At 49.3% G+C, this 57,671-nt stretch carries 41 protein-coding genes and 1 pseudogene (2 of these 42 running past the window's edge); 24 read left to right on the top strand and 18 right to left on the bottom strand.

Features of this window, described 5'->3' with window-relative positions; all coding sequences use genetic code 11:
* From E0E47_RS10500 to E0E47_RS10475, 5 genes are all read left to right on the top strand, one after another.
* Positions 1-2,806: the 3' portion of a SusC/RagA family TonB-linked outer membrane protein gene (locus E0E47_RS10500; RefSeq protein WP_130893621.1), read on the top strand. Its footprint begins 377 nt before the window's first position; 2,806 of the gene's 3,183 nt are visible here — the last part of the coding sequence; the start codon falls outside the window, past its left edge; it ends in the stop codon at positions 2,804-2,806.
* 16 nt (positions 2,807-2,822) lie between these two features.
* Entirely contained in the window at positions 2,823-4,547 is a 1,725-nt protein-coding gene (locus E0E47_RS10490) for a RagB/SusD family nutrient uptake outer membrane protein (RefSeq protein WP_232038406.1), read from the top strand.
* Between the two features lie 41 nt (positions 4,548-4,588).
* Positions 4,589-6,946, top strand: coding sequence for an FG-GAP repeat domain-containing protein (locus tag E0E47_RS10485; protein ID WP_130893619.1), 2,358 nt, complete (start codon positions 4,589-4,591; stop codon positions 6,944-6,946).
* 30 nt (positions 6,947-6,976) lie between these two features.
* A complete protein-coding gene (locus tag E0E47_RS10480) occupies positions 6,977-9,334 on the top strand; it encodes an FG-GAP repeat domain-containing protein (RefSeq protein WP_130893618.1) in 2,358 nt (785 codons plus the stop codon).
* A 143-nt stretch (positions 9,335-9,477) separates the two neighbouring features.
* Entirely contained in the window at positions 9,478-11,895 is a 2,418-nt protein-coding gene (locus tag E0E47_RS10475; protein WP_232038405.1) for an alpha-galactosidase, read from the top strand.
* A gap of 331 nt (positions 11,896-12,226) precedes the next feature.
* On the opposite strand, the gene E0E47_RS10470 is transcribed toward E0E47_RS10475, so the two are convergent.
* The 10 genes from E0E47_RS10470 to E0E47_RS10425 form a co-directional block, all read right to left on the bottom strand.
* Positions 12,227-13,321, bottom strand: coding sequence for an acyltransferase (locus E0E47_RS10470; protein WP_130893617.1), 1,095 nt, complete (start codon positions 13,319-13,321; stop codon positions 12,227-12,229).
* Positions 13,322-13,333: 12 nt separating this feature from the next.
* Complete coding sequence (locus E0E47_RS10465) at positions 13,334-15,046, bottom strand: FG-GAP repeat domain-containing protein (protein WP_130893616.1); 1,713 nt, start codon at positions 15,044-15,046, stop codon at positions 13,334-13,336.
* Positions 15,047-15,052: 6 nt separating this feature from the next.
* On the bottom strand, positions 15,053-16,816 hold the full coding sequence (locus E0E47_RS10460) for a glycoside hydrolase family 43 protein (protein WP_477623095.1): 1,764 nt from the start codon (positions 16,814-16,816) through the stop codon (positions 15,053-15,055).
* A gap of 99 nt (positions 16,817-16,915) precedes the next feature.
* Entirely contained in the window at positions 16,916-17,707 is a 792-nt protein-coding gene (locus E0E47_RS10455; protein WP_130893615.1) for a glycosyltransferase family 2 protein, read from the bottom strand.
* A 22-nt stretch (positions 17,708-17,729) separates the two neighbouring features.
* Positions 17,730-18,992: a glycosyltransferase family 4 protein gene (locus tag E0E47_RS10450; RefSeq protein WP_130893614.1), complete on the bottom strand. Its 1,263-nt coding sequence runs from the start codon at positions 18,990-18,992 to the stop codon at positions 17,730-17,732.
* A 34-nt stretch (positions 18,993-19,026) separates the two neighbouring features.
* Complete coding sequence (locus E0E47_RS10445; RefSeq protein ID WP_130893613.1) at positions 19,027-19,938, bottom strand: glycosyltransferase; 912 nt, start codon at positions 19,936-19,938, stop codon at positions 19,027-19,029.
* 3 nt (positions 19,939-19,941) lie between these two features.
* Positions 19,942-21,516 carry an ATP-binding protein gene (locus E0E47_RS10440; protein ID WP_130893612.1) on the bottom strand — a complete coding sequence of 525 codons (1,575 nt, stop codon included), beginning with the start codon at positions 21,514-21,516 and terminating at the stop codon, positions 19,942-19,944.
* A 78-nt stretch (positions 21,517-21,594) separates the two neighbouring features.
* Positions 21,595-22,671, bottom strand: a complete 1,077-nt coding sequence (locus E0E47_RS10435) for a glycosyltransferase family 4 protein (protein WP_130893611.1) — start codon at positions 22,669-22,671, stop codon at positions 21,595-21,597.
* A 231-nt stretch (positions 22,672-22,902) separates the two neighbouring features.
* Positions 22,903-23,136, bottom strand: coding sequence for a DUF2442 domain-containing protein (locus E0E47_RS10430; protein ID WP_008626457.1), 234 nt, complete (start codon positions 23,134-23,136; stop codon positions 22,903-22,905).
* A gap of 9 nt (positions 23,137-23,145) precedes the next feature.
* Positions 23,146-23,268 (bottom strand): DUF4160 domain-containing protein, encoded by a 123-nt coding sequence (locus E0E47_RS10425; protein ID WP_008626456.1) that lies wholly within the window; start codon positions 23,266-23,268, stop codon positions 23,146-23,148.
* A 296-nt stretch (positions 23,269-23,564) separates the two neighbouring features.
* Between E0E47_RS10425 and E0E47_RS10420 the strand changes: the two are divergent.
* Positions 23,565-23,828: pseudogene (locus tag E0E47_RS10420) on the top strand (Rpn family recombination-promoting nuclease/putative transposase); the annotation flags it as partial.
* A gap of 475 nt (positions 23,829-24,303) precedes the next feature.
* Here the strand turns inward: E0E47_RS10420 and E0E47_RS10415 are convergent.
* From E0E47_RS10415 to E0E47_RS17625, 4 genes are all read right to left on the bottom strand, one after another.
* Positions 24,304-25,407: a glycosyltransferase WbsX family protein gene (locus E0E47_RS10415; RefSeq protein ID WP_130893609.1), complete on the bottom strand. Its 1,104-nt coding sequence runs from the start codon at positions 25,405-25,407 to the stop codon at positions 24,304-24,306.
* A complete protein-coding gene (locus E0E47_RS10410) occupies positions 25,391-26,059 on the bottom strand; it encodes a CatB-related O-acetyltransferase (RefSeq protein ID WP_008626447.1) in 669 nt (222 codons plus the stop codon). The genes E0E47_RS10415 and E0E47_RS10410 overlap by 17 nt, the downstream gene beginning before the upstream one ends.
* Positions 26,056-27,045 carry a glycosyltransferase family 8 protein gene (locus tag E0E47_RS10405; RefSeq protein ID WP_130893608.1) on the bottom strand — a complete coding sequence of 330 codons (990 nt, stop codon included), beginning with the start codon at positions 27,043-27,045 and terminating at the stop codon, positions 26,056-26,058. Before E0E47_RS10405 ends, E0E47_RS10410 begins: the two co-directional genes overlap by 4 nt.
* A 188-nt stretch (positions 27,046-27,233) precedes the next feature.
* Complete coding sequence (locus E0E47_RS17625) at positions 27,234-28,235, bottom strand: glycosyltransferase (protein WP_232038404.1); 1,002 nt, start codon at positions 28,233-28,235, stop codon at positions 27,234-27,236.
* A 178-nt stretch (positions 28,236-28,413) separates the two neighbouring features.
* Between E0E47_RS17625 and E0E47_RS10390 the strand changes: the two genes are divergently transcribed.
* The 11 genes from E0E47_RS10390 to E0E47_RS10340 all read left to right on the top strand — a co-directional run bounded on the left by E0E47_RS10390 (position 28,414) and on the right by E0E47_RS10340 (position 44,931).
* A complete protein-coding gene (locus E0E47_RS10390) occupies positions 28,414-29,655 on the top strand; it encodes a T9SS type A sorting domain-containing protein (RefSeq protein ID WP_232038403.1) in 1,242 nt (413 codons plus the stop codon).
* Between the two features lie 14 nt (positions 29,656-29,669).
* Positions 29,670-30,080, top strand: a complete 411-nt coding sequence (locus E0E47_RS10385; protein WP_130893606.1) for a hypothetical protein — start codon at positions 29,670-29,672, stop codon at positions 30,078-30,080.
* 148 nt (positions 30,081-30,228) lie between these two features.
* Complete coding sequence (locus E0E47_RS10380; protein WP_008626438.1) at positions 30,229-30,843, top strand: RNA polymerase sigma-70 factor; 615 nt, start codon at positions 30,229-30,231, stop codon at positions 30,841-30,843.
* Between the two features lie 173 nt (positions 30,844-31,016).
* On the top strand, positions 31,017-32,114 hold the full coding sequence (locus E0E47_RS10375) for a FecR family protein (RefSeq protein WP_130893605.1): 1,098 nt from the start codon (positions 31,017-31,019) through the stop codon (positions 32,112-32,114).
* 28 nt (positions 32,115-32,142) lie between these two features.
* Positions 32,143-35,703: a SusC/RagA family TonB-linked outer membrane protein gene (locus tag E0E47_RS10370; protein WP_130893604.1), complete on the top strand. Its 3,561-nt coding sequence runs from the start codon at positions 32,143-32,145 to the stop codon at positions 35,701-35,703.
* Positions 35,704-35,724: 21 nt separating this feature from the next.
* A complete protein-coding gene (locus E0E47_RS10365) occupies positions 35,725-37,245 on the top strand; it encodes a RagB/SusD family nutrient uptake outer membrane protein (protein WP_008626431.1) in 1,521 nt (506 codons plus the stop codon).
* A 40-nt stretch (positions 37,246-37,285) separates the two neighbouring features.
* Positions 37,286-38,140: a putative zinc-binding metallopeptidase gene (locus E0E47_RS10360; protein WP_130893603.1), complete on the top strand. Its 855-nt coding sequence runs from the start codon at positions 37,286-37,288 to the stop codon at positions 38,138-38,140.
* 15 nt (positions 38,141-38,155) lie between these two features.
* The gene (locus E0E47_RS10355) at positions 38,156-39,520 is read left to right on the top strand and encodes a DUF4302 domain-containing protein (protein WP_130893602.1); all 1,365 of its coding nucleotides are present in this window, start codon (positions 38,156-38,158) and stop codon (positions 39,518-39,520) included.
* Between the two features lie 24 nt (positions 39,521-39,544).
* Positions 39,545-40,942: a T9SS type A sorting domain-containing protein gene (locus E0E47_RS10350; RefSeq protein WP_008626426.1), complete on the top strand. Its 1,398-nt coding sequence runs from the start codon at positions 39,545-39,547 to the stop codon at positions 40,940-40,942.
* Positions 40,943-40,973: 31 nt separating this feature from the next.
* Entirely contained in the window at positions 40,974-42,479 is a 1,506-nt protein-coding gene (locus tag E0E47_RS10345) for a T9SS type A sorting domain-containing protein (RefSeq protein WP_008626424.1), read from the top strand.
* Positions 42,480-42,516: 37 nt separating this feature from the next.
* On the top strand, positions 42,517-44,931 hold the full coding sequence (locus E0E47_RS10340; RefSeq protein ID WP_130893601.1) for a leucine-rich repeat protein: 2,415 nt from the start codon (positions 42,517-42,519) through the stop codon (positions 44,929-44,931).
* A 31-nt stretch (positions 44,932-44,962) separates the two neighbouring features.
* Here E0E47_RS10340 and E0E47_RS10335 read toward each other — a convergent pair whose 3' ends face one another.
* Positions 44,963-46,438 carry a lipopolysaccharide biosynthesis protein gene (locus E0E47_RS10335; RefSeq protein ID WP_130893600.1) on the bottom strand — a complete coding sequence of 492 codons (1,476 nt, stop codon included), beginning with the start codon at positions 46,436-46,438 and terminating at the stop codon, positions 44,963-44,965.
* A gap of 263 nt (positions 46,439-46,701) precedes the next feature.
* On the opposite strand from E0E47_RS10335, the gene E0E47_RS10330 reads away from it, so the two are divergent.
* Genes E0E47_RS10330 through E0E47_RS10300 form a run of 7 tightly spaced genes read left to right on the top strand, consistent with a single transcriptional unit; the run spans position 46,702 to position 54,158 of the window.
* A complete protein-coding gene (locus tag E0E47_RS10330; RefSeq protein WP_130893599.1) occupies positions 46,702-47,289 on the top strand; it encodes a V-type ATP synthase subunit E family protein in 588 nt (195 codons plus the stop codon).
* 10 nt (positions 47,290-47,299) lie between these two features.
* The gene (locus tag E0E47_RS10325) at positions 47,300-48,142 is read left to right on the top strand and encodes a DUF2764 family protein (protein ID WP_008626415.1); all 843 of its coding nucleotides are present in this window, start codon (positions 47,300-47,302) and stop codon (positions 48,140-48,142) included.
* A 17-nt stretch (positions 48,143-48,159) separates the two neighbouring features.
* Complete coding sequence (locus tag E0E47_RS10320) at positions 48,160-49,911, top strand: V-type ATP synthase subunit A (protein WP_008626414.1); 1,752 nt, start codon at positions 48,160-48,162, stop codon at positions 49,909-49,911.
* 15 nt (positions 49,912-49,926) lie between these two features.
* Positions 49,927-51,246 carry a V-type ATP synthase subunit B gene (locus E0E47_RS10315; protein WP_008618330.1) on the top strand — a complete coding sequence of 440 codons (1,320 nt, stop codon included), beginning with the start codon at positions 49,927-49,929 and terminating at the stop codon, positions 51,244-51,246.
* Between the two features lie 11 nt (positions 51,247-51,257).
* Positions 51,258-51,863 carry a V-type ATP synthase subunit D gene (locus tag E0E47_RS10310; protein WP_008626413.1) on the top strand — a complete coding sequence of 202 codons (606 nt, stop codon included), beginning with the start codon at positions 51,258-51,260 and terminating at the stop codon, positions 51,861-51,863.
* Positions 51,860-53,707 carry a V-type ATP synthase subunit I gene (locus tag E0E47_RS10305; RefSeq protein ID WP_130893598.1) on the top strand — a complete coding sequence of 616 codons (1,848 nt, stop codon included), beginning with the start codon at positions 51,860-51,862 and terminating at the stop codon, positions 53,705-53,707. Before E0E47_RS10310 ends, E0E47_RS10305 begins: the two co-directional genes overlap by 4 nt.
* 31 nt (positions 53,708-53,738) lie before the next feature.
* The gene (locus tag E0E47_RS10300; protein ID WP_008618333.1) at positions 53,739-54,158 is read left to right on the top strand and encodes an ATPase; all 420 of its coding nucleotides are present in this window, start codon (positions 53,739-53,741) and stop codon (positions 54,156-54,158) included.
* Between the two features lie 330 nt (positions 54,159-54,488).
* Here the strand turns inward: E0E47_RS10300 and E0E47_RS10295 are convergent, their stop codons facing one another.
* The 3 genes in view from E0E47_RS10295 to E0E47_RS10285 are tightly spaced (at most 17 nt apart) and all read right to left on the bottom strand, a layout consistent with a single transcriptional unit that may run on beyond the window.
* Positions 54,489-54,857 carry an HmuY family protein gene (locus E0E47_RS10295; protein ID WP_130893597.1) on the bottom strand — a complete coding sequence of 123 codons (369 nt, stop codon included), beginning with the start codon at positions 54,855-54,857 and terminating at the stop codon, positions 54,489-54,491.
* 17 nt (positions 54,858-54,874) lie between these two features.
* Positions 54,875-56,347, bottom strand: coding sequence for a C1 family peptidase (locus E0E47_RS10290; RefSeq protein ID WP_130893596.1), 1,473 nt, complete (start codon positions 56,345-56,347; stop codon positions 54,875-54,877).
* On the bottom strand, positions 56,337-57,671 hold the 3' portion of the coding sequence (locus tag E0E47_RS10285) for a HEAT repeat domain-containing protein (RefSeq protein WP_130893595.1). Its footprint extends 840 nt past the window's final position; only the last 1,335 of its 2,175 coding nucleotides appear in the window; its start codon lies beyond the right edge, outside the window — the gene reads right to left on this strand; it ends in the stop codon at positions 56,337-56,339. The genes E0E47_RS10290 and E0E47_RS10285 overlap by 11 nt, the downstream gene beginning before the upstream one ends.

Genomic DNA, 57,671 nt, shown 5'->3' with positions numbered 1-57,671 from the left:
ACATGCGTACTATGACGACGGAATGTCGGTGTCGGACGGTGAAGCCGTGGTGGATGGGTTTACATCCGGAACTTTGAGCATGACCGATGACATGACATCGTTGTTAAACGGCCAGTTGCGTGCTATTTCCCACTCGGGGGATCCCGGTAGCAGCTCCTCATTCTTTATCAGGGGATATAATTCCGTGAACCTTTCTGCCCAACCCCTATTCGTGGTGGATGGCGTGATATGGCAGATGCAGGATCAAGTAGCCAGTGCTGTGGACAATTATTATAATAACCCTTTGACCTTGCTTGACCCTTCGGATATTGAGAAAGTCACGATTTTAAAGAACGGTTCTGCGGTCTGGGGAGCCAAGGGGGCAAACGGCGTAGTACTGATAGACACGAAACGTGCACGTGAAATGGCCACCCAGATAGAAGCAAATATTTCAATGGGATTTCAGACACCTTTTGAAAGTCTGCCTCTGATGGGGGCGGCAGCCTATCGGCGTTATGCGACAGATATCATGTCCGGCATGAAACGTGATGAGGTTGAGGGATTCCAGTTTACCAATGACGACCCGACCCGTTCGTTTTACCGTGCGGTACACAACGATACGAAATGGACGAATGAAATCAACAAGACATCTTTTATCCAAAACTATGGCGTTTCGGTGGCCGGTGGAGATGATATAGCATTGTATCGTTTTTCCTTGGGATATGCCAAGAACGACGGGAACATAGACGGAACGAGTTTCAACCGTTTGAACGTACGTTTTAATTCAGATATCAAATTGACGGAGGATTTTAAAATCCAGACCGACATTTCTTATGCGCAAACAGGGCATAAGGTTGTCTTTGAAGGATTGGACGGCATGCGTTCGCCTTATTTCCTGTCATTGGTGAAATCCCCGTTGTATGCTCCGTGGCAGTACAACGACAATGGGACGTTCAGCGGGCGTTTGACGGATGTCGACGAACTGAATGTCGGCAACCCCTTGGCGTTGACAGGCGAAGATGTTCCCGAGTTGGATAAATATCGTTTTAATTTGAACTTAAGACCGAGCTATCAGATAACGGACCGTTTGGAAGTTGCCGCTTTGTTCGGGATTTCTTATGATAAAGAAAATGAAAACCTCTTTATCCCGGATGCCGGTGTTTCCAATGAGCCGTTGTATAATGATAGGGGAGAGATTTACGCCACGGCATTGAATGAAGTGCGTAACCTTATGGCCCGGCAGACTTCTATGTCGGTGGACGGTTATTTGGCATGGCAGATTCTGAAAGACTGGCGGCATGATTTGAATGCGCGTATAGGAGGCCGTTTCTACAATACTTATTATCGTTATACCATGGGGCAAGGGTATAATACGGGAAACGACTATATGACCGCACTTTCCAATACAAACAGCGACCTTCGCACGTTGACCGGTCATGAATATACGGACCGGAACACGGCTTGGTATTTTAATGCGGATTATGCTTACCGGCACCGTTACTTTTTCAATGTAGGCATGTCTTTGGAAACGTCTTCGCGTTTTGGCCGCGAAGCCGGAGGATTGGATTTATTTGGTGTTTCCTGGGGCTATTTCCCGTCTGTCTCTGGGGCTTGGTTGGTTTCATCGGAAAAGTTCATGCGGAATGTGGATTTCGTCAATAATCTTAAAGTTCGTGTGGCTTATACCATGTCGGGCAACGACAACCTTCCGCTTTTCGCCAATAGGAGTTATTTTACGTCTACGTCTTTTGTTAAAGATGCCACGGGGTTGGTTTTGGCTAATATCGGCAATGAGAAATTGAAATGGGAAACAACGGCAAGAACCAATATCGGTCTGGATTTTAGTATGTTTTCGAATCGTTTGGCTGTGAATGCCGATGTCTTTTTCTCTCGCACTAAAGACTTGGTGACACGCAGGCCGTTGAACGATGAAGCGGGGTTGGAATACTTTTGGGACAATAACGGGGAATTGAAGAATAATGGTTTGGAAGTAGCCGTGAAAGTCCGGGCGTTGGATATGCGTGACTTTAAATTAAACATCGGGGCGACAGTCGGACATTATAAAAACGAGGTGACATCCTTGGAAAATGGAAGTTTCATTACCGAAGTATGTGACGGACAAGTGCTGACAGAAGTCGGTCGTCCGGTTGGTGTATTTTATGGTTATCTTACGGACGGGGTCTACTCTACTTCGCAGGAAGCGGCAGAAGCCGGTCTGGCCATTCTTTCTTCTTCTGGACAGCGCGTGCCCTTCCAAGCCGGCGATATACGTTTTATAGATGTGAAAAAGGATGGAATCATCAATGAGGAGGACCGGGTGGTAATAGGTGATCCGAATCCGGACATTTACGGAAACTTCGACCTGAATTTCCAATGGAAGAACCTGGAGTTGGGAGCATTGTTTACTTATTCGTTGGGGAATGACGCTTATAATGCCTTGCGTGCCAGTTTGGAGTCGGGAAAGAGTTTGTATAACCAGTCTGTCTCCATGGAAAACAGATGGATGGCCAATGGGCAGCAAACGGATATTCCTCGTGCTACTTATGATGACCCTATGGGGAACTCACGCTTTTCGGATCGTTGGATAGAAGATGCGTCGTATTTGAAGTTCAAACGTTTGATGCTTACTTACCATGTCCCGATGCGGCAGAATTTTATTCAAAGCCTTTCCGTGTGGGCAGCCGTGAACAACGTTTGTACGTTGACGAAGTATTTGGGTGTAGATCCGGAGTTTTCTTATAGTACATCTGTATTGGGACAGGGCATTGACGGAGGATTGACCCCTCAGTCCAGGTCTTTCCAATTAGGTGTGAATATCAATTTATAATGTAAAAATGTCGGTTATGAAGATGAATATAAAGAACATGAAGACAGTTTGGGGAGCATGGATTTGCTTGGGGTTATTTGTACCTACGGCTTGTTCCGACATGTTTGAGACAGATTCGACTTCGGTCGTTTTTGAGTCGGGGAACCGGTTGGATTCTCCCAATGATTCGCTGTATTCCATCATGGGGATATTGGCCCAAATTCAGAGGTTAGGAGATAGGTATGTACTGATGGGGGAATTACGTGGCGATTTAATGGAGGCCACGGCCAATGCGGATGTGGACCTTCAGGAAATATCCCGGTTTGAGGTTTCTGCTTCCAACCCATATAAGATGATGAATGATTATTATCAGGTCATCAATAATTGCAATTATGCCATAGCCCACATGGATACGACTTTGGTCGATTACGAGGACAAGGTCATGATACCTGAATTCGCGCAAATCAAGGTGATACGGGCATGGACCTATTGGCAGTTGGCGTTGCTTTGCGGTGAGGTCAGTTGGATTGAAACTCCGGTTTTGGATTTGGAAGCCAGTTTGAAAGATTATCCACAGAAGAACCAAGAGCAGTTGGCAGAGCTTCTGATAGAAGACTTGAAACCCTATATCGGGGTCAGGGATTTGAACTACGGTTCTGTGGACGGTTTGAATCTTGACAAGGTATTTATTCCGGTGGATATGCTCTTAGGTGATTTATACCTGTTCTTGAACCAATATGCGGATGCGGCCACTGCGTATTACAGGCTGATAAAGGAACGGGAACTGACGGTGACGGCGATGTATCGTAATGCATGGCTTGACATATCCCGTAAGGGCTTTTCGTATTTTATGCATACATCTGGATTGAGTTATGCAACCAATGAAGTTGTATCTTCATTGGTTTACAGTTCAAATCCGAAAGACTATCATCCGTTGTTGTTGCGTTGGTCTTACAATGACAAGGCTTTTATAGCTCCGGCGCAATCTTTTGTGGAAGACATGGCGGAAGCTTTATATGTAGTAGGAGTGGAAGGAAAGCCTACCGTGTCAGGATACTGTGACGGAGACCTGCGTGGACAGGCGGTCCTTTCCGGTGGTTCGGTAATTGCTTCAGCCTATGGTTCAATGACATTAAACAATGTCGCTGCTACATATATATGCAAATTTAGCAATATGGACAAAACTATTGTGACAGGTGGAAGCGACCCCGAAAATGAGGCTTTGGGGGGATTATACCTGCAGCGGACTTTGCCTTTATACCGTGTTTCCCATGTTTACCTCCGTTTGGCTGAAGCCTTGAACCGTTTGGGGAAACCGACAATGGCTTTTGCGGTTTTGAAATATGGATTGAATGCCACGACGATTGAGAATCCCAGTCGGGTGAAACAGAGTGAACGCAAGGGGGAAATATACACGAATTTTACGGAAGACATCTTTGCAGACAATGTAGGTACGGCCACTCGTGGACGGGGAAACGGTATTCCATACGATAATGAATTTTATATCATTCCGGATTTCAATACGGAAACTTCGGCCGGAACGTTGGAAGATTCCATCTTGTTTGTGGAAGACCGTATCGTGGACGAGATGGCGGCAGAGACATGCTTTGAAGGCAATAGGTTCTTTGATCTGTTGAGGGTGGCCCGCCATCGTAACCAATATCCGGCTTATATGGCTAAAAAGGTTTCCGAACGTTTCGGAGAAAATGCGGAAAGAATGGAGCAAGCCTTGATGGAAGAGGAGCGTTGGTACTTGAAATGAAGCATATAGGTACAAGCAGTGTTTAACCCAAAGATATAATTATGAAAAAGAGGACTTTTAAAGGAATGTTGTTTAGCGCGGCATTGTTGACTTCAGTTGGTGAAGTGCAGGCTCAGGACAACCCGATCACGTTCACGCGTGATATGACGTTTAGGGAAGAATATGGGTGGGCAAATAGTAATGCTACTCCCAAGGTTGGTGATTTCGACAATGATGGAATCAACGACTTGTGGTTGGATGGCCGTCGGCAATCGCAAGGATGGCAGACCAGGCCCGTTTTTGCGAAAGGATTGGGCGGAAGAGAATTTCTTGCTGATTATGAACCGATAATGGAGATTACTTACGACTCTACGATCGTACAGAAAATAGATACGATATGGATGAAAGACAATCAGGGGGATTTTGTATTGGACGGTGAAGGGAATAAAATCATAGAAGAACTGGCACCGGTGTTGGACGATGAAGGAAATCCCGTGAATGATACCATAGTGACAGAACATGAAAATTATATGGGGACGAAAAACGGATTGCCCGAGACAGCTTGGAGTGCCGGTTCGCAACCCATTGATTTCAATGCAGACGGCTTGGTGGATTATTTGGTCCTTCATCCGGGAGAGGTCGGGGATGTCCAAGGGTATAAGTTGGTAAAGAACTTAGGGAACGGACGGTTTGAAGAAGTAGAGGACGAAACCCTCGGTTCCATGAAGTTCTCGGAGAATCCAAAAAGAGGAGATTTCAATAAGTTTAATGAAGAGAATGCCTTTACTTCCGTGGTGACCGGTGATTATGACAAGGATGGTTTTGTAGACCTTTTGATAACGGGCATGGATGTGAATGGCCGTTTCATGAGATTGCTTCGGAATGTGGAAGGTAAACGTTTTGAAGTGCAAAATGTATTTGAGGCCTTGCCTTTTGACAAAGAAGTGAACCGGCGTGGCTTATGGGAAGAAACTGGTGTGAGTGACAATCCGGAAACCGGTGAATCCATCAAGAGCGTGTACTTGCAAGACCAACCTACCATGAAGGCTAAGCCTTTAAGCCACGGGTCTGTGGCTTTTCTTGACATGGACAATGACGGTTGGTTGGATATTGTAGTTACCGGATATGCTGACGGTACAGACATGGGAGATGTCGGTGCCGAACCCGGAGGGGACGAAATCCGCTTTTACCATAACCAAAAGGACGGCACGTTCAAAGATGTGACAGACCAGTTGATTCCAGCTGCTCAGGAGATATTGGCAGGATTGGGACTCGAAACCAAAGGTACGTTGGAAGATGTTTTCACAGCTTGGGCTACGGAGAATTTAGTAATGATGGCTACGGACTATAACCAAGATGGTTTGATGGATCTTATGATTTGCGGTAAATCACGGACGGGTGTACCTGAAACCCTCTGTCTGATTAACACGCCGGTTGAAGGCTCTGTGTTCAGCTTTTATGAGGAGAAGGTGAATATTGTGGGTATGACCGGTTGTGGGAACAGTGGTTTCTTCTATGGGGACTTCAATGGTGATGATGTGCCGGATGTATACCATCGCGGACGTTCGGATGCGTTGAAGCCTGATGGAAACCGATGGGACTATTGCAGGGTTTTTGATGTAAGCGAAGGAGGTAGTGTCGGGCTTTATACTTCTTATGGTTTTGATTATTGGAGCAACGACATATTTGGAGGATTTATGTGGCAATGGGATGACGACCATCCGGTCGCAGGTAACTTCGGGGATGTGGACAATGATGGCAAGTTGGATCTCATTTCAAGCGGTTACGAAGCCGGTACGGACAACTTTATCATCAGCTACAATGAAACCGATTATGAGCCGGTTTATCCTGATGCGCCTGCTGAAGTGACGGCCGAGGCTGCCGAAAAAGGTCAGGTAATGGTGAAATGGCCTGCTGCTTATTTGAGCAATGGCAATGTGGCAGTCCACAATGTGTATATCCGCAACAATGAGACTGGTGCCGTCCGGATGTTGGTCCCGGCCAATACGGAAACCGGCAAGCAGTTGGCTTATAGCATGTTCGGCGCGTATGCCGTAAACTATTCCATGGATGAGGGTTTATGCTTCTATGTGTTCGAGAAATTGCCGGCCGGCAGCTATACCGTGGGTGTGCAGGCGGTGAACTATGCCTATTTGGCCAGTGGTTTCACGACGGCGGAAGTCACCGTGACAGACGGGTATGAGGCCGGCATCCAAGTTCCGGAGAAGCAGGCAGGCGTGAAGGTTGCCATCGAAGGCAATGCCATCACGGTGAACAGTTCGGAGTCTGCTGCGGTAGCCATCTACAACATGCAAGGCGCCGAGGTGGCTACGGGCATGACCAATGCTCCTATTACGGTAAATGGCAGAGGCGTGTTTATCGTAAAGGCAAACCAAAAAATTGTCAAGATAGTGAAGTAATATGATGTTTAATTTCTAAAAATAATAATTATGAGAAAAATGACTTTGAAAACAACGTTGTTCAGTGCGGCTTTGTTGGCTTCTGTTTTAGAAGTGCAGGCCCAGAATAATCCGATTACGTTCACGCGTGATATGACGTTTAGGGAAACCTATGGTTGGGCAAACAGTATGTGTACTCCCAAAATAGGTGATTTCGACAATGACGGAATCAATGATTTATGGTTGGACGGCCAGCGTCAATCGTATAGTTGGCAAACCCGTACCGTGTTTGCCAAGGGATTGGGGGAACGGACGTTTCAGGCCGATTTTGAACCCATAATGGAAATCCAGTTGGATTCGACCATCGTACAGAAGACTGATACGATATGGAAGACGGATGAAAACGGTGATTTCGTATTGGACGGTGAAGGCAATAAGATTATAGATGAAATCATACCGGTGGTAGATGAGGAAGGGAAGCCGGTGAATGATACGATTGTGACGAAAAATGAGATTTATGTCGGCACACAGAACGGTTTGCCCCAGACGGCTTGGAGTGTCGGGTCGCAACCCATTGATTTCAATGCCGACGGTTTGGTGGACTATCTGATTCTCCATCCCGGAAAAGTAGGTGACCTTCAGGGGTATATATTGGTAAAGAATTTAGGGAACGGTAAATTTGAAGTGGTGGAAGACGAAGCGCTTAGCTCCATTAAATTCTCTGAGAATCCGAAGAAAGGCGATTACAACCGCTTTAATGAAGACAACGCTTATACTTCGGTCGTAACGGGCGATTATGACAAAGACGGCTATGTGGACCTTTTGATAACCGGCAATGCATACGACGGACGTTTTGTGAAGTTGCTCCGTAACGTAAACGGCGAACGTTTTGAAGAAATGAACGTGTTCGAAGCATTGCCTTTCGATGTGGAAGTAAACCGTCACGGGCTGTGGGAAGAAAGCGGTGCCGGCGAAGACCCGGAGACGGGTGACCCTGTTAAGAGCGTGTATTTCAAGGATCAGCCCACCATGAAAGCCAAGCCTTTGAGCCATGGTTCCGTGGTCTTTTTCGATATGGACAATGACGGGTGGTTGGACATCGTGGTTTCCGGATATGCGGATGGTACAGACATGGGAGATGTCGGAACAGAACCCGGGGAAGATGAAATTCGTTTCTACCATAACCAAAAAGATGGTACGTTCAAGGATGTGACAGATCAGTTGATTCCGGTTGCCCAAGACGTTTTGGCTAATTTGGGATTCGAGGCTACCGGGACATTAGTAGATGTATTTAAGGTTTGGGGGTCGGTTAATACGGTGATGATGGCCACGGACTACAATCAGGACGGTTTGATGGATCTTTGGATTAGCGGAAAGAAGAGAGGCGACATTCATGAGACTTTCTGCCTTATCAACACTCCGACTGAGGGCAGCGTGTTCAGTTTCGTTGAAGAGACAGTGCCTATGGTGGGCATGACGGATGCCGGGAACCGTGGATTCTTCTATGCCGATTTCAATGGTGACGATGTTCCTGATTTATATCATCGTGGATATTCGGATGCGTTGAAACCCGATGGCAACAAATGGGATTGGTGTCGAGTCTTTGAAGTGAGTGAAGGTGGAAGCGTAGGCCTTTATACTTCTTACGACTTGGGTTATTGGAGTAACGACATTTTCGGAGGCTTCACGTGGATATGGGATGATTCAGATCCGATCCCGGGCAATTTCGGCGATGTGGACAACGATGGCAAGTTGGACATCATGGCCGGAGGTTATGAAGGCGGTACGGATAACTTTATCATCAGTTACAATGAAACCGATTATGAGCCGGTTTGTCCTGATGCGCCTGCTGAAGTGACGGCTGAGGCTGCCGAAAAAGGTCAGGTAATGGTAAAATGGCCTGCTGCTTATTTGAGCAATGGCAATGTGGCAGTCCACAATGTGTATATCCGCAACAATGAGACCGGTGCCGTCCGTATGTTGGTCCCGGCCAATACGGAAACCGGCAAGCAGTTGGCTTATAGCATGTTCGGTGCGTATGCCGTAAACTATTCCATGGATGAGGGTTCGTGCTTCTATATGTTCGAGAAATTGCCGGCCGGCCGCTATACCGTGGGTGTACAGGCTGTGAACTATGCTTATTTGGCTAGTGGTTTCACGACGACGGAAGTGACCGTGACAGATGGGTATGAGGCCGGCATCCAAGCTCCGGAGAAGCAGGCCGGCGTGAAGGTTGCTGTCGAAGGCGATGTCATCACGGTGAACAGTTCGGAGTCTGCTGCGGTAGCCATCTACAACATGCAAGGCGCCGAGGTGGCTACGGGCATGACCAATGCTCCTATTACGGTAAATGGCAGAGGCGTGTTCGTCGTTAAGGTAAACCATAAAGCGGTGAAGATCGTGAAGTAATAAAAATAGTTTCTTTTGATTAACATTAGATTAGTTTAGATTGTGCGTTCCGGTCGTTTGTGAAAATAGCCGGGACGTTTTTTCTCTCTATTCCGATTAAAATCGAAGAGACCGGTTGAACGTAATTAATAAACTTTATAGATATGAGAAATACTTTATTAAAGCCTATTCTTAGCTTGTCTGTACTGATGGGTGCAGGTGGATGTTTCACGCAAGGGCATGCGGAGGATATTGTGATTGTGGACGGTTTGTGGAAAATATCCTATATCGAAAACGACCACGCTTTCCGGGTGAATGTTTTAAACGAGGACGGTTCGGCCCGGAAATGTCTTTTCACACGTTCCGCTTCAGAGGCGGTCTACGACAACGTGTCAGGAGAGTCGCGCACCGTGACGCCTGCATCTTTTGCCGATATAAGACAGACCGAGGAGCAAGTGAATGACGAGTTCGGGGCAGGGACTTGCTACACCTTTACTTTTACCCGTCCGGAGAACGGGGACGACGTGCAGATGGTGCAGCGGTTTTGTGTATATGAAGAAAACGACTTTTTAATTACAGACTTGTCCATAGAGGGGGACGAGGCTATACGTTCCAATTATCTGGCTCCGGTGTCGGTCAACCAGATGTATGTCCTCTTCTCCGAAAGTGAAGACAACCGTATGCTTAAAGTGCCCTTCGACAATGACGGGTGGACACGTTACAATAAGTATAAGATGGACACTTCGATGACTTCCTACGAAGTGGCGGCTTGGTTCAATGGAGAAACCAAGGAGGGGATGGTAATCGGTGCGGTAGACCATGACCATTGGAAGAATGCCATATCGGTGGAAGCTTCGGACAATGGCCGGGTCAATGTCCTGAAAGTCTATTCCGGTGCTTCTACGTCGGAGACGCGGGACGTCTTGCCTCACGGTAAGCTGAAAGGGCCTAAAATATCATCAGCCCGTATGTTTGTCGGTTTTGCAGACGATTGGCGGGCGGGCATGGAGACTTTTGCCCGTGCCAATACGATGGTCCGGCCGATGCGTGATACGTGGGACAAGGGCACGCCTTTTGGTTGGCAAAGTTGGGGCGTGTTGGAAAAAAAGAATTCTTTCGACGCGGATGTGGAAATAGCGGATTATTATCATGAGGTCTTGAAGCCTAATGGTTTCGTGAACAGCCAAGGCATGCAGATAATCGGCATAGACTCTTGGGACAATCTGTCAACCGATGAGAGGATAAAGTTGTGCAAGGAAGGCGGAGAAAACGGCCAGACGGTAGGGTTGTATTTCACCCCGTTCTCCTGGTGGTGGGGATGGGGCGACAAGATGGGAAGCACCCAGTACACGGCAGAGGACTGTTTCCTGAAAGTGAACGGTGAGCCTTATAGTTTGGGAGGAGCCATGTGTCTGGATCCGACCCATCCAGGTACGAAAGCATGGATTTCTACCCGTCTTCAGGAAATGAAGAAACAAGGATTCCGGTTCCTGAAACTGGATTTCACCAGTCATGGCATGGTGCAGGCCGATTCTTATTATGCCAAAGGCGTGATGACGGCTATGGAAGCCTATAATAACGGGTTGAGCTACCTGACGAAAGTAGTCGATGAGGGAGACGAGCCGATGTTCCTTTCTTTCTCCATTTCTCCCCTTTTCCCTTATCATTATGGAAATTCCCGTCGCGTGGGGTGTGACACATGGGCTGATATCGGCCAAACGGAATATTGCATGAATGCCATTTCCGGCGGTTGGTGGACCGACTTGCTTTATCAGTATAATGACCCGGATCACTTGGTCATGGTCGGCAGCGGGGGCTGGGGAAGTCCTAAAAACTGCACGTTGGGAGAGAACCGTGCCCGTTTCACGAGCGGGGCGGTAACCGGAATGATGATGGTGGCCGACAATTTCGCCTTGAACGATGATTCGGGAAATGGGGATGCGCCTTTGTCGCGTGCCCGTGCGCAAGAAATCATGATGAACAAGGACGTTAATGAGATGGCCGATTTAGGACGCTCGTTCATGCCTGTGTATGGCCATAAAGAGCATAACGGGAATGCTGATGCGGCAGAAACCTGCTTTATGCATCATACGGAGGAATACCTGTATGTGGCGGTCTTTAATTACACTGACAAGGAGTCTGCCGGTAGCATCCCGTTGTCCGACCTCGAAATCGCCGGGGGCGATTTTGATGCGGTGAAGGAACTGTGGAGCGGTGAAGCGGTGGTTGTAGATGGTGAGGAACTTTCTTACAAGGTGCCGGCCAAGGATGTGAAAGTGTTCCGTTTCCATAAGAAGCCCGGTTCCGGGATTGCGGATGCCACGTCGGAGGAAGGTAAAGATGTCCGGTTGGACGTGCACGTCCTTTCCGGGAGCAACGGTGGACTGGAAGTGAATATTGATGCTTCGGCTCCGTTGAGAAAAATAGATGTTTTCGACCTTCAGGGGCGGTTGCTGAAATCCCAGAATGTACGGGGGGTGTATAATGCTTGCGTGGCATTATCTCCGGTGAAAGGCCTGCTGCTGTTGCGTGCCTGCCTTCAAGAAGGGCAGGTGCTGTTAGCAAAAGCTATGGTTCATTGAGGGATGAGAGGGGATTGATTTAGGTTTTAAATACATCAGCTAAATGTTTAATTTACATCATCTTATGCTAAAATGCGTATTTTTTCTATTTTTTGCATCATTTTTTCTATGTAATCTCCTAAATCTTTCCTTTCTTTGCAGTGCAGTTAGTTAATATTGAGATTAGGTTAATGATTGGTTTAATAGGTATTTGGTTTAAGGAGAAGATTGTTTTCAGGATTTTATAAACAATGTTTTCGTAAAAACTCTATTGGACAACATTGAAAGGATTAAAAAAAGGAGATGTAGCGCGATGTTACATCTCCTTTGATTTTCTTATGAACAGGATGCTTTATCCTACAAGGTATTTTCCGAAAGGAAGCTTGGACAGCAGCCATGTAATGAGGTTGCTCAGCGTGAAGGTGCAGATGGTAAGCGTCAGGATGAAGACCGGGGTGCTTAGTTCCCATCCCTTGAGCAGGTCGAAGAAGACGGAGTAGAGTACGATGATGTGCAGCAGGTAAACGCCGTAGCTTAGGCGCGACAAACGGTTGACGAGGCCGTAATACGGGGCTTTCTGTTGGGGGATGGCTTTGCACATCATAAAAACACCGAAAGTCATCAGGATGACGTTGGGAGTACAATACAGCCAAGTCAGTTCCACCTCCCGTACCATTTCATGGGTGAACGAGCGGTAGTAGAACGGAATGGCAGTGACGGCATAACCCACAAGGAAACAAATCAGGCCGACGCTGAGGCTTCGCGAGGCATTCCAGTGCAGGTGGTGGCGGATGTAATGTGCCAAGACTAGATAGCCGATGAAACCGGAAAAATACCAGAAACTGTGAAACTCGTTCCAATAGCATTCACCGAACAAGTCACCTGCCCCGATTTCTTTTAAATAAGGAAAGAGAGACGATACGAACCATACGGTGAGGAAAGCCAATTCTGCTTTTTGGCTAGTTTGTTTGAGCCAAGGAGAGAGGACGGGCATGAACAGATACAGGCCGATGAGCATGTAAATGTACCACAGGTGTCCGCTGTCGTCATTAAAGTTCCAGATGGGATGGAGCAGGCGCATGGGAAGTTCCGACGCGGCTATCTGTCCCATTAGGACAGGCCAGAAGGCGTAGATGCACGACCATACGGCAAAGGGGACGAACACCCTGACGAAACGCCGTTTGAAGAAAGTCGTGTTGTCATCCTTCAGGGGGAGCAGCAGGTAGGATGAAGTCATGATGAACAACGGCACGGCCCCTCTCATGGCACTGTCGATGAGGCTGACCCATATACGGTCGCTTTCCGAAGCGCATTGCCAGATGCCGTCTGCTCCGATGTAGAACGGTTCGCAACAATGCGTGGCGATGACCATCAGGCAGGCCAGAACACGCAGGTAATCGAGGAATACGATGCGGGTGGTTCCCGCTCTTGTAGCATTGTGGTCCATAATGTTTGTTTCTTAGAATAAGACTTTTTCTTTGTACGTCCCTGCCGAAACCAGAAAAGTGCCGTGTGCCGGAAGAACTATTGTCTCGTTTGTGGTTCCGTGCGCGACGAGGCATCCGTCCGTGCCGTAGATTTTCACTTGTTCGTGTAACGGGCTTTTCACTTCTATGTTGTGTCCGTTCTTGATAATTTTGAACTGCCCGGAAAGGGATGCGGACGCTATCCCGGTGCTGACTTCCAAGGTGCATGTCCGGAAAGTGCTTCCGGCATACGACTGGTCCAGGGTCTGTACGCCTACGGTATATTTCCCGTCTCCGAACGGTTTGATGCGGTAGGTTTTGACCCGGGAGGACAGTGAGGTTTGCAAGTCCGTGCCTGTTTTGAGCTTTCCGGTTTTCCGGTTTGCGGGGATGAGGCAGTACGTTTCTCCGGTCGTTTCGTTCCGGACGAACAAGTTATAACGCAAGGCCGAGGCAGGCGATTCGTTGTCCGAACCGTCTTCCCAACGGATGACCAGTTCGACACCTTGCATTTCTGCCGATACGTCGCCCGGGGCATCCGGGAAAGTGTTGCCTTTCAACCCGTTCTTTTCCGGTTTGTTCTCGTAGACGCGCAACGGAGAGGAGTAGCAGGTCGGTGCGTCGGCGTCGCGTGTCCCGATGTAGCCGCCCACGATGATGTCCATGTTGCCGTCCCCGTTCCAGTCCCCCATGTTGATGCCTCCATCCTGGTTCACGGGAACGATGGGGTAGGAGGTGTCCATGGTGAACTTTCCTTCCTCGTTCTGGTAATAAATCCGGTTACGGAATCCGCTGCCGTCGCTCGGTTCACCATTGATAATCATGTCCATCCGTCCGTCTGCATTGAAATCCGCCACGAGAGGATTGGCACGGCTTACGCCGAGAATGCCGCTTTCCGTTTCCGGGACGTGGCGGAAAGACAGATGTCCGGAACCGTCTGTCGTATTATAATAGATAGGAGCCAGACAGACCCAGTTGTCGCCGTTTCCGGTGCTGATGATGTCCAATGTCCCGTCTCCGTTGATGTCTGCCAAGGTGGATTGTCCTTGGAATGCTCCGGTGAGGTTGTCGGGCGTGAGGTCGGCAAAGCTTCCGTTTTGTTGGTTGATGTAGGTTTTCAAGGCCGTGGAAGTCTTGTCACTGTAGCCGGAGTACTCGATATCCAGCCAGCCGTCGTTGTTCAAGTCTCCGAACATGACCGAACCGTTGGTGGCGGCTTCAAAGTCGATTTCCTGACGGATGAAGCGTCCCGTGCCCTTGTCGTTGAGGTACAAATCGATGTGCCGTCCGTTTTGGTAGCTCATGATGACGACATCTGTGTAGCCGTCATGGTTGAAATCCCCCGTGGAAACCGGATTGTAGAAACCTTCGTCGCGGCGTTGCAGGAAACCGGCATCCGGTACGCGTTCAAAACGGAAGTCTTCACCGGCTCCCAAGTTACGGTAGAGCGTGACGATCTTGGTGTCTCCGCTGATGTTCCAGTCTCCTCCCTGTCCCATGATGAGCAAGTCGAGGTTCTCGTCATTGTCGAAATCGAAAAACACGGCATTCGTGTAAGTGGTGGGTTGCAGGAAGCTGTATTTTTCCAACGTGAATGTGCCTTCGTCGTTAGGGCGTGCCAGGATGGCCAGTTCATCCCATACGTGCGCTGTGGCGGGCATCCAAGCCAATATGGCCAGGATGCCGGTAAATAGTTTCTTTTGCATGTCTTTTTATTTTGAAAGGGTGGACGCAAGTCCGCCGGGACCGTCGAACAAATAGGTGAACTCGTCGAAATAAGCCGTGCCGGAAGTCTCCTGCGTGTTGTAGCTGTACAGGCCGATGCGGCTGCCTTTCCAGTCGCCGGAACCGGATTCGAACGTGTCGCCGAACTCAATGAAGGTTTCGTTGTTCACGCTGTAATAGAATTTATGCTTGTTGTTCACCGCGTCGATTTCCAGACGGATATAGATGCCCTTGTCCATGACCGAGGATATGTTGAAAGAGGTGGTTTGGGCCGTCCCGTCCTTTTCCATGTAAAGCCGGGGAGTGGCCGTTCCGTCCTTGTCTTCCATGATGACACCGCCGCCCACGAATTTGTTGCCGATGCATTCTATGCCGGCCCGTCCGCCGGGCGTCAGTTGCGCGAAGTCTATTTTTACGGTGACCACGCCTTTGTATCCCATGGTCTTTTGCGTAAACTGGTTGAAGGCCGTGCGCAGTTTCTCCGCCTTTTGCGATTTGATAGCCAGCCAACCCGGCTTTTCCGTCAGCGACCAGTATCCGTCGTGCGGGTTATGGTTGAACTGCCATTGCAATCCCAACTCCGTAGCTTCGAAGTCGTCGCTGGATTGTGGGGCATAGGCTTTTGTTTCCACGCTGGTGGAGGGCTTGCGGCAGATTTTCATGGGTTCGCCGATGCCGTTCTTGTCGTAGTCCGTACCCATTTCAGGGAATCCGTCCTTCCAGACGACGGGTTGGAGGTGTACCACGCGTCCCTGCGGCTCGGTGGACTGGAAGTGGTAGAACCACCATTCCCCCTCGGGCGTGTCGACCAAGGCACCCTGATGCGGGCCGTTCACTTTGGTCGAACCCATTTCCAGTACGCGCTTCTGTTCGTAAGGGCCGTAGATGTTTTTGGAGCGCATCACGGTCTGCCATCCTGTGCTGACACCGCCTTCCGGGATGCTGATATAGTAATATCCGTCTTTTTTGAACAGTTTCGTGCCTTCTGCCACAGGACCCTCGTACACTTTCCGTCCCTCATCGAGCAATGTCTTGCCGTCTGCGCTCATCTTATGGATGATGATGGGGCCTCCGCCCAACTGGCTCCGTCCGATGTAGGCTTGCCCGTCCTCGTCCCACAACGGGCACGGGTCTTCCCATCCTGACACTTTCTTCACTTGGTAGAGCGGAGTCCATGGCCCTGCCGGATTGGTGGCTGTGCTCATGAACAGTCCTTCGTTCGGCGTGCATACGTACATCCAGAATTTGCCGTCGTGGTAGCGCAAGGCCGGTGCCCAACTGCCATTGCCGTATTTGTCCATGCCCGAGTAGCCGTCCAAATCCATCCGGTCGAAGATTCGTCCTATGATTTTCCAGTTCACCATGTCGTCGGACTCCAATATGTTCATGCCCATGAAGTGGAACTCCGAGCACGTCATGTAGTATTTGTGTCCCACGCGGATGACATCAGGGTCTGAGTAGTCACCGTTCAATACGGGATTGGCAAACGTCCCGTCTCCCAAGTCGCCCCAACGTGTGTCCGTGTACCATCCCGAGGAGCCGCCCAAATCCTGCCCTCCTGAGAACAGTCCCATGCGTTCGCTGTCCGTGTAAGCTCCCATGACAGGGCGAGCCCGGTGTTCTCCCGGGAAAAACTCCTGTACGGATTCTTCCCCTTGTCCTACTTTCTCAAACGCTGTCATTTGCTGTGCTGTGAGCGGCATGAAAGCCAAGTTGCAGCACAATAAAGAAAATGCGATTGTATTTTTCATGCGTTGATGATAATTTATGAATGAATACACAAAAATACAATCAAGAGCCGGGGCGTACTATTACAAATACGTCATAAAATGTAAGGTTGGCATCTATCCTTATCTTTTCAGGGCGGCCCGGATAACGAACCAACCGTGTTGGATGAGGGTAGTCGTCCAACCGAAGTGTGAGGCCATGATGCGGAAACGTTCCCGCAGTGATTCCTGATGGTGCTGTGTGGTCAATCCTTCACTTAAGTAATCGGTAAGGATAAGCCTTGTGTTATATATCGGTTGTTTGAGACGTTCCGCCCGTTTCAACAAACGTATGCACCAGTCGTAGTCGGCAGAAAAGCGAAAGCTCAGGTCGTAAAGTTCCTGCCGGGCCAAATCCGTTCGTACATAAAACGATTGGTGGCAAACCAACATGCCGTGTCGGAACTTTTTCCAGGTCAGTTGTTTCGGTGCTTGCAGGCGGCGGTGGCGGATGAAGCGTCCTTGCCCGTCTACCCAATCCGTTTCGCCGTAGAGGATGGCGGGGCGGGAAGCGTTCATGTCTATATGGCCGAAAACCTGTTGTAAGGTGTCGGGGGCGTGCAGCCGGTCACCGGCGTTCAGGAAGACGATATAGTCGCCGGTGGCATGTTCCAGGGCCTTGTTCATCGCGTCGTAAAGTCCCTTGTCCGGTTCGCGGATCACCCGGATGTCATGCGGGCACGTCTTACCCGTATTGGCATCCACGTATCGGTGGATCAGTGCCATGGTCTGGTCTTTGGAACATCCGTCGATAATCAGGTGCTCGATGTGGGGGTAAGTCTGGGCGGCCACGCTTTCCAAAGTGCATGGCAGCGTCTTTTCCGCATTATAGGTGACAGTGGCAATGGTTACGGTGGGGAAAGGGGTTTTGTTCATGTTTTTTTGTGTGGGGTGGGTTTTATCTTTTCTCGGATGCGCGTTTGTAAACGGCTATATATTTGGAAGCCACGTTGGTTTCGCCGTAGTGGGCCAAGGCCGAGTGTACGGCGTGGGCGGACAGTTCCTCCCACGGGGCGGTTTCCAGTGTGAAATGTATGCCTTCGGCCAGGTCTTCGGCGTTCCGTGCTTCGGCCAGATAACCGTTTTTACGGTGGTCTATCATTTCCGGTATGCCTCCGACGTTGAATCCTACGCAAGGAACCCCGCAGGACAGGGCCTCCACGATGGTATTGGGCAGGTTGTCCTCCAACGAAGGCGTGACGTATGCGTCCACCGCATTATATAGGCGTGCCATTTGTTTTTCGTCGCTTACGTAGTCGATGGCATAGACCGGGAATGGGAAAAGCGCACGAATTTGGTCGGCACGGTTGCCGACTACCACGATACCGATGCGTGTGGCCAAATCGGGATGCTTTTCTTTCAATATGCGGCAGGCTTCCATCAGATAATCTATGCCTTTGCGCGGGTCGGTGGCCTTTAGCGAACCGAAAAGCAGCAGCTTCTTGTCGATGGGCAGGTTGCATTGTAGGCGCACCTTGACCTGTTCGGCCGGGTGGAAAATGTTAGCGTTGATGGTATTGGGGATAGAGATCACCTCCTGCCCGACCAGAAGCGCACTTTGGCGTGCCAGGCCTTCCAACCATCGGCTGCAAGCCACGAAAATGATATGTGCTCCGCGCAACATTTGCTGTTTTCGCCGGAACACCTTGGCCGACAGGTCATGCGTGCCGCCTCCGTGCAGAAGCAGGGGGCAGTGGTGGCACTCGGTTTGGTATTTCGTGCACTCTCCGCTGTAGTGGCAGATGCCGGTAAACGGCCATTGGTCGTGCATCGTCCACACGATCGGTTTGCCGCTGTCTATGATGCGGCGTATGTCTTTCAGGGAAAGGAAGCCTTGGTTGATCCAATGCAGGTGGATGACATCGGCTTCCTTGAATTCCGGCAATGCGGTGATGTCCGTACCGGTGTTGGCCAAGTCCACTTGGAACAGGTTGTGCTTCTTGAACCGGTTGGCTTTCCAGATACAGACGCGTTCCCATACGAATTTGGCTTTCAGCAGGGGGGACTGGGGCAGGCTGGCCACCGTAATCTGGTCCGTCCGTTTGTCGCGCACTAGCATTTTGGCTTTTACCCCGTTGTTTTTCAGGGCTTCCATGAGGCGGTTGGCTGCGATGGCCGCCCCTCCTATGTTTTCGGATGTGTTGATAATGAGTACTCTCATACGCTTTTCATTCGTTTCTTCTGGAGGCATGGCCTTATGCGCCGAAATCCCCCTTTAATGTCCGTTTGAGCCGTCTTATGGCTTTGGCCGTAAATGAATTGGTCTTGGCATAATAACGCGAGTAGGCTTTCCTTGCCTCGGCGCATTCCTCTATCGGTTCTATCTTTACCACCGGCAATGGCTCCATGTAAAGTCCGGACTGGTATAGGTTTCCGCCACCGCAATTCGTCCCGCTACCGTCGAACCCGGTGTTTTGTACAAGTGATTTTCCCACATTGAGCGACAGGATGCCATTGAGGAATAAAGAGGCATTCCATCTGATGGCCCAAGAGTTATTCTTTCCTTCGGTTTGTCGGCGGAGCATGCGGGTGTATCCGTATTTCCCGTCAAAGTCGAATGTGTAGGTCAGTTTCTTCCGTTCGAGTTCTTCCAATAAGGCTTTCCCGTCGGGATTAAAGAACTGCCAGGCGCGTTTCCAAGTGGCCCACCCCCAACTTCCGGTCCATTTGATAAGGAACGTGTCAGGCAAACTCGGGTCATTGGTAAAGTCGCAGGCCTGGATGTGTCCTACTTGGGGGACATCGGCGTAAACGTCCAGTGCGTCGTTCATGAATTGGAGGAAATGCGGAGCCACGACCAAGTCATCTTCCAATACGATGACCCGCCCGTACCGGTTGACCATTGTGGTGACACCGTCTATGATGTTCCTTGCCAGCCCCCAGTTCTGTTCCCGTTCCGTGACGTGCACTTGCCGGAAGCCTTTGGCTTCCCTTACGATGTGCCTCACTTCTTCCACGGCTGCGCGGTCGGCCTCCGAACGCGCGGCATCGGAGTAGATGAACAGGTCGCTGTCCGCAGACAGCGTGTTGCGCGACAATGCCTCTAAGGCTTGACGGGTATGCGCGGGGCGGTTGTAGACGAATAATAATATCGGTGCTGTGTCCATGTCTTATTGGATTTGCTGCGTTTCGATAGCCCAGTCGCCCAATGTCTTCCGTTCGAGGTCGAAGTTGATGCCGACCTTGACCACGGGCAGCCCGCATAAGGCGAAGCGTTCGGGATAGTTCTTGAGGTTGATTTGCTGCATGGCTGCTTTTGCCGTCCGGTTGAGTTTGGCCTCGATGAGGTAGAGCGTGGTTGGGGTGCGTAACACGACATCCACCCTGCCTTTGGGAGTGCGCACTTCCACATCCGCATAGTAACCGAGGAGGCTGAAGATGATGTAGAGCACTTGTTGGTAATGCCCCTCGGTGTCAGTCCGTTCGCAGTAGGGTATGGTGGAGAGGAACGTTTGGAGAAGTTGCAGCATGCCGTCCATGTCGTCGCGTGCCATTGCCCTGGCCATGTGAATCACCATGGAATTGGTGGACAGGCTGTCGGGGGTGATGTAATAAGGGATGAGGCTTCTCATCAGTCCGATCCGGACTTCCTTATTGGGAATGTCGAGGGTGTAAGCGTCGAAGTTTGCGTCATAGTCTTTGATGGTGATGTACCCGCTTTGGTAGAGGAGCGGGACGATGCTTGTCATTCTTTCGGTGGGTGCGTCGAAATCGGATGCCATGGCTTCGGTGCCCCCGATTTTGGAAGGGGGCACGTTGAACTTGTTGAGCATTTCGATGAGGTAGGTGGGCGTGCCGCTCCCGAACCAGTAAGCCCCTAACCTTCCGTCGGCAAAAGCGTTGAGCAAGCTGTAAGGGTTGTAGATGTCGGGCGAGGGCCATGTGAAGTGATACCCGTCGTAATTCTCTTTGAGTTGCCGCATGGCCTCTTCGGGGGTAGTGCCGAGTTTTCCGGCCTGCATTTCGAGGTCGGCTGCCATTTGCGTCCGTATTTCTTCCTCGCTGATGCCGCATACGGTGGCGTATTCCGGCAGCATGCTGATATTTTTAATATTGTTAAGCTCGCTAAAGATGCTCAGTTGGGAGAATTTGGTGATGCCGGTGAGGAAGACGAACCGCAGGTAGGGGTCGCAGGCCTTTAGCGGACTGTAGAAGTTCCGCATGACGTTGCGCAGTATGGGCAGGTCTTCTTCCTCATGCACCACGTCGAGCAGGGGAGCGTCGTATTCGTCGATGAGCACCACCACTTGGCGGCCCGTCTGTTCGCAGGTCCGGCGGATAAGGTCTGTAAGACGTGTGTTCGTATCGGGGATGTCAGATTCGATGCCGAAATTCCTTTCCAATGTCTTCAGTTGCCACAACAGGTAGCGTTCCAGTCCCTCCTTGTCCAAATGCTTGCCCATGCTCATGTCGAAGTGCAGTACGGGATATTCCGTCCACTCCGTTTCCCGCTTTTCGATGGCCAGTCCTTTGAACAGTTCTTTCCTGCCTTCGAAATAGGCCTGCAGGGTACTGGTGAGCAATGACTTGCCGAAACGGCGCGGACGGCTGAGGAATACGTATTTGGAGTCGGAATGCGTGATGCGGTACACGTGTTCCGTCTTGTCGATGTATACGTATGGTTTGTTCCTTAGTTCGGAAAACGTTTGTATCCCGATGGGGTAAAACCTGCGTTGTTGTTCCATGACTTTTCCTCCTTCTGTTAGTCTGAAAGCAAAGATAAGGCTTTATTTTCGATTTCATGCCGTGCGGAGGCCGGATTTTTACCGGTCGTGCGCCTTCGTTCTTGCCATATCTTTTAATATTACGGATAATTCATAAGTATAGTGTTCTAAATTAAATTCCCGTTCAGCCAAATTACGGCCGTTACGTCCCATCTGTCGGGCTTCTTCCGGGTGGGTATATAGGTATGCAATGGCTTGTTTCCATCCTTCCACATCATTGTAGTCCACGTAGATTCCCGCCCTTTCTTTCTCTATGTCCATTTCAAATTTGGGATTACGGGTGCAGATTACGGGGAGCCCTAACGCGAAAGCCTCGACCAGAGTGGTCAGCCCGACGGTGTAAGGAAAGTCCTGGCAACAAATTACAACGAATCTTGAACGGCAAACTTCCGTGGCCAGCATGTGGGGGAGGATGCCTACCGTGAAATGTACCCGTATATTGGAATATGCCTCGTATGCTTTCAGCAGGGCTTGGTATTCCGGATCCGGAGTGGTGAAGATTTCGACGGGAAGTCCTGTCCCGGCAAATGCCTTGAGTAATGTGGCGAAGTCACGATGCTCTTTGCCAGTGGTGATGAATGCCCTTTCCTGCTTCCCGTTGCCTGTGGCAGGAAGATGTTGGCGCAGGTAGTCATAGAAATCAATGTCGGCTCCCCAATGTATCAGGTGCAGGCGGTCGGCGGTGACCTTGCCCGATTGCAGTGAATCGTTTATCAAGATTTGGCTGAAAAAGAATATTTGGTCGATGCCTTTGTAATAGAAGCGCGAAATCATGTCCTTTATTGGGTTGGGGTTGCGGACTACGGCTTGGTGATGCCAAATGGCGATGGGCTTGCGGAACAATCCCAAGGCGCGGCAAAATATGATAAGCTCTAAACCATAAAAAGAGGTTCCATATAACAAATCATACGTTTCCTTGCATCGTATAATCTCGAAGAAATTGTAGAATGATAATTTGAGGCGGGATGAAAAACGGCGGAAAGGGTGGAGTATCGGCGTGATGCCATATTTGTTAAAATGGGTTAGTCCGTACAGGATATGTCCGGGGTGCAGATGCTTTTCCCATTCCCCCAATGCTTCCTCTATGGGACGTGTGTGGTAATAATAGATTTTCATGTTCCGAAATTCCCTTTTTTATGTGCGTTTGATTCTACGTATGGCTTTTGCCATAAACGGTAATATAAAAATCATTTGTTACGGCAAGTTTCGGCTTGTCGGCATTAACATTCTTTGTGCTTTGCGTGTGGCGAACAACAGTCTTGACGGATTAGGAAGAGAATCTGCCAGCCTCTTGCGGTTGTTTGCGAATGGCAGGCAGAAAATAATGGAGACTATCATTGGGGAGTTTTATGCTTCCGGTAAGGAAAGCAGGTATTCGGGAGCGAAATCCGCCCCATTCTCCCATTCTATGGTGTTATACTTTACGGTGAACCGCTTGAAGAAGTTCAAGTCCTTCAGAGGCTCGAACACCTTGCCTTTTAACGAGGTGCGCAAGTCCACCACTTTTGTCACTTGGTTGTTGAACCATAGCCGAATGCGGTAGCCGTCCACATATTCGGCTTTCACTACTTCTGTAAACATATCCGTATCCTATTTTAAAGGTTCTATTTTTTTCAAAGGGTCGCCTTTTTGCGCTTTCTCCCAGTTGTCCATCAGTTCTTCTTTGTGCTGTTCCAACCATTCAAGAATCATCTTCAGTGCCCTGCCCGGCATTTAGTTTACAAAAATAACATAAATATCCGAGAAATAGGCAATTACTCCCCCAAAAAATATGATAGTCCATATTTATTTTTACATTTTTCCCTATACGTATGCTCTCCTATATTACGTGGACTAATAGGATGGACTCTTTTTGTTTCCATGGCGTGGAGGAGCTGATGAGTTTGCTGTTTCAAAATAGGTTATGGAGTTTTTCTTGGGCAATGTAGTCTTAACATAAATTATGTGTTCGTCTTCCGCTTTTATGCTTGGAGTATTGGATATTTCTTTATTTTTGTGAAAGTTAAAACATGACTTTCAAGGCTCGTAAGTCTGTGTTCGAGAAGTTGGAGCAGATAGTGGACATCGCGTCTTTGTCGAAAGAAGAGCGAATGAAGTACGACGAAAGCATCAAGGTGTACCGTGACCAGTTGGCCACGTTGGATTTCGCAGAACAGAAAGGACGTGCAGAAGAACGGTTGGACATAGCCCGGAAGATGAAGGCTTCATCTGTTCCGGCAGGGACAATAAGCCTTTGTACGGGCTTGTCATTAGAAGAGATTGCCAAACTATGACAGGATGAGCTTGTTCCGTTTTCATGACGTGAATGTGTTTGTCCGGTTGATGGGTAAGCCGTTTAAAATAGGTTATGCCCATTTTTTTTGCACAAAATCAACAGGTTTCACCTTAATAAATTGTTCTACAGGTTGTTTTGTTGTGCACAAGCCTCTTCTGTGTGAAAGGGAGGTGAAGCCTTGGTGAAGGATGTTACAGGAGAGGTTTCACCATATTACGCTGATATACAGAAAGTATGAAGGATGCGAACCCTTTTTTGCAAAAACTTCTTGAATGTGGTGTATAGGAGGGCGTAATCCGGCTGACTTTTGTTCTTTTTTCGTTTGCCGCAAGGTGACAAATAGTTTACAGCCGAAACGAAAACCGTTCGGCTGTGATTGGCATGGCGTTTTGGGGTTTTCGTTGGGCCATGTATGGCTTAATATGGTTTATGCTTTTGATTATTCATGTTTTTATAGAGGGGGTTCTTTGTTTTTAATGATAAAATACATCTTGAATAGCTTCTTTTAGTGCTTTGAGATATCCTTTGCCAAATTTTAAGTCGGGCTCCATATAATTGCCTTCAGCCCATTCATTCCAGGATTTGAGGAAAACAATGCGGTCTTCCATAGCTTTATGTGATATGTTGTTGAAAGATGCCTGGGCATGTTTTTTAAATTTCTCGGGGGTAGAGCGGATGAGAATGTGTCCGGCTCTGCCTGAGCGGGGAGAGTGATCCCAATTGGGAATGAGAGTGGGATAACAGTCATTGGCTTGTTCCTCAGGACCTTGAAAGTATTGTGAAGCACGGCTATACTCAATATGCCGTCCTCTTTTTAATGCAATACGTTGAAACTTGGCATTTATGCGCTCCCACAAAGAAAAATCCTTTTTGAATACATCGAATAGCCTTATTAAAACATTGGCATCAAATCCCCATTGGCGAAAAAGAACCAAATCTTCTATTTTATAAGTATGTCCTACAAAGTGAATGCGGAAACCGTGTTGGGAGGCAAGCTTTTGCCACAGTTCGATAAAGTGGGGAGGATTGGGGATTTCTTTAGGAGAGTAGACTACAAATATGGGATTTCCGTGTATGCGAATGTATCTTGGGTCTTGGAAAGCGGGTAGCACGGCATTGAAATGTGCAATGTAGTCTTCATCCCCGGGATAGAGTTGTTCCATTAACATTTTATGTCCTCCGTCTTTGTTGAACTGTTTGTCTTCCCAACTATGGTTTGCCCATGCCAGACAAAAGGGGAAATCCGGTTTCCCACTGTTTAGCACTTCGTTGAATGGCCTTTGTAGTAGTTGCTTGCCATTTCCAAACCAATAATGCCAATAACAGAAACCTTCTATACCATATTCGCGTGCCATGTCGGCCTGGGCTTGCCGCGTTTCCGGCAAACGAAGGTCATAATAGCCTAAATCAGCTGGTACACGTGGTTGGTAATGTCCTTTGAATAAAGGTTTTGCTTTGCCCACGTTGGTCCATTCCGTAAATCCCTTGCCCCACCATCTGTCGTTTTCCGGGGTGGGATGGAACTGCGGTAAATAAAAGGCGATGACCCTTACTTTTGGATTATTGTTGGGTTCCATGTTGAATTAATTTTATGATATGTAATGCGTCTTCTTTTGTCTTTAGCGGACGGTACAACTCATCTATAAGCGTGGTTATTTGCGTTGAAGACAATTTATTTAAACAGACATTTTTGATAATTGGAATTATTTCTTCAGCTACTCGGTAACGGATGAGCCGAGCCGGGTTGCCTCCAACAATTGCATAAGGAGGAATATCGTGTGTCACAACTGCTCCGGCTGCTATGATGCTTCCTTTGCCAATCGTAACGCCGGATAATATTGTAGCTCCGTAACCAATCCAAACTTCATCTTCAACTATGATAGGACCTTTGCTACGGCTGTCTGTTTGGCAGTGTTTGCCTTCAAGGGTTGAGCGTATGGGATAAGTAAATAACGTTTCAGTCTGATGATTGCCGCTTAAGATGAAATGTACGTTTGAGGCTAATGCTACATAGTTCCCTATTGTTAATTTTTCTATTGGGGGAAAATAGCTCAAGATATGTAACTCTCCGTATGTGCCGTTGCCTACTTCGACACATTCCATTGGAAAGATATTCATTGGTACGGTTTGGTTTTGCTTGTTGCGTTTGCGCCATTCTTTTTTGAATTTAGTAAGTGCATAAGCTCGGACAAAACTTCGTAATATGGGGATTTTTGAGGAGAAATTCATCTGTTGGTTATTCTTTTATAAGTTTTTCGTAAGAATCGTTTCAGGCTATATCGCTTAGTTCGCATCAATAAATTCTGAGGTAACGATATGAGGTATAATGCCATTCCTCCCGGGGTGGCTTTCATAGCTTTTATCCAATCTTTCCGTCGGATGAGCCGGAAACAATTCCATGGTTTGTCGAAACCTGCATAATGAATTTGTACGGGATGTGCCAATCCTTCATTAAACTTAGCGAGTGCAATGACTTTGTCTCCTGCAAATTCGGTATTGCCTTGGTAAAAATCTCTTTGGTTCATGTTTAACCGATAGAAAGAAATAGGCAGGCTATAACCTATCGGTAAATATTTGATGTGGGGCCAACAGGTTAAAATAATGCAGTCTTGTTCCGGTAAACGTAGTCGTGGATAGTTGTTGACATAAAAATTGATAATTTCTTCTTGTTTATGGTCGTTGCGCAATTCTTTGAGGTTGATAAGTAAGAATCCTGCAGCAATTTCATGTTCAAGTATTTCCATTTCAGCCGTACTGAAGTCTTGCCGGTAGTAAGGCATACGGCTATTTTCTATTGGTCCTACGCCGGCATAATAAAACTTTTCATTTGGGAACATAAAAAACACAGGAGAGAAATCACCAGTAAAAACTACGTCCACGTCCGAACATATAATTCTGTCATATTGGGGAAGGACATCAGTTGCAATAAGTTTATAGAAAATTTCTTTGGAGTAATGTGCTTTAGTGCCGAAATTTTTAATTTTTTCATCGTATTGTGTGACATTAATGAAATGTAATTCGGCATATGCAAATTCTTTTAGACTGTTCTGTAAAGATTGTTGGGCTTTGGTGGACAAGGTCGTATGGAATACATATAATTCATACCAATATTGCGGTGAGGCATGTTTCATCATGGAGTGGATGGCAACCTTTGCTGCTAGCAAGTAATTAGCGTCAAAAGTAAAGAATACAGGTATTTTTTGCATATTGTCCATATTGTGGGGCTCTTAGGAAAAACGGATAATGCTTTGTCTCAATTTCTGTTTTATCCTTTTGTTATTATTCATTTTTTTGCAAAAATATGGAAACTTTTTTGTCCACCCAAGTCTTTAAGGCATCTTTTTTAGATGGTATGTGCTTTTACGAAATTTAGTTTAAACTCTTGTTTCCGCTTTTAGTCAAACTATAAATCTTGTTCAGTCACCGTATTGTAGAATTGTATATTATAATAAGTGCAGATGAATGGGGAGAAAAAACCACGAATCATGAAAATCAATCCTTTATCCTTATGGGGAAGAGGATATATTTGTTTGCGATGTTTCATGCAAGTGAAACAAAGCTGTAAAAGATTCAATGGGTTACGGCTATAGAACAGTTCGGTTATCTTGTGTAAGACGGGGTGGCGTGTTGAAGATGTTTGTTCATGAATGTTGTTATAGAAACATTTAAAACTTTCTGTATTTCTAAGTTTGAAGAAGTTGTATGTTCCATATACATAAGGAGCTATAGGGGAATGTGGCTTATACTTGGACAACTTTTTTCCTACGGTAGTTATCACAGATGCTGGGTGTACTCTATGCCACGATAGTGGTTCTTCGCATTTTATGATGCTATCGGTTAGGGCTGCGTTCATGGCTAGCCACCAATCATAATAGAATGTCATACCGTCCCAGGGCTTCAGGTTTTCGATAAAAGTCCTTTTTATAAGCATGGCGTGCCCCGGTATATTGTCTCTAAAAAACAAAGACTCTGCGGTGAAAGGCAATGGGAGGTAGTCTTTGGTTTGCTGATGAGAGCAGGTTGGGGAAGATATAATGTCAGAGAAGCACAGGTCGTATCCTTTTTTCTTTTCTATTGATTGTACTAATTTTTCTACTTTCTCTGGAAACCAAATATCGTCTTGGTCGGAAATTGCTATATAGTCTGTTTCTTTGGATACGAATTTGAATGTGTCATGAAAGTTTTGGTTGCATCCTTTATTTCGTGCATTTTGGTGTATTTTGATAAAAGTGTGTTTTGCAGCATATTCTCGTAGTATATCCATCGTGCCGTCTGTGGAACAGTCGTCACTGATGATAATTTCGTGGATAGGATAAGTTTGCGCGAGTATGGAATCCATTTGTTCACGTAGAAACCGTTCTCCGTTGTAGGTGCACATTACGACAGATACTGTTTTTTTCTCCATAAGGCTTGTTTGTTTGTGGCAAAAGTATGAAATATTTTGTTTTCATAGTGATTTTGAATGCCTTTTATTTAATGAACGTGTTTTTTTATATCCATTTAATAAAAAATATATCCTAATATTTGGATGCTAATATTTTCTTTCCTATATTTATGGCATGTTAATTTTAAAAAGTGTGCTTATGAGAAAGTTAATTACCTTGGTAAGTGTTGTTTTTGCTTTTACCAATATGTCCGCACAGTTAAAAGTGCATTCCAATGGGAATGTAAGTATTAAAACTACAGATACACCTAATGCGGCTTTGGCAATAGGTGGGGCGGGAGACGCAACCCAGTCTTTGTTTGTGAAATCTAATAATGTCCCGTTGCGAGTAGATCGGAATGGTTCTGCGACAACGAGTGGGGCTTGGACGTATGCTGTTGATGTTGCTAATGAATTGACAGACTCTCGAATGGCAATTGGTATAAGTGGTTTGGTGCGGACTGCGGATTATGCCGTATTGAATAAAGGTCGTGCTTTTGGGATATATGGTGCGGCAGGTTATTCCACATCTGGCTATAATTACAGCATATACGGTAATTTGCTTAGTACACAAAACGGTGCTGCGGTAGTAGGGGCTTTGAATTCTATGGATGTCAAAGTTCCTGGACGTTATGCCGGTTACTTCCAAGGCGATGTCCGTACTACCGGGAATTTTTATGGTACGGTGCTGACCCCTTCGGCTTCCCGGTCTGCCTTGATGGGGCGTTCGGCAGTGATGCCCCTGTCGGCTGAAAGTGACGGGGAGAACAGCATGTCGGTGGGCGAGAAACTTTCGCGGTTGACCGCCGTGCAGTATAACCTGTCCGAACCGCAGGCGGCGCAGGCTTTTGCGGCATCGGGAGATACCGTGGCAGCAGCTCCCCGTTCCGTGACAGACGTGCAGGCATTGGAGAAAACACATTACGGCTTGGATGCCGAAGTGCTGAAGGAAGTCTATCCGGACTTGGTCTATGAAAGTCAGGAAGGAGACCTTTGTATCAACTACACGGAGATGATCCCACTTTTGGTGCAGTCCGTCAATGAACTCCGTGCACAAGTGGTATCGTTGCAGGGGGCGCAGACCTATAATGTGCGCGCCCGGAACGGAAATGAAACGGGCATCGGCGGCAACGCATTGGATGTCCCGGCATTGGAGCAAAACGACCCGAACCCGTTCACGCAAACGACAGTGGTGCGCTATACGTTGCCGGAAAGCGTGAAGTCTGCATTCCTATACATTTATGATTTGAACGGCACGCAGGTAGACCAGAAGACGTTGCAGAGCCGTGGCAAGTCTTCCGTGACGCTTGAAGCCGGAAGCCTCGCCCCGGGGATGTACCTTTATGCCTTGGTGGCCGACGGCAAGGTGATCGACACCAAGCGTATGATCATTACCCAATAAGGAAGGAGGCACTTATGAAACGTTGGATGAACCTGTTCTTTTTGTTATGGGGGACGGCTTGTACCATTATGGCTGCTACCGAGGACGGCACTTGTTTCTCGTCCGTGGAAAACGTGTCGGCGGCTGCTTTGGAAAAAGTCCCGCAGAGCAGCTCTGTTTCGGTGGACAAGCATGATTATAAGCCCTACGTGGCTCGTGTGCAAGACGACGGGGTGGTTTATGTACAAAACCAGACGTTTACTTCCACGCATACCGTTACGGGGGAAAATATCGTGGCCGGGGAGAAGGTGACGACGGCGCAGCCGCAGGGAAAGGTCGTGGTGAAGTCCGGGGCAAACGTGACGATGAAAGCCTCCGGCACCACCACATTGGAAGCCGGCGTTGAATGCGAGAAAGGAGGCGTGCTGGAAATCGCTCCATTATAACCATGTTTGGCAAATCGGGAAACCGGATGAAATAGACGGGGTATTTTGCGTTTTTAGCGGAATATCCCGTATTTTTTGTGAATTAGATATAAGGGAAATAAAATCATTTGTTTTATCTTTGTATTTGACTTATTTAATTAAGCTGTTCATGGACGCAGGGGATAATGAGTTAATCAAGTACATTAAAGAGGGTGATTTAAAGGCTTTTGAGAGAGTCTTTAAGGATTATTATGCTTTGATGTGCAGTGTGGCCATGGATTATGTGAATGATTCTGCCGTATGTCAGACTTTGACGGAGGATGTTTTGTTGAACCTTTGGGAAAAGAAACGCGAAGTGGTGATTACGACTTCCTTGCGTGCTTATCTTTTACGTGCCGTGCGCAACAAATGTATCGACCATCTCAGGACACATCGTCAGGTCTCGGGCTTTTTAGGTTACTATGATTCCTTGGACGGGATGTTCGGAGGGGCAATGGCAGACGAAAAGGACTTGTTCGAGCAATTGATTTCGGATGAATTGGCGGAGTTGCTGGACCGGGCGATTGATGAGATGCCGGAGGAACGTAGGCGGGTTTTTATACTGGTGCGCATGGAGAATAAGACTTACCAGGAAGCAGCCGATATGTTACATATTTCGGTGAATACCGTGAAATATCATCTGAAGAGGGCGCATGCGGAGTTGCAGGATAAGTTGGGGTCTTACATTTTGCTACAAATATTGTCTTTTATGTTACTTTCAAAGATGCTCCATTCTTTGAATTGAGAAATGCTCGTGTCAGGATAACATGCCTTGTGGTTTTAATTCATAATTTCTATAGGCTTTCTTGTGAAAAGTTTGGCGGTTTATGCTGTTTTTTGAAGCATAAATAAATTATTTCTGTTTTTATACTACCCATTCTGTCTATTTGTTTCGTCTTAGAAGAAAAAAGCATCAAAGTGGAAACAAATAGCGATATAGATTCATTGATAGAGAAGCAATGGTCGGAGGGGCTGTCTCCGGAGTCGGAAGACGTGTTGCGTGAATGGGTTTCGGCAGATGAAGGGCACCGTAAGTATTACGAGCGCTGCATGCTTTTGTATCGGTGGATGGGCATTCGGAAGCGTATGCCCGTATTCGAAAAAGAAAGGAAGAAAGCATACGGGCGTTTCCTGAGAAGTATAAAGGGAGAGAATATGCCGGTTCCTTTCGTTCACAAGGTTTTCAGTCGGAAGTTTGTGGCCTGTGCGGCAATGGTGGTCGTCCTTTTGGGAGGCGGACTGGCTGTATGGCAACAGCAAGGTAAAGCGGCGGGGGAACAAGTTGTGCAAGGATGTGCGCGAGAAATCAAAGTGCCGAAGGGGATGAAAGAACGGATCATATTGGCCGATGGAACCAAAGTTTGGCTGAACTCCGGAAGTTGTCTGACATTGGGTCCGGGATTCGGGCAGACCGACCGCGAACTTCAGTTGGAAGGAGAAGGAATGTTTGACGTGGCTAAGGATAAGCAGAAACCTTTTATTATTCGTTCCGGTGATATCCGTGTCCGGGTGACGGGGACTGTATTTAATTTCAAGTCCTATCCGGAGGAACGTTTTGCCAAGGTCACTTTGGTACGCGGTAGCCTGGATGTGTCGAGTGTGACGGGACGTGTGCCCCATACCGTGACGTTGAAGCCGTGCGAACAGGTCGTGTTGGACCGCAGTAGGGATGTGATGGAGAAGAAGGTGGTGGAAACGGCACCGGATGTAGCTTGGACTTGTGTGGGACAAAGGGGTGAATCCATGTCCGAGGACACGTCGGAAACAGAAATGACAGGGCATGCGGGAGGTGAGGAAGCCTTGTTTTTCGATGAGATGTCTATGGAACAGATTGTGCAGGAGTTGGAACGGGTTTTTCATGTGAATATAGTGGTGAAGAATCCCGGAATATTGCAGGAAAAATATTATGGCGATTTCCGGAACCGGAAAGACATTTTTGCCATATTGGACGTGATGTTGAGGGGCGAACAGGTTTCCTATCAGATCAAAGGCGACACGGTCTTTATCGGAGAATAATCATTTAATAATCATAGTAAATAGAGAAATGTTTAACGCAAAACGTAAAAAACTACTTGAAAGGTTTCTGATTTTAAGCCTGTTTTGCAGTTCGGGAGCGGTTTGGGCGCAGCAGGGCACTGTGACACTGAATCTGAATAACGTGACCGTCAAAGAGGCTTTGGAGCAATTGAATACCCAGACGTCTTATTCCTTGTGGCTGAACGTGGGCGATGTGGATTTATCGCGAAGAATCAGCCTGAACGTGACGAACGGGAGTGTCAATGACGTGTTGGCTAAAATCTTGGCCGGCCAACCGTTGTCATACGAGGTGAAGGATAGGACAATAAATATATACCCTGCGAAGAAAGACGGTGAGGAGGCGAAGAAAAGGGTGGAAGGCGTAGTGTTGGACGACCTGGGAGAACCGCTTCCGGGAGTGGCCGTGCGTTGCAAAGAACATCCGGATGCCATGTGTGCTACAGACATGGACGGTAAGTTCACACTGAATGTACCAACGGACGGCAAGACGCTACAATTTACTTTCATCGGTATGGCTCCGCAGGAATTGGCAGTGGCAGATGCACCGATGAAAGTCGTGATGAGTGACAAGGAAAAGAAACTGGACGAGGTCGTGGTGACCGGTTATCAGAAAATCGACCGCAAGTTGTTTACCGGTGCGGCCAGTCGTATTTCCGGTGAAGAAGCGAAAGTGGACGGTGTGGGCGATGTGAGCCAGATGTTGCAAGGCAAGGCGGCCGGTGTGGGCGTACAGTCCGTGTCCGGTACGTTCGGTGCTGCGCCGAAGATCCGTGTGCGTGGTGCTTCTTCCATCTATGGAAACCAGACGCCGCTTTGGGTTGTGGACGGTGTCGTGTTGGAGGATGTGGTGGAGATTTCCGCCGATGACCTTTCTTCCGGTAATGCCGCCACGCTGATCAGTTCCGCTGTGGCTGGGTTGAATCCCGATGACATCGACAATTTCCAGATATTGAAAGACGCTTCGGCCACGGCATTGTATGGTGCGCGTGCCATGAACGGGGTGATTGTGGTGAATACCAAGAAAGGAAAGAATGGGCATGCCAGTATCAGTTACACGGGTGAGTTCACCGTGCGTACCCGTCCCTCTTACCGCCAGTATAATATCATGAATTCCAAAGACCAGATGTCTGTCCTGATGGAGTTGGAAGATAAAGGGTGGTTCAACCATTCCAAGATGGCGCGTACGGAGAACGGCGGGGTGTTCTATCTGATGAACGACCTGATATACAGGGGAGAACTGATGAATACGGAGTCGGCTCGCTTGGCTTATTTGCAGAAGGCCGAGATGCGGAATACCAATTGGTTCAAGGAGCTGTTCCGGCCCACCATCCAAAGCAATAACTCGGTGAGCATCTCCTCGGGTACCGACCGCAGCCGTTATTACGTGTCGATGAGTTTTTTGGATGATCCGGGATGGAGCGTGTCGGACAAGGTTCGCCGTTACACGGCCAACGTGAATGCCTCGTACGACATCAGCAAGTGGCTCACGTTTGGCGTGAGTGTAAATGGGTCGGTGCGCAACCAGCGTGCGCCGGGTACATTGGACCGTACGGCAGATCCGGTGAGCGGTGAGTATTCGCGCGACTTTGATATCAATCCTTTCAGTTATGCGTTGAATACCAGCCGGACGATGAGCCCTGACGAGACGTATATCATGAATTATGCCCCGTTCAACATCCTGAACGAAGCCAGGAACAATTATATAGATTTGGACATGACCGATATGAAGTATCAGATGGAACTGACTTACAAGCCGGTCAAGGGCTTGGACTTGAGTGCCATTGGTGCTTTCCGTTATGTGAAGTCAACTCAGGAGCATAAGATTACGGGGAATTCCAATTTGGCCATGGCTTACCGTGCGGCGGGAGATGCGACCATCCGTGAAAAGAACAAGTTCCTCTATCGTGACCCGGATAACCCGGATGCCGTGCCTGAAGTCGTGATGCCAAAAGGTGGTTTTTATAACACGACGAACAATATCCTGAAAAGTTATTATTTCCGGGTATCAGGCAATTATAACCGACTCATAGCCAATGAACATCCATTCAACATCATGGCCGGTTCCGAAGTGAAATCAGCCGACCGCCAGTCCGGTTTCAACAACGGTTACGGGTTCCAATGGGATCGTGGCGGTACGCCTTTCGTAGACTACCGTATCATACAACAGTTGCTGTTGGGGGGAGATAATTACTACGGCTTGTCGCAATATTATGACCGTTTTGTGGCGTTCTTTGCCACCGGAAGCTTTTCTTATAAGGGACGCTACACGTTCAACCTGACGGGGCGTATGGATGGTTCCAACCGCTTGGGACGTTCGCGTGATGCCCGTTGGTTGCCTACGTGGAACGTGTCGGGGTCGTGGAATATGTTGGAAGAAGAGTTTATGAAACATCAGGATGTGGTTTCCACCCTCTCTTTGCGTGCCACATACGGATTGACAGCTACAATGGGGCCTGCAGACAACGCTTTGGCCGTGTTCCGTAACTCGACCACTTACCGTGGCGATGACGGTTACAAGGAATCGCAGATTTATATCGAGTCTTTGCAGAACAAGGATTTGACGTGGGAGAAACAATATGAGTTCAACTTCGGGTTCGATTTCGGAGTGTTGCGTAACCGCATCAGTTTGAGTTCCGACATCTACAGCCGTCGCGGATTCGACCTCATCGGTTTGATACGTACTAGCGGCATGGGCGGACAGAAGTGGAAATATGCCAACTATGCCGACATGAAATCATGGGGTGTGGAGTTCACGCTGAATACAAAGAATATCCAACGCAAGGATTTCTCGTGGACTTCGAACCTGACATTCGCTTACAATCATAATGAGATTACCAATCTGGAATCTACTTCCAGCATTTTCGATTTGATGGTGGCCGAAGGTGCCCCGTTGGAAGGCTATCCCGTACGGGGATTGTTCTCTTTGCAGTATAAAGGTTTGAACGGGCAAGGGATTCCACAGTTCATCAACGAGAAAGGCGAACAGACCTCTACGGGTATCAACTTCCAAAGTACGGATCCCACGTATTTGAAATATGAAGGTTCGGTGGATCCAACCGTGACCGGGGGCTTCGACAACCAGTTCAAATATAAGGCTTGGACGTTGGGGTTGTATTTCACCTTCCAGGCCGGCAATAAGTTGCGCCTGGATCCGGACTTCTCGGCTTCATACGGTGATTACAGTGCCATGCCGAAGGATTTGAAAAACCGTTGGATGAAGCCGGGCGATGAGCGTTACACGAATATTCCGGCCATACCTTCATCCTATCAGTATGCGAATATCGAGAATTTGGACGTGGCCTATAATGCCTATAACTATTCGGACATCCGTGTGGCCAACGGTGGTTTCCTGAGGTTGAAAGAACTCACTCTTTCTTATGATTTCAACGGGGAGTGGATGAAAGCCATTGGCATGAACCGTTTGCAGTTGCGTTTGGTGGCTTCCAATTTGTGGCTCATCTATGCCGATAAGAAACTGAACGGGCAGGACCCGGAATTTTTCCAGAGCGGAGGGGTTTCCATGCCTTTGCCGCGCCAGTTGACTTTATCTATACGAACCAGTTTTTAATGATTTGCAAGACAGAAGAAAATGAGAAATAAATATATATCGTGCTATGTAGCTGCGTTTTGTGCCGGTTTGCTTTCTACGGCCTGCAACGACTTTTTGGACGAGGTGCCCGACAACCGTACGGTCATCGACACGCCCGAGGCTGTATCGGAGTTGTTGGTTTCTGCCTATCCCGATGCCAACTGTGTCTTTTTCACCGAGTCCATGTCGGACAATGTGACTGACCGGGGCAATACGCTTGATCCTTATGTGCAACCCGAATGGAATCGGGCCAATCGTCAGGCGTTCTATTGGGAGGACATCGACATGACATATCAGGACAGCCCGAATTATTTCTGGATGGCCAGTTACCAGGCTATTGCGGCGGCCAACCATGCACTTGAAGCTATTGCAGAATTGGAGGCCAAAGGCGTGGATTGTTCCGTACAGAAAGGAGAGGCGTTGTTATGCCGGGCCTACAATCATTTTATGTTGGTGAATGTGTTTGCGCAACATTATAATCCTGCGTTTGCCGCTACCGATATGGGAGTGGCTTACGTGACGGAACCGGAAAAAGAAGTGTTCGGGCATTACGAGCGTGTGTCGGTGAAAGATACATACGACAGGATCCGCAAGGATTTGGAAGAAGGCTTGCCCCTGATTTCCAATAAGGCATACGGTGACACGCCGAAATACCATTTCACTCGTGAGGCGGCCCAGGCTTTTGCCTGCCGTTTCTATCTGTATGTCGGAGAATGGCAGAAAGCTATCGAAGCGGCAGACGAGGCTTTGGGAGATAACCCGACGTTGCGCAATTGGAACGAGTATATCCAGATGTCTACAGCCAACCGGGAGAAAAACTATACTTCGGTGCAGGAGAGTGCGAACTTGCTGTTGGCATCCACCGTATCTCAGTTTGCCGTGGATCAGTCGTTCTATCGTTACGGGTATTCTACGGCCGTCAACAATTCCCTGTTCCAGCAAAATGACAATGTGGTGAACGGAGTGTGGGCTTATCGTGCCGAAGCTTATAATGTGTCTAGCGAGGCTTTGACCATGATGAAGTGGAAACCCTATTTGAAGAGCGACGGCGTGAACTCCAACAGTGGTGTGTATTACGTGATGGAACCCCTTTTCACGACCGACGAGGTAGTGTGCGACCGCATCGAGGCTTTGGCCATGGCCGGACGTTACGATGAGGCTTGCGAGGACATCGAACTGTTTTTGACGAATAAGATAAAGAACTACGATTCGATAGCCCAACCCGTTACCCCCTCGATGGTGGAGACTTATTACAAGAAGTTTGCCCCGTTGCATCCTTATTATGAGAACCAGATGAGTGGGAAGCAGATGGCTTTTGTCAACTGTGCGGTAGATTTCCGTCGCAGGGAACTGTTGATGGAGGGCGGACGTTGGTTCGACATCAAGCGTTTCGACATTGAAATTACCCACGAAGCTTATCAGACAGGGGCAACCGATGTGTTGGTACGTCGTGACCTTCGCCGTGCCGTGCAGATTCCGGAAGAAGTCATTTCGTACGGGGTAGCTCCTAATCCCCGGTAAGGAACTTTGGTAGTAACTATAATTAAAAAAAAGCGAACAGATGAAAAAGATTATCATATTTGCAGCATTGTGCCTGTCCTTCCTGACGGCTTGCGACAAGGAGGACCTCGGTGGGTCGAATATACATGTACCGGAGTTCGATTATAATGCGCTGAGCGAGACGGACAAGTATATTTATGACCATTATACGGTGCCATACAATGTAGAGGTCGTGTATCGTTGGAACCAAGGCGACGTGTCGTCCGATGACATGCGGAAAAATTTGGTGCCGCCGCGTGAATCCCAGGTGGAACCGTTTTTGGAGATGATAGAGAAAGTGTGGATGGATACCTACACGGCGGAAGTCGGACAACAGACTTTACGTTCTTACATACCCAAGCAGCTCCTTTTGGTGGGGAGTGCCAGTTATAACGATGACGGAAGTACGACGGAAGGTACGGCCGAAGGCGGACGGCAGATTGTGTTATATTCGGTGAATGATTTCAACTTCGAGTTGGAGCAGATTCAGTCGTATGCCCATGTGATGCACCACGAGTTTGCCCATATTTTGCACCAGAATGTAGAATATGATGCAGAGTTCGAGAAAATCACTCCCTCTTATTCTTCTTCATGGATGCAGATGAACGACGAGACGGCGAGGAGCAAAGGGTTCATCACGGCCTATGCTTCTTCGAGTGCGGACGAGGACTTTGCGGAGATGGTGTCTATCATGTTGACGAATTCTCCGGAGGACTGGGACAATATGATAGAGAATGCGGGGAATGCGGCGGCTGTGGAAGCCTTGCGTAAGAAAGAGGCCATCGTGGTGGCTTATATGAAAAATAACTGGGGTGTCAATATGAAGGACTTCCAGAAAGAAGTGGTGGCCGCAATCAAGGCTGCGGTACGTAATTAAATAAGGACTTGAACGATGAAGAAAATGAGAAAACATGGATGGGCCATGATGATGCCGGTCGTTTGGGCGGCCTGTGTGCTCGGCAGTTGTAAGAATGAGGTGGATGACGTATTCGACCGGGATGCGACATCGCGTATCGAAGCGGCCATCACGGAGTGCGACAATATGTTGCAGAGTTCGGAGTTCGGTTGGCGTTTCGATTATACGCCGACTAACAGTGCGATGGTGAATTACGTGATGCGTTTTAAGGACGGACGTGTAACGATGGAAAATGCCGAAGGGGAGACTTCCGAATCGACTTATAAAATAGCCAATGCCGAAGGGCCGGTGCTTTCATTCGATACTTATTCCATACTGCATGACTTGGCTGACCCTTCGGAATACCCGTTGGGGACAGGCAAGGGCGGAGAGTTCGAGTTCGTGGTGTGCCAGGTGACGGAAGATACGATTTACGTGCGGGGACGCAAATCGGGAAATGACTTCAAGCTTTCGCGGGCGGCCGAAGGAGAAATCCAGCATGTCCGTTTGGAAACAGCCTTGGATATCGACGGAGGGAAGGATATCACTTTCTTCCACACCTTGCAGGTGGGGGGACAGGATGCCGCTACTTTGTTTTTAGGAAACGACAAACGTAGCTTGGATGTGATGACGGCAGACGAGCAAACCCGTAACGTGCCGGTGGATTTTACGGCAGACGGTTTTCGTTTTGCTTCGCCGGTTGTGGCTGCCGGGGTGACTGTTTCGGAAATGAAATGGGATAATACGCGGAAGACCTTTGTCACGTCGGATGGTAATGTGGTACTGGCAGAAGCGGCTTCCAGCCCCTTCAATCTGGGGCAGACGGTAGAACAGTTGTTGGCAGCTCCTTACTGTCTTATGAAAGGGGCGAGTGCAGCGGCCACTTTACAGTTGCTGCAATTCTCGAAAGATTTTCCGGAGTGGCAGCGTACGGAGTTTTTCTTCAATGCCGAGGCTACGGTGGATACGTTGAAATATCAGGTGGACACGCAAGAGAATGTGACGGAAGTAGGTCGTACGCAAGGGCAGGCCGTACTCAATTCCATGAGTTTTGTGGTGAACAACCAATACGGTTTGCCCGAGTGGGGGAATTTTACCGTGAAACGGAATGAGGTGAAGGATGCTGATGAAGTGAAGTTCGTGGAAGGTATCCGCAACGGTGCTCCGGCCAATACATTGAACAAGAACATGTATTGTAAGAAAATCAAGGGCATTTTGTTCGATTCCAAAGGCGTGACGGTGGCATCCCGGAATGGGATGTTCTATGTCGTGTCGGCTTCGGATGCGAAAATGTGGTTGGTGCTCGAACCTCAGGGCTTGCCCTCACCGGCAATGGTGATTCCTACCTTAATCAAGCAATAATCAATTTAATTTATCAGTAAAAATATGAAGAAACAAACATTTGTATTATGGGCTTTGACTGGAATGCTGGCTGTTCCGGCTTCGGCTCAAGTGGATTATAAGACCCGTGCCATCGTGGCAGAACCGGAAAATGCCCCGGTGGCAAAGCGTGCTTTGGCGCGGGATGCCGAGGGGGCTGAGTATAGCTATCCGGTCGGTTTGCGTAATCTGGGGATGATTGGTCAGGATGACAATGCCTGTTGTAACTTCCTGTCCTTTAATAAGGTCATTAACCGGGATGCTTATATGTGGGCACCGATGGGGGAAACCGTGTCTTATATCGACAATTCTTCCGTGCAGGCTGTAGACTATCATTGGTTTATTCCCGGTGCGGATGCCACGGAGTTGGAAACACAGGATGCCGATGCGGTTTACAATACGTCCGGTATCTACGATTTCCCGACCATGACGGTGAAGGACGGAGCAGGGCAGACCTATACTTATACGGCACCCGGTAAACTTAAAGTCGGAGGAAAGGGAGAAATTTGTACTTCCAATATGTTGCGATTGGGTACGGATGCCAAAGATCCGGCCACGACGGCTGTAATCGGCCAACGTCCGTTCGGACAAGAAGGAACAGGATATTTAGGAGGAACCAACAGCTTGAATCTGGTGGGGTATGGTAATTTGTTCATGATTGCCCATCCTGAAGCTTCCATTACCAGCGTACGGGCTTATCTGCCGGAAGTGCCCAAACATGAGGAGGGGGCGGAATTGCTGATGCAAATCTGGTATCCATTGACGGGAGAAAACAGCATTCAGTTGATGGGCTTGCCTTTGGAGGCCGTTACGTTATCTATGGATGATATCAAAGAGACAACGGATACGAAACTGAAAAAGGCCGCCGTGGCTGAATTCAAATTGTCCGAACCGTTGAAGATTTCCGATAAGCCTTTCTTCTTGGTGACGATAGAAGGGTTCGGAACGGATCCGTCCAAAGAAAATTTCCGCTTGTACATTGATGTGAAGCCGGTGGAGATGGATGAGTCTATGGCCGGTAACCTGTTGGCACACAATTCATACTGCCGCTTGAAAGGTGAGGATGATTACCTTCGTCCGATTAATTATTACGGCGGTCAGCTTGGCGAGTCTTTCATGATTTGTCCGGTGATAGACACCCATACGGAAGAAGGTGTGGGCATTCAAGGCGTGGAAGCTTTGCAACCGGCACACGCCCAATATAAGGACGGTGTCTTGTCGCTCAGTTCGGAAGGTGCGGAACAAGCCGTGGTGTACAATGTAGGAGGAGAGAAAGTCGTGAACGCTGCGTTGGACGGCGGACAAGCCGATGTGCGTGCCCATTTGGCCAAAGGTATCTATCTGGTACGTTTTATGAAAGGCGGTAAAGTATCCGGTGCAGCCAAATTGTTGTGTAACGAGTAATGTTTATGTTTAATATTAAATTGGAGAGAAAATGAAAAAGTTTACTAAAATGTGGGCGATTGCCGCTTGTGCATTGTTCGCCGGAACGGCGGCGGTAAATGCCGAGGATTATACGTGGAAGTTTGTAACGGCAGGTGATGCGACGACATACGCTATCCGTTCCGACGGGTCGTTATGGTCCTGGGGATGGAACGAGAAGGGGCAGGGCGGAAATGGCGTATCGGAACGTACGGCCACTCCGACGTTGGCAGATGGAAACCGCGTATGGAAAAAGGCCGTTGGCGGGAAAGCATACGGCTTCTTTTTGGCTGAAGATGGTTCTTTGTGGGCGGCTGGAACTCATGAGAGCGGCGTGCAGGGGACAAACGATGGTATCGACCATAAAGTCTTGACACGTATCGGCACGGATAACGATTGGGCCGATATGGCTTGTTCTCGTTTTTGGGGGTATAGTGGTTTTGCTATCAAAACGAATGGTACGTTATGGGCGTGGGGTGAAAATTCGGCCGGGCAACTGGGCATTGGCAATATACAGGCACAGACGGCACCGGTGCAAGTGGGGGCTGATATGGACTGGAAACAGGTTGCTGCCGGTTGTTCATCCGTATTGGCTTTGAAGACCGATGGCTCATTGTGGGGCTGGGGATTCAATATGTATAGTGAATTATTCGGTCATGAAGGTAAACAACTGTCACCGGTCCGTTTGGGTAGCGAGACAGACTGGGAGCAAGTTGTTGTGATAGATTTCCGTGCCTATGCCGTAAAGAAAGATGGTACGTTGTGGGCTTGGGGAGATAATGCCAATAATTTATTAGGATTCAATACTCCGACGGAAGAAGAGACTACAGCGGAAGGTAATCCGGTGGAGGTGGTGACGGTGCCGCAGATAACGGCACCTACGCATGTAACGTCCATTGAAGGTAAGGTTCTTACCATATCCGGTTGTGAGAATACGTTGAGCGTGGCCACAGGAACGGACGGTGTTATCGAGAAAGTCTGGATGTTGGGTTCAAATACAGACGGCGCATTGGGTGATGGAAAAGGTTTGGGCAACGGAAACAAGGACATTCCTTTCGCAAAAGTTCCGGTTCATCCTTCTTTGAAATCCAGTCTGAAATTTGCGGGAATGTCAAGTGGACAGAATTATACGGTAATGCTGACGACGGACGGAGATATTTGGGGTTGGGGATGCAACCGTGGAGGACAATTGGGCGATGAAACCCCGAATGACCAGTTGCAAGTGGCCTATAAACTGAAGCCCATCGTCATCAACTGTCCGCAGGACGAAATCGAAATGTCTGTAGCTGATGTGAAAGCCAAAGCTGACGCAGTTGTGGCTTTTGACGGGGAGTTTCTGACCTTACGGACTTCGGGTCGTCTGACTTCTGCTACGGTATATGACATGAACGGTACCGCAGTGATGATTCTTCCGGCTTCGTCTTCTTCTTGGAACGTGTCTGCCTTGTCTGCCGGAGTCCATGTGGCACGTTTTATGATAGACGGGGCAACTGTGACTTACAAATTCATGGTGAAATAAAATCTTAGGAAGTCTTTGACTTTAAAATGAAAAGGCCATGAAAAGATTATATAGGGGAATATTTTCCTTTATGCTGATGGTATCTTGTGCGCTGCAACTTGGCGCACAAGATACCCGTATTGTACCGGCTGACGAAATTCCCTCTTCGTTAAGGGATGCGGAGGCTGTGAAATTGACGGGTACGTGGGAAACTTCGAATTTTTCGGAATTGAAGATGGCTTTGGGCACGAACGGTATCGGTGCCTCCAATACCGTATTGGCCAAGGTTGACCTCAGTGAAGCGTTTATTGCGGACGGGACCTCATTGTATGTGAGTGCCGGTTTTACTTCCAATGGCGTGTTCAGCGGTTGCAAGGCTTTGAAAGAGGTGGTGATGCCTGTGGCTGAAGAAGCCGCTCATTTTACGTCTTTCGAGAAAGCTTTTGCGAACTGCGGCGCGTTGGAAAAAGTGGACCTTACGGGCTGTGTGAATGTGGAGACGTTCAATAATGCTTTTTATGGTTGTGAACATCTGGCTACGGTGGATTTCGGCACGAATACGGCAGCGGTGGAAAGTAGTGCCTGGAGTTCGGCTTTTGAAAATTGTACGGCATTGACTCACGTGACGTTGCCTGCCGTGTTCGTCCCTGCTTCCAAGGTCTTTTCCGGATGTACGGCTTTACAGGAGATAGATTGGACGGCTTGCCAGGCTGAGGAAGTGCCGGTTTTCTATGCCGATATGTGGGACGGAGTAGAGCTTTCGGGCGTGACGTTAAAACTGGACCATCCGCAGTATGTGCTGTTTAAGGCAGATGCTTCTTGGAGCCAGTTGAACTTGGAGGATTTGAACCCGGAGCCTTCCACGGAGTTCACGGTGGATGCTTCCGACATACCCTCTTCATTGAAGAAGGCCACCGTGCTTACGCTGACCGGCACATGGGACAGCAGTGCTTTCAACCTGTTGTGCTTGGCCTTGATGGACAATCCTGCGTTCGGAACCAGTGAGAATGCTGTGCTACAGAAAATAGACATGAGTGCGGTTCAGGTGGCCGAAGGCACGTCGCTTTGTTGGCAAGGGCTTTCCAGATACGGCATATTCAGAAATTTTAAGGCACTGGCAGAGGTCGTGATGCCCGCAGCGGAAGAGGCTGCCCATTTTACGGATTTCACTATGGCATTCCAAAATTGTACCGCTTTGAGGAGTATAGACTTGAGCGGTTGCTCGGGGCTGACTTCGTTGGAGATGGCTTTCCAAGGATGTATGTCATTGGAGAAAGCGGACTTGTCTTCTTCTTCCGTTTTGGTGTCGGTGGACAATGCTTTCGAATCTTGCGAAGCATTGGTTTCCGTGGTGCTGCCGGTGCAATTCCCCATGGGGAAAAATACCTTTGCTTATTGTAACGCGCTGAAGGCCATCGACTGGACGGCTTTCGAGGGGACGGAAGTGCCTGAGATGAGCAAGACTTTCTTTATGGGTATTGACGATCTGAAGGCGGTGACCCTGTCTTTGAAATATGAGGCCTATAAGTTGTTCTCAGCCGACGAGGACTGGAGCGAACTGAACCTTTACAATACGGAGCCGGACAAAGTGACGGATTTCGTAGTGGACGCTTCGGACATCCCGTCGAGCTTGAAGAAAGCCGTGACGGTTACGCTGACCGGAGAATGGGATGGCGATGCTTTCAATCTGTTGTCTCTTGCTTTGGGGAATAACGGAGGACTTTTTGTCACACAGAACACGACGTTGGTTACGTTGGATATGAGTCAAATCCAAGTGACCGAAGGGACATCGTTATGGAGAACGGGAATTAAGGAATATGGTATCTTCAACAACTGTACGGCCTTGACAGAGGTGATTCTCCCTGCAGCCGAAGAAGCGGCCAAATTCACGAAACTGAATATGGCTTTTGAAGGGTGTACAGCATTGAAGGATATCGACTTGAGCCTTTTTGCCGGAGCTATGGACATCGAACGTGCGTTTAAGGGTACGGCTATCGAGAAAGCCGACTTGAGTGCTTGCACGGCATTGGGCAGCACGGTCGGTGCGTTCGAAGGTTGTGCGGCTTTGCAGGAGGTGATACTTCCGGCATGTTTCGTAGCCGACAATTATACGTTTGCCGACTGTACCGGACTGAAGCTCATTGATTATACGGCTTATACCGATACGCAAGATGCACCGGCTGTTAAAAACAATACGTTTAGTGGTATTGATGATTTGAAGGCGGTGACGTTGAAGGTGAACGGCCTGAATCATGAACTGTTCGAGGCCCATAAGATATGGTCGGACTTCGATATAGAATATGATGCCAGTGGCATTTCTGGGATGAAGTCCGACGGGAAGGCCAAGCCGCTTACTGTTTATACCGTAGACGGTCGTTACGTGGGCACTTATGCTCCCGGGACGGACTGGCGGTCGTATTTGCCGCAACGCGGTGTGTACATCGTGAACGGTAAGAAGATGATAAGGAAATAAGAAGATATTTCGTATGTAGAAAGAGCCGGATTTATCTGGCTCTTTTTTTATTCAATAAGTAGCTCATACATTCCTTGAACGTGACCGAACCGCTAAGCCACATCAGTCCTCCATAAAGCAGGGCGGCTGTGAAGACTTTTGTTCCTAACAGCAAGTAGGCGTTTTCTATCGGTGAAGTGATAAAGGCGGTCACGGCCATTGCCAACGCGGCCATTGCGGCGTATGGAAACAGGTCGAGGACGGCTTCCCACAGGCGCAGGCCGATTTCGCGCCGGACGAAATAGAACCATACGGTGAGCCAGGCGATATTGATGGCAGTGTACACGCACACCATGGTTTGGATGCCGTAAGGGTAAGAAAAGAATATGGCTCCAATCTGCGCGATGCCTGTGCCGATGGTGTTCCATAGCACCAAGTCCGAACGTTCTTTGGTGATGACCAGGTTGGCGCACAAGTATTGTATCGGTCCCGTGAATGCCCCGATGCACAGAATCTGCATGATGGGGACGCAGTCCAACCATTTCTCTGTGACGGTAATCAGGATTAGTTCGCGCGAAATCAATGCCATTCCAAAGAGGGACGGGAAAATCAAAAAAGCGTTGAAACGTAGCATTTTGCGGAATACCCGCTTATGGCGTTCGCGTTCCGTTTCCACATCGCGCAATACGGGTTGGGCTACGTCTTTTAGGGTGCCGATTACCATGGAACTCACCATGCCCGTCCATTTGTTGGCTTGGTTATAAAGTCCGACATCGTGTACGGCATAGAAACGTCCTAACATGACGGACAGGATGTTGCCGTTGATATTGCTGCAAATGTCGTTGGCCAACAGCTTGCTGCTGAAACCGAACATTTCTTTTAAGGGACGGAAAGATACCGGCAGGGTGGGGCGCCATTTCGAGAAATACCAGAAAAGAATGGTGTTGCAGGTGGTGAAAGCTATGCCTTGGGCTGCCAATCCCCAATAGGCGTATCCTTTTAAAGCCATCGTAAGGCCGATGGCGCCGGATGTGGTGAGGCTAATCACGGTGATGATGGCCTTTTGCTTGACCTGCAACGTGCGGAACAGGTAGGCGTAGTGCGCCGTGCCCAAGCTGGCCATCACGAAACCTAAAAAGGAGAAACGTGCCAACGGGGTCAGTTCGGACAAGTCCTGATGGGCAGCAGCATCCGATTGTTGGTAAAATTCCGTAATCAGCGGGGCCAGAAAGAAGAGCAACAAGTACATGGCACAAGCGGTTGCCACGTTGAACCAGAATACGGCGTTGTAGTCTTCATGTACGATTTGCCTGCGGTTGGCTAAAGCGGTTCGGAAACCGCTGTCTTGCAATATGGAGGCGATTTGTGAGAAAACGGTCAGCAAACCCACCATGCCATAATCCGATGGTGAGAGGATGCGGGCAAGGAAGATGCCGAACAAGGTGCCCAACACCAATTGTGCCCCACTGCTGATGGTGCCCCACATCAGGCCTTTTGCAGTCTTTTCTTTTAGTGTCTTTTCTGCCATGACGGTTGGTCGGAGGTTATCTGGGTTTATATACGGATTCGTGGAATTTGAGACAGCTAAGATAAGGCTTTATTTGCATAATCTTTCAAAAAAGGTAGAGAATATTTAACGCCATTGTCTTTTTTCTCTGTATTTTTATGCTATTCAGCATGTTTTCCTTAAATAGATGAAAATGTTCTTTCTTTGGGCTTTGCCATACGGGAAAATATGCCTACTTTTAGTGCACAAAATGAAAAATGGCGAATAGATAAACCGAAAATACAATGGAAAAGATTCAAGAATTGACCGATAAACTTTATCGCGAAGGGGTGGAAAAAGGGAATGCCGAGGGCATGCGCTTAGTGGAAAAAGCAAAGGCGGAAGCCGATAAGTTGGTGGCGGACGCACGAAAGGAGGCGGATGAAATCGTGGATAAGGCGCGTAAGCAGGCTCAGGAACTGGAGGCCAATACGAAATCAGAATTGAAACTGTATGCGGGACAGGCTTTGAGTGCATTGAAATCGGAGATTGTGAATGTCGTTTCCGACAAATTGGTAAAAGATGCGGTGAGGGAACTTACCGGCAATAAGGATTTCATGGGGAATTTCATGGTGGCTGTAGCCAAAAGTTGGGCCGCAGGCGGAGACATGGTGATTTCAGCTTCGGATGCCGACGGGCTTACCGCTTATTTCCGTGCCCACGCGAAAGACTTGTTGGATAAAGGGGTGAAGATAGAGAAAGTGAACGGAAAGGCGGCTGCGTTTTCGGTTTCTCCGTCCGACGGTTCTTATAAGGTGAATTTCGGCGAAGAGGAATTTGCAGCTTATTTCAAGGATTTCCTCCGTCCGAAATTGATAGAAATGCTCTTCTAAATCCATCTGCATGAAGAATTATTATGGTTTAGTGGCAAGTATGCCCGACGTGTCCCCCGATGATGCCAAACTGAATTTTACGGTGGCAGACTTCAAAGAGGACTATTGGCCGCAACTTTCCGAGACAGATAAGAAGCTAGTGGCTTTGTTTTTCTTGCGTTACGACCATCGCAACTTGTTGGCATGGTTGGCAGAAGGAGACGGGGCGGCGTTTGACGAACGGGCGATGTTTCCGCGTGAAGCGTGGCCCGAAGCCATGGAGAAGGTGAAGGCCGGCGATGAGCAAGGCCGTGTGTTGCCTGCTTATTTTTACGAGTTCATGGCAGAGTATGCTACCTTGAAAGAAGTGCAGGAACGCTTGCCGGAAGATGTCCTTTCGGCGGCATATTACCGTTATGCGGGCACGTTCAAGAATCGTTTTACAAAAGATTGGTTCGCATTCAACCGGAATGTGAACAATATCCTGATAGCCCTTACGGCCCGGAAGTACGGATTCAATCCGGTTTCCTATCTGGTGGGCGACGATGCGGTGACGAAGGCTTTGGCTGTTTCGGGAGCACGGGATTTCGGGTTGGGTACGGAACTGGATTATATGGACGACGTGATACGTATCCATGAGATGTCCGACCCGGTGGAGAAGGAACGTAAATTGGATTTGTTGAAATGGGAATGGTTGGAAAACCGTACTTTCTTCTGTTATTTTTCAGTGGAACGCCTCTTTGCCTTTCTCATCAAGTTGGACATCATAGAGCGATGGACACATATCGATAAGGAACGCGGCGGGAAAGTGTTCCGCAGTTTAGTGGAACAGCTGAAGGACGAAGTCGAGATCCCCCAAGAATTTAAGAAATAAAAAACGAAAATAATGATATGGCAACAAGAGGTACAGTGATTGGAGTCATCTCCAATATCGTGACCATTCAAGTGGACGGCCCGGTGGCACAGAATGAGATCTGCTACATCACGACAGGCGGAGACCGCCTGATGGCCGAAGTGATTAAGGTGGTCGGTCGGAATGCATACGTGCAGGTGTTTGAAAGCACCCGGGGCATGAAAGTCGGGGCTGAGGCTGAATTTACCGGGCACATGCTCGAAGTGACGTTGGGGCCGGGGATGCTTTCCAAGAACTACGACGGTTTGCAGAACGACTTGGACAAGATGGAAGGTGTGTTCTTGCGTCGCGGGCAGTACACTTATCCGTTGGATAAAGACAAAAAGTGGCATTTCAAGCCCATTGCGAAACCCGGTGACAAAGTAGAGGCTTCAGCCTGGTTGGGAGAGGTGGAGGAAAACTACCAACCCCTGAAAATCATGGCACCGATAGCCATGGAGGGCGCGGCTACGGTGAAAAGCATTGTTCCGGAGGGCGACTATTTGTGCGAAGACACGATAGCCGTGTTGACGGGAGAGGACGGTGAGGACATTGCCGTGACCATGGTGCAGAAATGGCCGGTGAAAGTGGCCATGACCAATTATAAGGAAAAGCCGCGTCCGTTTAAATTATTGGAGACGGGCGTACGTACCATTGATACGATGAATCCGATTGTAGAGGGGGGCACGGGATTTATTCCGGGGCCGTTCGGTACGGGAAAGACGGTGCTCCAACACGCCATCTCCAAGCAGGCCGAGGCCGATATCGTTATCATTGCCGCCTGCGGGGAGCGTGCCAACGAGGTGGTGGAAATCTTTACGGAGTTTCCCGAACTGGTGGACCCGCACACGGGACGCAAGTTGATGGAGCGTACCATCATTATCGCCAACACGTCCAACATGCCTGTGGCTGCCCGTGAGGCATCGGTATACACGGCCATGACGATTGCCGAGTTCTATCGTTCCATGGGATTGCGCGTCCTCTTGATGGCCGATTCCACTTCACGTTGGGCGCAGGCTTTGCGCGAGATGTCCAACCGTATGGAGGAACTGCCGGGTCCGGATGCTTTCCCGATGGATTTGTCCGCCATCATTTCCAACTTCTACGGTCGTGCAGGTTATGTGTACTTGAACAACGGCGAAGTGGGTTCCATTACGTTCATCGGTACGGTTTCGCCGGCCGGCGGTAACTTGAAGGAACCCGTGACGGAAAACACAAAGAAGGTGGCGCGTTGCTTCTATGCGTTGGAGCAGGACCGTGCGGACAAGAAACGTTATCCGGCCGTGAACCCGATAGATTCTTATTCCAAGTATATCGAATATCCCGAGTTTGAAGAATATATATCGAAGCGCATTAACGGTGAATGGACAGCGAAAGTGAACGAACTCAAGACACGCCTTTTGAGAGGAAAGGAGATTGCCGAGCAGATTAATATCTTGGGTGACGACGGCGTACCTGTGGAGTATCACGTGATATTCTGGAAGTCGGAAGTCATCGACTATGTTATCCTACAGCAGGACGCTTTCGACGAGGTGGATGCCGTGACACCGATGGAACGCCAGGAAGACATCCTGAATCTGGTGGTGGACATTTGCCGCGCCGAGTACAAGTTCGACGGTTTCCTTGAAGTCATGGATTATTTCAAGAAGCTCATCAACCTGTGCAAGCAGATGAACTACGCGGAATTCAAGAGTGAGAAGTTCGAAGACTATAAACGCCAGATTCGTGAGATGGTGGCGGAAAGGCAATAATTAATCAGGAAAGTTATGGCAACAAAAGCATTTCAAAAGATATATACGAAGATAAGCCAGATTACGAAGGCCACTTGTACCCTGAAGGCTACAGGCGTGGGGGCCGACGAGTTGGCTATGGTGGACGGCAAGTTGGCCCAGGTGGTGAAGATTGCCGGTGACGAAGTGACGCTGCAGGTGTTCGAGGGTACGGGCGGTATCCCTACGGATGCGGAAGTCGTGTTCATGGGCAAGGCTCCGACCCTGAAAGTGAGCGAACAACTGGCCGGTCGCTTTTTCAATGCTTACGGTAATCCCATTGACGGGGGGCCGGAAGTGGAAGGCGTGGAAGTGGAAATCGGCGGTCCGTCGGTGAATCCGGTGCGCCGCAAGCAGCCGTCCGAACTGATTGCGACGGGTATTGCCGGTATCGACCTGAACAACACGTTGGTGTCCGGCCAGAAGATACCGTTCTTTGCCGACCCGGACCAACCTTTCAATCAGGTGATGGCCATGGTGGCCCTGCGTGCGCAGACCGATAAAATCATTTTGGGCGGCATGGGTATGACCAACGACGACTATCTTTATTTCAAAAACGTGTTCTCGAATGCCGGTGCGCTCGACCGTATCGTCAGTTTCATGAACACGACCGAGGACCCTGCGGTGGAACGTCTGTTGGTGCCCGACATGGCCTTGACGGCAGCCGAGTATTTCGCTGTGGAAAAGAATGAGAAGGTATTGGTGCTGCTCACCGACATGACCTCATACGCCGACTCGTTGGCCATAGTGTCCAACCGTATGGACCAGATTCCGTCGAAGGACTCCATGCCCGGTTCGTTGTACTCGGACTTGGCCAAGATTTACGAGAAAGCCGTGCAATTCCCCTCAGGCGGTTCCATTACCATTATCGCCGTGACGACGTTGAGCGGGGGCGACATCACGCATGCCGTGCCGGACAACACGGGATATATCACCGAAGGGCAACTTTTCTTGCGTCGCGACAGCGATATCGGCAAGGTCATCGTGGACCCGTTCCGTTCGTTGTCCCGTCTGAAACAGTTGGTGGCCGGTAAGAAAACCCGTAAAGACCATCCGCAGGTGATGAATGCGGCCGTACGTCTGTATGCGGATGCCGCCAACGCCAAGACCAAGATGGAAAACGGATTTGACCTGACGGACTACGATAACCGTACGCTTTCTTTTGCCAAGGATTATGCAGACAAGCTGTTGGCCATCGACGTGAACCTGAATACCACGGAGATGCTCGATGTGACTTGGGGGCTGTTTGCCAAGTACTTCAAACCCGAGGAGGTGAACATCAAGAAGGAACTGGTGGATGAGTTCTGGACGAAATAAATCGGAAGCGTATGGCCATTAAATTTCAATATAACAAAACCTCGTTGCAGCAGCTTGAAAAACAACTCAAGATGCGTGTACGCACGCTGCCTATCATCAAGAACAAGGAGAGTGCGTTGCGCATGGAGGTGAAGAAGTGCAAGGCGGAAGCGGCGGAACTGGCACGCAACCTGGAGGCGCAGATTCAGGCTTACGAGGCGATGTTTGCATTATGGAGCGAATTTGACCCGACGATAGTCGGAGTCAAGGACGTGGATTTAGGCGTAAAAAAGATAGCCGGGGTGCGGGTGCCGGTGCTGAACAGTGTGGAACTGGAGGTGCGTCCGTTCAGTATGTTCAGCAGTCCCAAGTGGTATTATGACGGGATTTCTTTGTTGCGCGGCCTGGCGCGGACGGCCATAGAAAAGGAATTCGTGCAGGCCAAGCTCGACCTGTTGGAGTATTCGCGCAAGAAGACGACCCAGAAGGTGAACCTTTTCGAGAAGGTGCAGATACCCGGTTATGAGGATGCGTTACGGAAAATCAAACGTTTCATGGAGGATGAGGAAAACTTGTCCAAGTCTTCCCAGAAAATATTAAAAACCCTTCAGGAGAAGAGAAAGGAGGCCGAGGCATGATTACGAAGATGAAGAAACTTACTTTCCTTATTTATTATAAGGAGTACGAAGCTTTCTTGAAACGGATGCAGGAACTGGGGGTATTGCATGTACAGACGGCACAGGAAGGTGTGGTGGAACCTACGTCAGAATTGGAAGCCAAACTCAGGTGGACGGAGCATGTGAAAGAGTGGATAAACCGCCTGGAGGCTATGCCGGTGCCGGACAATCCATTGGCCGACAACCGTGGCGTGGCGGATATCTTGTCGCATTTGGATAGGATGGAAGAAACCCGGCATAAGGCAGAGGCGGAACTCCAACGTTTGCGGAAGGATGAGGCTGCGCTGTTGCCTTGGGGCGACTTCGACCCGGCGCGTGTCGAAGGTTTGTCGGACATTGGTTATGCCATGGGCTTCTTTGTCTGCCCCGAACGTTCGTTCAATGAAGAGTGGGCGGCATTGTATTATGCTACTGAAGTAACCCGTGAAAAGGGCAAGGTCTATTTCGTGACCCTTACGCCGGTGGGCGAGGAGGTGGTGCTCGATGCCGAACGGTTGCGCCTGCCCTGTGTCTCGTTGATGGATTTGCGGAAGCAGATACGTGAAAAAGAAGAAGGAATAGCCGCTATAGAACATGAAATGGGGAGGTTGGCGCAAGGTTATGTAGCCCGGCTTCGTGGTTATGAAGATGAATTGCGCACCTCCATAGCTTTCGACCGCGTGGTGTTGGGCACGGAACAAGTGGCCGACAACCGTTTGATGGTGTTGCAAGGATGGATTCCGGAAGACAAGGAAGCCGAAGTGAAATCTTTCCTTTCCACTCAGGAGGTCTATTATGAGATACGTGCGGCGCGCAGGGAAGACAATGCTCCGATTAAATTGAAGAACAATGCATTCGTACGGATGTACGAGGTGCTGACGAAGATGTACGGCATGCCCGACTATGCGGAGTTTGACCCCACGCCGTTGGTCGCCCCGTTCTTCACGTTGTTCTTTGCCTTCTGCATGGGCGATGCAGGTTACGGATTGGTGCTGATTGCTTTGGGATTTTTCCTGAAACACAAGCTTTCTTCCTCTTTGAAGGGTATCATGAACTTGGTGATTACGTTGGGAGCAGCCACCACCGTGTTCGGTGCCGTTTTGGGTACGTTCTTTGGGGTGAGCCTCTTCGACGTAGATGTGCCCGGGTGGATGAAGCAATTCATGATCGTGGGTAAGATAGGCGACACGAGCTATGACAAACAAATGCTGTTAGCCTTGATTATCGGCGTAGTGCACATCTGCATCGCCATGACGGTGAAGGCCATCGGTGCTACGGTGCGCTACGGCTTCAAGGAGTCGCTCTCTGATTGGGGATGGCTGCTGCTTGTCGTCGGTTTCATCTGTACGGGCGGCCTTTCTTTTATGAAAGTGATTTCGGAGAATGTATCCAATACGGCTTTCCTTGTAATCGGCGGCGTGGCGGCCATCGGCATTTATTTGCTGAACAACCTCCACCGCAATGTTTTTGCCAATATCGGAGCCGGATTGTGGGACACGTATAACATGGCTACGGGGCTGATGGGCGACGTGCTTTCCTATATCCGTCTGTATGCCCTCGGGTTGGCCGGCGGTATGTTGGGCGGTGTGTTCAATCAGTTGGCCTTTATGGTACGCGACGGTGCGGGAGACGCATTGTACGGAGTTCCTGGATGGTTGGGTTGCGGGCTGATTTTAGTGTTCGGCCATACGTTGAACATCGCCATGTCTTGCCTGAGTGCTTTCGTGCACCCGCTTCGTCTGACCTTTGTGGAATATTTCAAGAACTCCGGCTACGACGGAAAAGGAGAGGCATACGAGCCTTTCAGCATAGTAAAAAACAAATAATCAATTAATCACAAATAAAATTTAGAACATTATGAATGAAATTTTAGGTTACATCGGTTTGGGCTTGATGTTTGCCTTGGCCGGTATCGGCAGTTGTTACGGTACGACTATTGCGGGAAATGCTGCCGAAGGGGCGTTGAAGAAGAATCCTTCCAAATCTTCCAGTTACATGATTTTGTCTGCCCTTCCGGCCACACAGGGGTTGTATGGTTTTGTGGCTTTCCTGATGTCCATGGGGCGTGATTTCACGACGGAGGGACCGTTGATGTTAGGCATCGGTTTGGGAGTCGGTCTGGTATGTATGATTTCCGGTATCCGTCAGGGGCAGATTTGTGCGAACGGTATCGTGGGCATTGCCCAGGGACACGACGTGCAGACTAATACGATGATTTATGCAGCCCTTCCGGAATTCTATGCCATCTTGGCTTTGGTGGCCGCATTGATGGTGTAAGGATTAAACAAGTATTTGATAAAAACAGTCAGGCCGTGCTCGTGAAGGGCGCGGCCTGATTGTTTTGGGAAGCATCGAAGATAGTGGGACGGTTTCGGAGCCATGCTTGGGGCATGATGCGTGTCTGCTTTTGGTTTGAAATGTATAAATCCTGACAGAAATGGACGGCTGAGGATGTCGGTTCTGCAATCTGCAGCAAACGAAAAATCATTCTCCTGAGATTGATTTTTCATTCTCAGCCGAATGATTTTTCGTTTGGCGCACAAATTCTGTCCATTCTCAATATGTTGGTTTCAAGTGGTTTAGAGTACCATTCTTTCCGCCATTCCTCTACCGTATGGAATCGGTTTGAATTTTGACAGTCATGTCCGGGTCAGTCTGTTCATAGCCGTAGGGCGAGAGGGCTATGCCTCCGTCTCCGATTCCCGATGTGCCGCTGTTGGTGCGTATACGCCCGTCGGCAATGGCGATGTCCCAGTCTGTGCGGGCTGCGTAGGTCTGTTGGGCGAGGGTGTCGGTCACGGCACAAGTGCCTACCACGGTATGCGTCTTGAGAGAGAAGTAAGTCCACTGCCCCTTGACATTGGGGATGACGACCGTGTGGTCTGCCGTACTTGCGCCGGTGGTAAGAGGTTGCTCGGCGGAACAGGCTGCCGCAAGAAAGGAGAAGAATATCAATCGTGCGAGTTGTTTTTTCATCGTTCTGTATTTTTTATTTATTCTGCCGTTTGGTAGCGCAGGGTGATGGTCTGGCCGTCGGTGTCGGGATTGGCGAAGCGTATCTTGGCCTGTCGGCCTTCGGCCGTGCGCAGGAGGTAAGTACGGTCGGTCACATTGCCAACTTCATCTGTGTAATGGAAGGCAGAAGCGGAAACAGGCGTGTCTTTTTGGGTACAGATGCTGAATGGATTGTTTCCATCACGCAATTCCATGGGCAGGGTTCCACGGTAAGGGTATTCCACGGGCTGCTCCCCACGGTAGTCCACGATGGAGAGGGCCGTGACGCGCCCCGTGCCCTTCACCTTGCCCCTGAAACCACGCAGGATATTGAGGTAGAATGTTTCGTCGCCGTGCCCTTCTTCCGTCATGTATTCGGTCAGGTCCAGGGCTATTTCGATGTTTCCGGGCATGTATTGCCCCTGCATGGGGTAGTCTCCCCCTTGGTTGTAGAAAGCCCGGCAGGTGTGGTAGCCGATGATGCCCCGTTCGTCTACGTCGCTTTCCGTGGCCAGACCGAAAGAGAGGTCGTTGCGTGAAGAGAAGTCGAGCGCGAGGCGGAAGACTACGAGTGGGCGGTGGATGCGCACGCGGATGGCTTCCACCGTGCTGCCCAGTTGCTGTTCGGGCACGTTGGCGTCACGGAAAAAGTCGTAGGGGAGATAGAAGCGTCCGCGGTCGTGGCTATGGGTGCCCCAGGAGTTGACCACGATGAAGGCTCCCGTGTGCGGTGTCCCCTGCGCGTCGGTGTAGACGACCGTGTCGTCGTATCCGGCTATGGTGAGGGCGTGTGCCCCGTCTGTGGCAAGGTCTTTGAGCAAGGAGCGGTAGCCGGTGAGCGAGGGACCTTGGTAGTCATCGTCGATATCCCATCCGCTGCTCATGGCCGAGAAGGTGAGCACACCGCCCGCCGCGCTGCCGTCGCCGGCATCGTAGAGCCAACGTTTCATCAGGGGGATGCTGTCGGCAAACGTCAGTACCTCCTGCGTGCGGTATTGTTGGGCCTTGTAGTATTTGTCATATCCCGTGGCCCATTTGAATTGGTAGGTGCCAGAGGTGCCGTAGTCCTGTTCGGTCATGATGCCGTAACGCTCAGACAGGTAGAGGCCCTGGTCTACAAAGTCGCCCTGGTCCTGTCCGTCGTTGAGCAGGTTCCACGAAAACTGATAGCTGAAACGATGGTCGGCAGAAGCATGTGCGTCGCGGTCGAGTAGGCGGTTGACCTCGTAAGTGAACATGTAACCGATGCCGGAAGCCTGGGCGCAGGAACCGCCCTTCTGGTCCAATATGGGCGGAAAGAATTTCCGTGTGGAATTGTCCACCGCAGGCGGTAACTGTATTTCTGCCCGGCTTTGCAGGCGGAAAGGTGTGCGCGGCAGGCGCATGTCGCTTCCGATGGGGATTTGCGCCCATGCGCCTTGGGCGCATAGGTGCAAGGTTATGCATAAGAGCAGTACGGGCTTACTTTTCATGGATGCGGCGGTAAGTTTTCAGGGCTTCCTGTCGGACGGCATCGGGGAGCGATGCGTCTTCGCTCATTTTCAAGGCTGTCGCCGCGATGTCGGTGGCATGGCAGGAAACGGTGTGCCATCCTAAGGCTTCGAGCAGCAGGATTTGAGTGTCCCCGTCTCCGCAGGCCTGCAGGTAAGCCAACAACTCCGGAACTTTGTGGTGCGGCAAGGTGTTGCGCAGGGCGCGGATGGTGAAGGTCCGTTCTTTTTTTGAGGCTTCGCCTTTCATCGCCTTGTCGATGTCGGTGGTCAGCCGGTCGGCACTGTGGGCTATGGTATTTCTGATTTTACCGCGCAGGTTTTGTTTGTCGAGGTATTGTACGGATGGCGCATCGAACTGCCGGTCGAATTCGGCGAGTAGGTCTTCTTTGGGGAAGCAGGCGAGAGCCGTCATGACATTAAAGTTGCAACGGTCGCTGGTGTTATTGGCGATAGACAGCCGGATGAGGGCCGGAATAAGGCGTCGGTCACCGCTTTTGGCGATGAAGCGTATCGCCTGGCGTTGTGCCAGTTCGTAGGCATCCTGCGAGGCTTCCGTCACGGCTGTGATGAAATGGTCGTCGGGGGTGGCAGAGAGGGCCATCAGTGCTTCTAAGCGGACTACGCCGTAAGGGGATTCACGATAGATGCGGAGCAGGTCGGCCGATGAGAGCGCACCGGCTTTTCTCAACTGTTCGATGGCCAATGACTGCACGTCCGGCAAAGGGCTTTTCAACAGCCTTTTCCAAGAAGAAGCCTTATTTTGCAACAGCAGGCCGTCCACATTCACACTTCCGGGCACGGGGGCAAAGCGGAACGTGGGATCACCGATGACATGGGACTCCAGGAGATTGGAAAAGCGTACAACGTCTCCTACGCAACCGCCTTGGGCTGTCAGTCCGATGAAACGGTCGTACCATTTGTCTTGCAAGGCATTGACCGTATTGGCTATGACAGCCACCGTAGAGCCCGGCTGGAAGATGTATTCGTTCGCTATGCAGTCATCCTGGTGGAAGGAGCCGCAGAAACAGGCATCAATCACTACGACCGGTACATTGGGGCGGTAGCCGAATATCTTGAAATCCTCCAGATGCAGGTCTTCGTTAGCTACGAGGGTAGAGTCGGCGATGCGAAGGCTGTCGGCTAGCGGGTTGTCGCCGAGCCAGGTGGACGGCAGGTCGAAACGTTTCTCCAGTACCACGCGCAAGGAGTCGTGATTACGTCCTCTTTCGCGGGCCTCCTCCACGTGCATCCTCACGTTGCGGATGATAAACTCCTTAGCCTCGCGCACCGTGCGGATGGGAGC

Origin of the sequence: Paraprevotella xylaniphila YIT 11841 (genome assembly GCF_900683745.1) — a bacterium.
In the GTDB taxonomy this organism is placed as follows: Bacteria; Bacteroidota; Bacteroidia; order Bacteroidales; family Bacteroidaceae; genus Paraprevotella; species Paraprevotella xylaniphila.
This window is presented reverse-complemented; position numbering and strand designations above follow the sequence as displayed.

Coding starts and splice junctions, on each gene's coding strand:
- E0E47_RS10490 (WP_232038406.1), top strand. CDS start 2,823: ATGAAGATGAATATAAAGAACATGAAGACAGTTTGGGGAGCATGGATT.
- E0E47_RS10485 (WP_130893619.1), top strand. CDS start 4,589: ATGAAAAAGAGGACTTTTAAAGGAATGTTGTTTAGCGCGGCATTGTTG.
- E0E47_RS10480 (WP_130893618.1), top strand. CDS start 6,977: ATGAGAAAAATGACTTTGAAAACAACGTTGTTCAGTGCGGCTTTGTTG.
- E0E47_RS10475 (WP_232038405.1), top strand. CDS start 9,478: ATGAGAAATACTTTATTAAAGCCTATTCTTAGCTTGTCTGTACTGATG.
- E0E47_RS10470 (WP_130893617.1), bottom strand. CDS start 13,321: ATGGACCACAATGCTACAAGAGCGGGAACCACCCGCATCGTATTCCTC.
- E0E47_RS10465 (WP_130893616.1), bottom strand. CDS start 15,046: ATGCAAAAGAAACTATTTACCGGCATCCTGGCCATATTGGCTTGGATG.
- E0E47_RS10460 (WP_477623095.1), bottom strand. CDS start 16,816: ATGAAAAATACAATCGCATTTTCTTTATTGTGCTGCAACTTGGCTTTC.
- E0E47_RS10455 (WP_130893615.1), bottom strand. CDS start 17,707: ATGAACAAAACCCCTTTCCCCACCGTAACCATTGCCACTGTCACCTAT.
- E0E47_RS10450 (WP_130893614.1), bottom strand. CDS start 18,992: ATGAGAGTACTCATTATCAACACATCCGAAAACATAGGAGGGGCGGCC.
- E0E47_RS10445 (WP_130893613.1), bottom strand. CDS start 19,938: ATGGACACAGCACCGATATTATTATTCGTCTACAACCGCCCCGCGCAT.
- E0E47_RS10440 (WP_130893612.1), bottom strand. CDS start 21,516: ATGGAACAACAACGCAGGTTTTACCCCATCGGGATACAAACGTTTTCC.
- E0E47_RS10435 (WP_130893611.1), bottom strand. CDS start 22,671: ATGAAAATCTATTATTACCACACACGTCCCATAGAGGAAGCATTGGGG.
- E0E47_RS10430 (WP_008626457.1), bottom strand. CDS start 23,136: ATGTTTACAGAAGTAGTGAAAGCCGAATATGTGGACGGCTACCGCATT.
- E0E47_RS10425 (WP_008626456.1), bottom strand. CDS start 23,268: ATGCCGGGCAGGGCACTGAAGATGATTCTTGAATGGTTGGAACAGCAC.
- E0E47_RS10415 (WP_130893609.1), bottom strand. CDS start 25,407: ATGGAACCCAACAATAATCCAAAAGTAAGGGTCATCGCCTTTTATTTA.
- E0E47_RS10410 (WP_008626447.1), bottom strand. CDS start 26,059: ATGAATTTCTCCTCAAAAATCCCCATATTACGAAGTTTTGTCCGAGCT.
- E0E47_RS10405 (WP_130893608.1), bottom strand. CDS start 27,045: ATGGACAATATGCAAAAAATACCTGTATTCTTTACTTTTGACGCTAAT.
- E0E47_RS17625 (WP_232038404.1), bottom strand. CDS start 28,235: ATGGAGAAAAAAACAGTATCTGTCGTAATGTGCACCTACAACGGAGAA.
- E0E47_RS10390 (WP_232038403.1), top strand. CDS start 28,414: ATGAGAAAGTTAATTACCTTGGTAAGTGTTGTTTTTGCTTTTACCAAT.
- E0E47_RS10385 (WP_130893606.1), top strand. CDS start 29,670: ATGAAACGTTGGATGAACCTGTTCTTTTTGTTATGGGGGACGGCTTGT.
- E0E47_RS10380 (WP_008626438.1), top strand. CDS start 30,229: ATGGACGCAGGGGATAATGAGTTAATCAAGTACATTAAAGAGGGTGAT.
- E0E47_RS10370 (WP_130893604.1), top strand. CDS start 32,143: ATGTTTAACGCAAAACGTAAAAAACTACTTGAAAGGTTTCTGATTTTA.
- E0E47_RS10365 (WP_008626431.1), top strand. CDS start 35,725: ATGAGAAATAAATATATATCGTGCTATGTAGCTGCGTTTTGTGCCGGT.
- E0E47_RS10360 (WP_130893603.1), top strand. CDS start 37,286: ATGAAAAAGATTATCATATTTGCAGCATTGTGCCTGTCCTTCCTGACG.
- E0E47_RS10355 (WP_130893602.1), top strand. CDS start 38,156: ATGAAGAAAATGAGAAAACATGGATGGGCCATGATGATGCCGGTCGTT.
- E0E47_RS10350 (WP_008626426.1), top strand. CDS start 39,545: ATGAAGAAACAAACATTTGTATTATGGGCTTTGACTGGAATGCTGGCT.
- E0E47_RS10345 (WP_008626424.1), top strand. CDS start 40,974: ATGAAAAAGTTTACTAAAATGTGGGCGATTGCCGCTTGTGCATTGTTC.
- E0E47_RS10340 (WP_130893601.1), top strand. CDS start 42,517: ATGAAAAGATTATATAGGGGAATATTTTCCTTTATGCTGATGGTATCT.
- E0E47_RS10335 (WP_130893600.1), bottom strand. CDS start 46,438: ATGGCAGAAAAGACACTAAAAGAAAAGACTGCAAAAGGCCTGATGTGG.
- E0E47_RS10330 (WP_130893599.1), top strand. CDS start 46,702: ATGGAAAAGATTCAAGAATTGACCGATAAACTTTATCGCGAAGGGGTG.
- E0E47_RS10325 (WP_008626415.1), top strand. CDS start 47,300: ATGAAGAATTATTATGGTTTAGTGGCAAGTATGCCCGACGTGTCCCCC.
- E0E47_RS10320 (WP_008626414.1), top strand. CDS start 48,160: ATGGCAACAAGAGGTACAGTGATTGGAGTCATCTCCAATATCGTGACC.
- E0E47_RS10315 (WP_008618330.1), top strand. CDS start 49,927: ATGGCAACAAAAGCATTTCAAAAGATATATACGAAGATAAGCCAGATT.
- E0E47_RS10310 (WP_008626413.1), top strand. CDS start 51,258: ATGGCCATTAAATTTCAATATAACAAAACCTCGTTGCAGCAGCTTGAA.
- E0E47_RS10305 (WP_130893598.1), top strand. CDS start 51,860: ATGATTACGAAGATGAAGAAACTTACTTTCCTTATTTATTATAAGGAG.
- E0E47_RS10300 (WP_008618333.1), top strand. CDS start 53,739: ATGAATGAAATTTTAGGTTACATCGGTTTGGGCTTGATGTTTGCCTTG.
- E0E47_RS10295 (WP_130893597.1), bottom strand. CDS start 54,857: ATGAAAAAACAACTCGCACGATTGATATTCTTCTCCTTTCTTGCGGCA.
- E0E47_RS10290 (WP_130893596.1), bottom strand. CDS start 56,347: ATGAAAAGTAAGCCCGTACTGCTCTTATGCATAACCTTGCACCTATGC.